The sequence below is a fragment of the Echinicola jeungdonensis genome (assembly GCF_030409905.1).
GTDB lineage: Bacteria > Bacteroidota > Bacteroidia > Cytophagales > Cyclobacteriaceae > Echinicola > Echinicola jeungdonensis.
Genome location: NZ_JAUFQT010000001.1, coordinates 2,252,471 through 2,310,141 on the forward strand (window position 1 = coordinate 2,252,471; position 57,671 = coordinate 2,310,141).

A 57,671-nucleotide genomic window follows, 5' to 3' on the forward strand; every position below is an offset into this window, starting at 1 on the left:
ATTTTGGGGAGATACCTGCTTATGGTTTTTATATCCGGCATGCAAATGGAATCCAGCTGAATGATATTAATCTGCAATTTGAGGATGATGATCAGAGGCCTGCCATTTATGCAGAGGATGTAGAAGGGATGAGGTTGGATAATGTGAAGATGGAGAAAACAGAAGGTGTACCCGGAATGAAATTGAAGATGGTACAAGGTTTCCAATTAATAAATAGTGGAGAAGGGGAAAGTAAAGAAATGCAGGTGATAGATGATATGGAATTGCCATAGGTCAAAATAACCACATGGTTTTTACCTCAAGGGGCGCTAAAAATTTCGCAAGGCATGGGAAGGGATTTGTTCTCCCAAATTCCATCTCCAATATTTTTTTGATTGAAATTAAATTTTCTTGCAGAACCTGTCCCGCTTCTTCAGGAGTCGCAAAGTTCGCAGAGGTTTATGGAAGTAAACCTTTGCGTTTTTTAGCGTTTTGGCGTGCAACTTTTTCCCTCCCTAATTTAATGGCATTGGGGGGAGTTTAGGTGAGCGGAATTGGTTAATAGCGCCCATTGCAAATCCCCAGCTGTCTATGAGGTAATAAACCCACTATCCATAATTGTTCCATTACATTCCAAATGCCTCATTTACCACTTATCAAATTACCCCTTATCACCAGTACAGATCAGAAGAGTTTTTTTGGAAGTTGAAAGTACCTTGGGATTTAGGAAACGATTTGAAAATGGGGTATTCGGCTTTTTAATCAGTTTCATTTTGCAGAAAAGAATTGCTCTTTTAACTTCATTGACAAAAAAATATCTATAATACATGAAAACATCTGTCAATTCTTTCATCTTTTTAGGCATGGCCTGCGGTTTTTTGGCATGTCAAGCTGAAAAACAGCAAGAAAAAGATTATTCCGAAATAGTATTGCGTAATACCTCCAGGGTAAAGCTAAATGAAAAGCCAGTCATTCTTAAAAGAGACCAAATCAAAGGGTTACCTGATGAGGAGCTGTTTCCCTTGGTAACCCAGGCATCAGGGGACACCCTTCCCACGCAGTTGGATGATGTGGATGGAGATGGCCAATGGGATGAACTTTTTATCTTGGCTGATTTTGCTGCCCAAGAAGAAAAAACAGTTCAATTAAAATGGGTGGATCAACCTATTGAATTTGAAAAAAGAACCAGCGTACGGTTTGGCAAAAGAGAAGCTGCTGATCAACCTGTTCAACCTGCCCAAATAGACACCTTGCCTGCTGATGGTTTGCCAAAAAGTGTAGGATACCAGCCCTATCAAACCGATGGTCCCTCATGGGAAAATGACAAAGTAGGTTTCCGTCATTATTTTGATGGAAGAAATGCCAAAGACCTTTTTGGTAAAAAGGTAAGCCATATGAGTCCCGAAACGGTGGGGATCAATAGTGAAGGCGCTGTGGAAGATAATTACCATGTAATGGAAGATTGGGGCCGGGATATTTTGGCCGTTGGAAATTCACTGGGCATTGGTGGATTTGCGCTGATGATAGATGAAGCACCGGCAAGACTTGGAGTTACGGTGGATGATGCAGTCAATAATGTGGAGGAAAGTGTTTTCCAAATTGTAAAAGAAGGCCCCATCAGGTCCATCATTCAGTATAATTACAATAACTGGCAAACCCATAATCGCAACTATGATGTTCAGGAAAGAACTACCATCTGGCCTGGCATGTATGGCTATAAAAATGAAGTGTCTATTTCTGGACTTCAGGGAGACGAAATCTTTTTGGTGGGCTTAGTAAATATCAATAATGACCAGCCATTAGAAGAAATAGAAGTCAATGAAGAATGGGTAGTGTTGTTGACCCATGACAAACAAAGTTATGACAAAGAATGGCATTTGGGCATGGCTTTAATTCTTCCAAAAGCCAAATACCAGGGCTATTCCGAAGCCCCTGAATCCGGAGATTTGTCAAATAGTTTCCTGGCCAAGCTATCCATAGAGGAAAATGAACCTATTTCCTATTATGCAATAGGAGCATGGGGAATGTCCGAGGAACAATTCAGGGATAGGGAATATTTTAAAAATTATGTCACTAATCTCACCAAACAGCTTGATGCAGAAGTTGAGGTGAGCTGGAAATGAGAAATTTAGATTTAGGAATGATGAATTACTTCCAATTCTACCTTTATCATTTCTATTTCTTAATTAATTCTAATTGTAAAAGAAAGGATAAGGCATTGGGCAAAAACAATTGTATGGATTTTAATCGTCACTTTATATACGGCCTTTTTTTAGCTGGTATCTTTTCAGCCTGCTCTCAGGAAGGTACAGAACAAAAGGACAGAAATGAAGGCTCCACTCCCGAAAAAGTGATATTCCAATCTGATTTTTCAGGTGAACTGGACCCTCAAACCTGGAAAACGGAAATAGAGGATCCGGACAGTTCAAAGGTAGTGGTAATAGATGGTAAGTTGGTATTGGATTCCAATGCAGGAGTTACCGTCTGGCTGGACAAAAAACTTAAAGGAGACATTGAAATCACCTATCAACGGGAAGTGATCATGGAAGAAGGTGTCAATGACCGGCTATCTGATCTCAATCAGTTTTGGATGGCTACCGACCCTAGAAATGAAAACTTATTTACCAGGAGCGGTTCTTTCAAAGAATATGATTCGCTAAGCATGTATTACGTTGGATTTGGGGGAAACTATAATTCCACAACCCGCTTTAGGAAATACCATGGTGATGGTGAAAAGCCATTGTTATTTGACCTTAGGGACAAGGCTCACTTACTACAGCCTAATCATGTATATGATATCAAGATTAAAGTGGATGATGGCCTGGTAAGCTATTGGGTAGATGACAATTTGTTTTTTCAATACCAGGATGAAAACCCATTGGAGGAAGGATACTTTGGTTTCCGCTCCACCTGGTCCAGACATGCTATTGATAATTTGAAAATTGTTCAGTTAGAGAAATAGAATAGTCATCGTTTCTTTGGACCTCGTTTCAAACGAGGTCCATCTATTAGGTCTGTTTCAATAGTCCTAGTTTAAAACGAGGGCTATACTTTAACCATTCTCTAAATAAAAATTCGGAAAGAAATTCAAATCAACCGAAATAAACCCATGAGTAACTATAATATAACCCGAAGAAATTTTGTAAAAAGTTCTGCTTTATTAAGTTCTTCACTTTTTTTAGGCCCCACCCTTGCTAATGCAGTTGGGGGTGTTTTTCCCAAATCACCATTGCGACCTGTAGCCTTACATTGGCTGGAGGAAACCGAAAACCGGATTATTGATGGGGCAACTTGGGGTGTGCCCTGGCCAATGGGGCAATTAAAGCAAAATGCCGACTTTTCCCTAAAGAACACCAATGGAGCCAAACATGCTGTCCAGTCCTGGCCATTGGCATATTGGCCGGATGGATCCTTAAAATGGACCGGACATGCTATGCCCTCGGGGGTAACGGGATTTAATGATTTTAGCCTTGTACCAGGGGAAAAAATTCAACCTGATCAATCCCTTAAAGTGGCAGAAACCTCCTTAGAAATTTCAATCGATACAGGGAAAATCCAATGTACGATCAACAAAAAGGGAAAAGATTTAATTGCGGCTGTTCAAAGGAATGGGAGAACCCAATTAAAAAACGGTCGATTGGTGTTGCATCACCAAGACCAAGCCCCTGGTGAAGAAGGAACAGTGAACACTTCTGAATTTGAAGGGAAAATTGAAAAGATAAGTCTCGAGCAAAAGGGCCCATTAAGGACGGTTGTAAAAATTGAGGGGAAACATGATGCGGAGGGGAAAAAAGCTTGGCTGCCCTTTGTGGTACGGCTTTATTTTTATCAGGGAGGTGAATCTATTAGGGTTATGCATACCATCATTTATGATGGGGATGAATATAAAGATTTTATTAAAGGATTGGGTCTACGTTTTTCTGTCCCTATGGAGGACGAACTCTATGACCGGCATATAAGGTTTGCCGGCGAAGAAGAAGGCGTTTTTGGAGAAGCGGTCAAGGGCCTTACTGGATTAAGAAGAAACCCCGGGCAACATATCAAAACAGCCCAGGTAGAAGGCAAAAAAACACCTCCAGTTGATCAATTTGCTGAAAGTGTCTCCAGCCGCTTACATTACATTCCCAACTTTGGGGATTATACACTTTCACAAACCAGTCCGGATGCATTCGAAATCCGCAAAAGGACAAAAAAAGGCCATTCCTGGTTGAAATCGGGTTTTGGACAAAGGTCAAGGGGGACTGGTTATCTGGGTGGCCCAAAAGGAGGGGTTGTTTTTGGCATAAGGAATTTTTGGCAAAGTTACCCTGCCCAAATTGATATTAGAAATGCCCATACCGATGAGGGTGAAGTGACTTTATGGCTGTGGGCCCCTGATGCCCCTGCGATGGACCTGCGATTTTACCATGATGGAATGGGACAGGATACCCATGAAAAGCAATTGGATGCCCTCAATATCACCTATGAGGATTATGAACCAGGTTTTGGAACCCCAATGGGGGTTGCCAGAACCAGTGAAATGAAGCTTTGGATACTTGAGGAAACTCCTCAAAACGAAACTTTCAATGCTTTGGCCAATGGAATCCAGGAACCCGCCGTGGTTTGTTGTGAACCGGCCTATTTGCATCAGGTTGGGGTTTTTGGTAAAATTTGGGATCTCCCGGACCGAAGCTCCTTAATTAAATCCAAAATTGAGGATAATTTGGAAGCCTATTTTGAATTTTACCACCAACAGGTGGATGACCGCCGATGGTATGGCTTTTGGGATTATGGGGATGTTATGCATTCCTATGATTTTGACAGGCATACCTGGCGTTATGATGTAGGAGGCTTTGCCTGGGACAACTCAGAATTGTCCACCGACCTTTGGCTATGGTATTATTTTTTAAGGACCGGTAGAGCGGATGTTTTCCGGATGGCCGAAGCGATGACCCGGCACACTGGGGAAGTGGATGTTCACCATCTGGGGCGTTTTGCCCCATTGGGAAGCCGGCATAATGTCCAGCATTGGGGCTGCAGTGCCAAACAATTAAGGATCAGCACGGCGGCTAACCGAAGGTTTTACTATTACCTGACTGCAGATGAAAGAGTTGGAGACCTAATGAGGGAACAAGTAAATGCAGTTGAAACTTTAAAGGAAATTCCTCCCACCAGAAAGGTGACCGATCAGTCCGTTTGGGATACCGAAAGTGACCCCAATAAAGTTTATGTCAGCTTTGGTACCGATTATGGAGCAGTTTCCGCCGCTTGGTTTACAGAATGGGAACGCACCGGTGACGATAAGGTCAAGGAAAAATTGATGAACAGCATGCGGACCATTGCTGCCCAGCCCAAAGGTTTTTTCTCCGCAGGAGCTAAAATGGACCTGAGAACAGGCGAATTTGATAGGGTGGATCATCAACGGGCCTCAGCTTCTCATTTGAGTGCTGTCTTCGGTTTGATGGAGGTTTGTGCAGAATTGGTACAGAATATAGACATGCCGGAATTCGAAGCTGCTTGGATCCAATATTGTGAACTTTATAATGCCGGAGAAGAGGAGCAGGAGGAAGTATTGGGTAATGCCCTGGGGAAAATGAACCTTGGCCAGGGCCATAGCCGACTAACGGCCTATGCGGCAAAAATAAAAAATGACCCAGAGTTGGCCCAGAGAGCTTGGAGGGAGTTTGTAGGAGGAGGGGCAGGTTATCGCCTCAGGGAACCTTATGTCCGCACTTTGGAAGGGGATGAGGTGCTTAGGCCAATGGAAGAGGCCCATGTCTCCACCAATGCCACAGCCCAATGGGGATTAGCAGCCATCCAATGCCTTGGATTAATAGGTGATGAGTTGAAATGGTAATGGATTAGAATCAAGATTTTTGTATCAAGTAGATAGTGCTAGCCCCTGAGCAGAGTTGATGGGCCGTCAACGACTCCGTTTCCGGACTCATTACTTAAATCTCACTACTCAATACTAAAAAAATATCGGCTTAATATGTTTCTCCAGAAGATTTTCCATCACCTTTTCCTCTATGGCCCTTCGGTGCAGGGTCATTAGGTTATAAAATTCTCCCCTTTCTTCAGCAGCAATTTTATAGGCACAATGCATCAATTGCCTTAAATGGGGGTTCATCCGATTTCCTCTTGGTTCATGCCTTAAAGCTTGGGCCATTTTTTCCTTGCCATCATTTTTAAGATTTTCTAGGCTGGGTAGGGCTTTTTTATCAATGTCTAAAACATCAGGATAAGGGGATGTCAGTTCATCATAACGATCCAGGGCTTTCTCATATACTTTGAGGGCAAAATCAAAACCCTCCTTGCTGCTTTCTGCTAATACCGTGATTTCCTCTAACCAGGTAGTGCCCGCTGTTTTGACGTGTATTCCTGCATTATGTTTTTTGATCAAGCGGTTCATGACAGGATAAATGGAAAATTTATCACTTCCGCTATGGATGCTAAGTTTTAATTGATCAGGAAGCCCAAATTCTTTTTTGGCAAATTTTAAAACCTGAAGATCTTCCTCAAATTCCTTTTCAAACATTCTCAATTCCCCTTCGTAATCTATTCCTTTGTTAAACCTACCAGTAAATTTGGGGGCAAGGGTACTGACGGGAACTTTGTAATAGGCAAGGGCAGCAAGAATAAAGAAAAGTTCAATTGGAGATTGAGGCTTAGCCACCTCATCCATGGAAACCTCTACAACAAAATCATCATCCTTTTTTAAACTGATATGCTCATACACCTCTGAGGCTTTTTTAGCAGCAAATAAAAAAGTATTGATAATTTCATTCAGCTCATTTTCATCAATAGTTATAGAATTCTTTATTCCCGGGATATATAGCGCACCTTGGTAGGGTTGCACAAATTGTAAAAAGGCATCCTTTTCCTTCTGGTATGGAGCTTTTCCGATAAACTGAGCCACATCAATCGTAAAAAAGTCGCAATAAGGAATATAATCGTCCACGATGTCAAAATTGATGTGGTCTGCGTCCACAAAATAGGGGTCTTTAAAATTAAGATTCTTGATAGCAATTTCTGCTTCCTTCCGGACAATTTCAGGTTTGGAATTGACGGTCAAATGTTCCCGGTGGGATTTATTCCAGACTGGAGTAATGTTTATTCTCTTAGCATTGGCATGGAGTATGGCCTTTAACTGGGCATCTCCTTCCAATCCAAATCGATCCCCCATGCCAAATGAATATTTTCCTAATGCTTTCATTGCTGTTTATTTTGGGTTGACTAACCTTTAATGCCTTTTCTTTTAGATTATTGTTGGAAAAATGGCTTTTGATAACAGTACTATAATTTAATAACATTATTGGTTTTGGCCTAAAAAAATAGGGTAATTGGTGCCTTTGGTAAAATGGAAGTTTTAGTATTTAGGGAAGTACACGCCTTTGGCTCATATTTGCCCGATGGACTTTAAATGAGATTTTTAAACAAAAGGGTCAACGCTATTTAGGGAAGTAAACGTTTTTCATATCTAATATCTCACAACTCTCAACTCCTTCCACCATAACGAAACCATACAGTTTCCCAGACTGGGATCGTTAATTTTATTGGTTGAATAAAGTTAATCCCTCTGTTCAAGTGTGGAGCTATGTCTAATAAACTCAATACAAACCAATAATGAAGCGAAACTCATTTATATATTGCCTCGGGATAGGGGCTTTTGCCATTTGCAGCTCATTGATTTCCTGTAAAACCCAACAACAAGAAATTCAATCTTCCACATATAAATTTGATTTTGGCACAGGAAAGATTGCCGAAGGATACCATCAAGTTCGACCTGAGAATATGTACGATTCTGCCAAAGGGTTTGGCTTTTTGGATGCTCCGGAATTGGAAGCTGCTGACCGGGGAGGAAATGTTCTGGAAAATGATTTTTTAAGTTCTAAGAGCCCTTTTTTCTTTACCGTAGATGTTCCTGAAGGAAATTATGATGTCAAAGTAATTTTAGGGGATAAAGAGGGAACTTCTTCCAGCACCATTAGAGTAGAAAACAGAAGATTGATGGTGGGAAAAACTGAAACCAAATCTGGAGAAATAATTGAAAAGAATTTTTCCGTCCATATTCGCTATCCTGAAATTGCCGGCACTAATAAAAAGGTGAAGTTAAAATCCAGAGAACATGACTATTTGCACTGGGACCACCAATTGACTATTGAGTTTAATGGAGATATGCCAAAAGTAGCGGGGATAGAGATTACCCCTAACAATACTGCCCCAACCGTATTTTTGGCTGGTAACAGCACTGTCGTGGATCAGGCCAATGAACCCTGGGCTGCTTGGGGACAAATGTTTCCCGCCTTTTTTGAGCCTGGCAAAGTGGTTATAGGAAACCATGCAGAATCCGGTCTTACCCTTAAAGCATTCAGATGGCATAACAGGTTGGAAAATATATTGAGTATGATGAAGCCCGGTGATTATTTGTTCATTGAATTTACTCATAATGACCAAAAACCAGGAAATGCCCATGTTGAGCCGTTTACTTCCTATCAGGAGGTGATTAGGGAATTTATGGCTGCTGCTAAAGAAAAGGGAGGTATTCCTGTTTTGGTAACCTCCATGCATCGCAGGAGTTTTGATGAAAATGGAAAAATTATCAATACCCTGGAAGAATATCCCGAAGCGATGCGTCAATTGGCCGAGGAAGAGAATGTGGCCCTAATTGATCTCAATGCCATGAGCAAGACTTTATATGAAGCTTGGGGAGAAACGGAATCCAAAAAGGCTTTTGTCCATTTTCCTGCAGGGACCTTTGAAGGGCAGGAAGAAGATTTTGCTGACAATACCCACTTCAGCACTTATGGCGCATATCAATTGGCCAGCTGTGTGGTGGAAGGTCTGAAGAAAACAGATTTGGATTTGGTGAAATGGATAAAACCGGATATTCCAACCTACAATCCAGCAAACCCTCCGGCTTTTGAGGAATTCTATTGGCCACTCAGTCCCCGGGTGTCAATTATCAAACCTGATGGAAATTAATTGTTGATTAGATAATCATTATAAAAGCCCTTTATTTGAAGGGCTTTTTTGTTTAAAGTCAATTGAAAATCTCATTTTTATGGGTAATAGCTTTTTGAGGAAGGTTACAGGACCGCCATTTTTTTTTCCTTTGCGGGAAGGTTAAATTTTCACCCTCCTATTCAATTAATTTGTAAATTATATGCCCCAATCAAAAAACAAAGCTAAACTTGTTCAAACAATAAAGAATTAAAAAGAGTTGGAAGAGTATTTATATAAGTGTATAAAAAACAATTAATTATTTTTTTATATCTTTAAAAGACCAATTTTGCCTTATTGGCAATTAAACCCTAAATCCCAATTAATAAAAAAAACTAAATATGTTTAAGACCAAAACCCTATTGTTGGGAATGGCTGCCTTGATTTCGCCATTGCTGACAAATGCCCAAAATGAGCCAACCGAATTGGAGGTGGATCTCAAAGAAAAAGTAACGGACATTTCCCCAAATATGTGGGGCTTGTTTTTTGAAGATATCAATTTTGCTGCAGATGGAGGTCTTTATGCAGAAATGATCAAAAACTACTCTTTCGAATTCAAAAATCCATTGATGGGATGGGGAAGGGTGGAAGACCATGGTGCCTATGGTTATGTTTTTAACCGCAACCACCCGGAAGGAGCCAATAAAAAATTCCTCCGAATCCAAAGACTCAATAACCAAGGTGACTTTGGAATAAGTAATGGAGGATTTCGTGGTATTGCAGTTAAGGAAGGCCTGGATTATACTGTTACTTTTATCGCCAAAATTGCAAAAGGTGAAGACTTAAAAGTTACCACCAAATTATTGGACAGAAATGAAGTGATTGGGAAGGGATCAGTCAGCGGTTTTACCGATGAGTGGAAGGAATATAAAATTGTGATGAACTCCAGCAAAACCCTGGATGGAGTACAGTTTCAGTTATTGCTGGAAGGAGAAGGGGAATTGGATGTGGATATGATTTCCATGTTTCCTGAGGATACCTGGAAAGGCCATAAAAGAGGCCTGAGAAAGGATTTGGTGCAGTTGCTTGCCGATATGGATCCCGGATTTTTGAGATTCCCCGGTGGATGTATTGTGGAAGGTTTTGATCTGGAAAACCGCTATCAATGGAAAAAAACCATTGGCGAAATGGAAGACCGGGAAGTGATGATGAACCGTTGGAATATTGAATTTTCCCATAGGACGACCCCGGATTATTACCAGTCATTTGGCATTGGCTTTTTTGAATATTTCCAACTGGCTGAGGATATTGGAGCAGAGCCATTGCCTATCGTAAGTTGTGGTTTGGCCTGCCAATTTAATACTGGAGAGCAAGTTCCTATTGGAGCTTTAGATCCATTCGTAAATGATGCTCTTGATTTAATAGAATTTGCCAATGGCCCTGTGGATAGCAAGTGGGGAGCCAAAAGGGCTGAAATGGGGCATCCCGAACCTTTTAACTTGAAATTTATAGGTGTTGGTAATGAAAACTGGGGACCGCAGTATATCGAGAGGGCCAAAGTTTTTCAAAAAGCCATAAGTGCAGCTTATCCCGATGTGACCATTGTCAGTACTTCAGGTCCATTTCCTGATGGAAGGGAATTTGAATATCTATGGGGAGAATTGAAGAAAATGGATGCAAAACTGGTGGATGAACATTACTACCGATCACCTGAGTGGTTCCGCAGCAATGCCCGTCGATATGATGACTATGACCGTAATGGTCCTAAAGTTTTTGCAGGGGAATATGCGGCGCATACAAATATGACAAGGGAAGCATTGAAGCGAAACAACTGGGAAGCAGCCCTATCAGAAGCAGCTTTTATGACCGGGTTGGAGAGAAATGCAGCGGTTGTTAGGTTGGCTTCTTATGCTCCATTATTTGCACATGTTGAAGGTTGGCAATGGAACCCGGATTTGATTTGGTTTGACAACCTTAGGTCCTATGGTACACCAAACTACTATGTCCAAAAATTATTCTCTACCAATCCAGGTACACATGTAGTACCTATTACTGAAGCTGATAAAAGTTTGGCCGGGGAAGATGGCCTTTATGCCTCAGCTACCATTGATGAAAACACTAATGAGTTAATCTTTAAAGTGGTCAATATTTCTAAGGAACCTCAAAAAGTGATTATTGACTTGAATGGCAGGTATCGAGGTAATGGAAAAGGAATCCTTTTGGAAATGGCCAGTGATGACCTCGCTGCGGTAAACTCACTGGAAAACCCAACCAATTTGGAGCCGGTTGAAAAGACATTAGAGGTAAAAAGAAAAACCATTGAAATGGAATTGAAAGGTCAATCTGTCAATGTCGGTAAAGTTAAATTGAGTAAATAAACCATTTCTATGTTTTGGAATATTGAAGAAATAATAAAAAGCAGGCCTTTTCAAAAGTCTGCAATGGTTATAATGGCCAGCTTTATTTGGGTCAACCTTTCCTATGGACAGGAAAAGTTTAATCCAATTTTGCCTGATAACATTGCAGATCCATCAGTCGCTTTTTTTGATGGAACTTATTACCTTTTTGGGACCACGGATATTGATAGGGGACTAGCTCAAATGGGGCCTCCCGTGGTCTGGAAATCCAAGGATTTTGTGAATTGGAGTTTTGATGGGACCATTTTAAATGGGGTAGACTGGAGCAAACCCTATGAATTTGTCGATAAAGAAGGAAACTCAAAAACTGGCTATTTTAGATATTGGGCACCGGGAAGGCCTAGGAAAAAGGAGGGGAAATTTTATTTGTTTCCGACCATTGTAAAGCCCGATGATTCAATGGGCATTTATGTCATGGTAGCTGAACACCCGGAGGGTCCTTATGAATTTGTCAATGGTGATGGCCTTTACTTCAATGAACCTGAAAAGGCAAATAGTGAAGCCAAGCCATTGATTAACGATATTGATGCAGAGGTTTTTATTGATGATGATGGCAGTGCTTATGTCTATTGGAGAAGGCGAAATGCCGCAAAGCTCAATGAGGATTGGACGGGAATTGATGGTGAACTTGTAAAAATCTCCACCAACCATGGAGGGTATTCTGAAGGACCGACTTTATTTAAAAGAGATGGGATTTATTATTATCTCTATACCTTGTCAGGGCATGCCAATTATAAAAATGCCTATATGATCAGTAAGGATGGACCGCTAGGACCTTTTGAAAAACCTGAGGGGCCGGATATTTTCATCCATTCAGATGTTGAAACAGGGGTTTGGGGGCCCGGTCATGGTAATATTTTCAAGGTTCCGGAAGAAGATAAGTACCTGTTTTCCTATTTGGAATATGGAGAAGGCGGCACCACCCGGCAGGTGTTTGCCAATGAGTTGGAGTTTAACCCTGATGGGACCATAAAACCCATGGAAGTTAATTTTGAAGGCGTAGGCTATTTGGGTAAAGATAAAAGTATTTCTTCCAAACAATTGGAGATCGCCAAAATTACAGCTTCCAGTTGGAAAGGGCCCAAAAAGGTGGAAGCCAACATGGATGTCAATCCGAATCGCTTGGATGGATTATCCGGACCCAATGAAAAGTCGTCAACCAAGACTTTTACTTATGGCCCAGAAAATGCCGTGGACAACAGCAATTATACCAGTTGGGTGGCCAGAGAAACTGATCCCAAACCCTCTTTGCAGCTGGATTTAGGCAAAGCCAAGAAAGTAAAGAAAATCTCTTTAGCATTTGTCCATCCAGTTTTTGGGCATGCTTACAAGCTGGAAAAGTCAGAAGACGGAATCCGGTGGAAGGAAGTAATGAAGCAGGAAAACCAGAAGGTCAGAACCCCTCATTGGATAGAAGGAGTAGGGAAGGCCCGATACTTAAAAGTCACGATATTGAATGGCCATCCGGGTATTTGGGAAATGGGAGTTTATTGAATATTTTAAGCCAGCATGACTGGTCCTCGTTTCAAACGAGGACCATTTTCTGGACGCAGCTGTAATAAAAAAGATAGCCCTCGTTTCAAACGAGGGCTATTGCAATGTGGCTTTTGAGTTTCGCATTAGCATTGCTCGTAGCAATAGTATCCTAAATAATTTCAACTGGAACCAACCCTTTCGTGCCTAACATATAATCCCTGGCACTACTATAAACATAATGTTCAGGAGATTCCACAATTCCAGCTTTTATAGGGTTATTATGGATGTAGTTAATTTTTTGGATGACATCAATATTGTTATTGTTAAAATCAATAGTGTGATTTCCATCTTTCCAAAACCTATAATCTTTGTGCCTTTTAGAGTTTTTTGCGTAGATAGTAAACCTTTCCAATAGCCATTTGCTTCTACTTTCATTTACATTGAGTATTTCCTTGATGATATTTTTAGCTGTAAATTTTTTTGAAATCTCTTAAGAAATGCGACATCAAATGAGGGTGTTCACATCGGCCGACTAAATGAAGATGGTTGCTCATTATAACCCAAGCATTTAAGTGAAGTCCCTTTGAGGAACAGCAAAAGTTAAGGGAATCAACAATAATATCCTTGTAATTTACTCTAGTAAAGATATCCACCCAATCAACTACGGTAAGCGTTAAGAAATAGGTGCTATTTTGATCTTGGATAAAGTATTTGTCTCTTGACATGATAAATGAAAAAATTATGATTACTTAAAATAGGAAATTATTATATGCATTGCAAATGCCGAATTCACGAGTTGTCCTCGTTGCAAACGAGGACAAGTTTCTTTAGACATAGACGTATTTAGGAAAAATGGCCATAGTTTTAATCGTAGACAAGCCTTAAAGTTTCTGACATGAAGGTACAGGATAGCCACTGCACTTAAGCTTTTTAAATTGTTTCCTAAATTTCATTTCCTTATTTCTATTTAGGCGAAATGAATTTTTACTGTAAAAAATCCAGAAAATAAGGGGAATAAGTTTTACAACATGAATAAAGAAACTAATAAAGAATTGACCTCAAGCCGAAGAGGGTTTATCAAATCACTTGCTTTAATAGGAACCGGAATTATGTCCGGTCAGGCCTTGGTCAGCTGTTCATCAGCCAGTGGTTTGGGCTTTGGAAGTGAAGAACGTTATAAAGTGGCCGTTTGTGATTGGATGATCCTTAAAAGGCAAAAACTAAGCGCTTTTGAATTTGCCAATGAGATCAACGCAGATGGAATCCAAATGGATATGGGTGGCCTGGGTGACCGGGTAACTTTTGATAGCAAACTGGGAGATCCGGAAATGCAACAAAAGTTCCTGGCAGAAGCCAAAAAGCAGGGTGTTGAAATCAGCTCTATTGCTATGTCGGGTTTTTATGCCCAGTCCTTTGCCGAAAGGCCGACCGTTCCAAAAATGGTGCAGGATACCGTGGATACGATGGATGCCATGGGAATAAAGATTGCCTATTTGCCTTTGGGAGTACCCGGGGATTTGGTCAAAAAGCCAGAATTGAGGCCTGCCATCGTGGAAAGACTTAAAATGGCAGGGGAAAAAGCCCATAAAATTGGTGGGGTGATTGCCGTGGAAACTGCTCTTGATGCTGAGGGAGAATTGGAATTGCTGAAAGATGTGAATTCCCCTGGAGTGAAGATCTCTTACAATTTTGCCAATGCGATTAGGGATGGAAGGGATATTCCAAGTGAACTCAAAAAGTTGGGAGCGGAGAATATTGCCCAAATCCATTGTTCAAATACCGACGGTGAATTGATAGAAAACGATCCGGCATTTGATATGCCAAAGATCAAAAAGACCCTTGACAAAATGGGCTGGTCCGGTTGGCTCATTATTGAGCGGTCCAGAGATGTGGATGATGTTCATAACAGGAAGTACAATTACGGTTCCAACGTGGAATATATGAAAGAAGTATTTCAGGAAAGCTAATTCCCCAGTTTCTCATTGGCCTAATGCTTAGTTCCATAAGCTTTTTAGTTAAAGGAGTTTTTCTTGAAAATGTCCTCTAAGGGATTTTCAGGGAATGACTCCTTTTAAGCCTTTCAAGAATCAGGTAATTTTTGATAGGTAATTGCAAAAAAAAGGAGTAGAATTTCTCCCTGAAATTTGAGAAGATTAGCAATTAAATCTATCAGGCCATAAAAGTTGTGATAACCAAATGTTCAATTTATTAAAAGCCCAAAAGACCATGAAACTTCCCATTATTCAGTTATTGATTTTTGCCCTGATTTTGGGCAGCTGCTCCCAAAAGGAAAGCATTACTCTAATTTCCACTGAAGGAGCCTCGAACCGAGTGGAATTTGGAAAGGAAAAACTTATGGAAGCCTTTACCATGGCAGGGTTTGAGGTTCAAAGCACTTCTCCCCAAAACTGGAACGGTAAAGGAAAGGCCATTGCCTTAGGAACGTGGGACGATGAAATTTATTCGGATTGGTTGACCCAAAATGGCTTTGAACCCGCATCCGGCGAGAAACCAGGGGATGAAGGTTTCCAAATTTCCAGTAAAGATAAGCTAATTGCTGTTCAGGGTGCGGATGGTTCTGGTGCTCTTTATGGTGCCATTGATTTAGCCAACCGTTTGAAAAAAGAAGGTGAACTTGATTTTTCCATCAATCTAACCGATGAACCAGAAATGGTACTTCGCGGGGCTTGTATTGGGATGCAGAAAACCGAATATCTTCCCGGTAGAGGGGTTTATGAATATCCTTACACCCCTGAAAATTTTCCTTGGTTTTACGATAAGGAACTCTGGATTGATTATCTGGACATGCTGGTAGAAAACCGCATGAATTCTTTGTACTTGTGGAATGGGCACCCTTTTGCTTCTCTGGTAAAACTGGAGGATTATCCTTATGCCGTGGAGGTGGATGATGAAACCTTCAAAAAAAATGAGGAGATGTTTAAGTTTATTACTGAGGAAGCCGATAAACGGGGAATTTGGGTTATCCAGATGTTTTATAACATCATCGTTTCAAAACCTTTTGCTGACCACCACGGGATTAAAACCCAGGACCGTAGCCGGCCTATTTTGCCTTTTATTGCTGATTATACTCAAAAATCCATTGCAGCTTTTATCGAAAAATATCCAAATGTGGGTCTTTTGGTGGCTCTCGGGGAGGCCATGTCCGGAGAAGAAACCGATGTGAAATGGTTTACCGAAACCGTCATCCCTGGAGTAAAGGATGGATTAAAGGCTTTAGGGACGAATGAAGAACCACCAATTATCCTTCGGGCCCATGATACCAATGCCCCGTTGGTGATGGAGAAATCATTGCCCATCTATAAGAATTTATACACTACGCATAAATACAATGGTGAATCATTGACGACTTATGAGCCAAGAGGACCTTGGTCCCAAATTCACAGGGACTTGAGCTCCAAAGGCAATATCCATATTTCCAACGTACATATCTTGGCAAACCTGGAGCCATTTCGCTATGGTTCTCCGGATTTTATCCAAAAAAGTGTGAAAGCCATGCATGAAGTTCATGGTGCCAATGCCCTTCACCTTTACCCCCAGGCTTCTTATTGGGACTGGCCTTATACGGCTGATAAGTTAGCTTCAGGGGATCGTCTGCTTCAGATAGAAAGGGATTGGATTTGGTATAAAGCCTGGGGTAGGTATGCCTGGGAAAGTCAAAGAGACCGGGAAGATGAAATTGCCTATTGGACAGAAATGGTGGGAAATAAATATGATGCCGGAGAAGGCGGCAGGTACATTCTGGAAGCCTATGAAGAAACCGGTGAAATTGCTCCTAAACTTTTAAGGAGATTTGGCATTACAGAAGGAAACAGACAGACCTTGCTATTGGGGATGTTTGGAAGCCAATTGGTGAATCCTTACAAATGGAGGGTGTACCCAGGATTTTATGAATCCTGTGGACCAGTAGGGGAGATTTTGGTGGATTATGCAGAAAAAGAATGGAAAGGTCAGCCTCATGAAGGCGAAACTCCTCCTCAAATTATTCAGGAAGTAGAAGCCCATGGAGAAAAAGCTGTTGAAGCCATTGAAAAAGCAGCTCCTATGGTCAATGGGGATAAGGCCGAATTTGAAAGGTTGAAAAATGATGTATATGCCTATAAAGCTTTTGCTGATTTCTTTGCTGCCAAAGTAAGAGCTGCCATGGAGGTTTTGGAGTTTAAATATTCCAATGAAGTTTCAGACCTGGAGGAAGCCGTTCCTTACCTGGAAAAAAGCGTAGAACATTATAAAAAGTTGGTGGACCTTACTAAGGACTCCTATCATTATGCCAACAGCATGCAAACCAATATGAGGAGAATTCCTGTTGGTGGTAATGATGGGAAAAACAAGCATTGGATAGAATTGTTGCCGCATTATGAAGAGGAATTGGCCAGTTTGAAGCGGAATATCGAATTGCTGAAAAACAGCAAGGATGGGCAAATGCCCCAAAAAGAAGTGGACCCCTGGCAAAAAGCTGCAATCAACTGGAAAGGAGTTTATGCTGATTTTACTGCCCAAGCAGGATATAAAGTGTTTACTGATGATCAAGGTTCCATTGTCCGTTTGGCGGATGAAATCAAAGGATTGGAAGGCCTTAAGTTGAACTCGGAGAAACTGGATGATGAAGGAATTACCCTCCAATTCAGCAATGAAAAGCCTATCAAACTGGTTGTTGGCTTTTTCAATACCGGAGATAAGCATTACCTGAATCCACCTACACTGGAAACCAATGCAGCAGGGAATATGAGAGGACAGGCAGAGGTGCAGTTGGCCAATGCTATGGAGATCGCTGGATTGCCACCGGTTAATATCCATACTTATGAATTTGAAGCAGGAGATAATGAGTTGGTTTTGGGAGAGGGGAAAGTGCTGATCCTGGGAGCCATTGATGCAGGTCAGGAAATCCAATCCAGGGAGGTTGGATTGATAGGTGAAGAGCAAAAAGCAGCCGTAGATTGGGTGTTTTATTAAGGAGATGTTAGAGAGAGATGTATGAATTGAGTTTGACACCCAATAGCTGTTTTTTTGTGAATATTAATTCCTTGCGTCCTCTGCATCTCTGCGAGAAAAATATATTCACGCAAAGACGCTAAGTTCGCAAAGGGTAATAAGGGAATTGTTCAAAAGTATTTTACGCTTCACCTTGAGTTCTTTGCTGTATAGAATAATGAAAATCAGAACAATAAAAATACATGTTTATTAATTTTATTAAGAGTTTTTGGTTCGTCATGCTTTTGAGTTGCAGTTTGGTTTTAAGGCTGAATGCACAAGAAGTAAGACAAGAAATTTCCCTCAACCAAAATTGGAAGACTATTGCTTCAGGGCCCAAGCCTTTAATCGAGAAGAATTTCGAACAGCCCAACTTTGATGATGAAAATTGGCTTAAGGTGGATGTGCCTCATAACTGGGATCAGTATGAAGGGTTCCGGAGAATGAAGCATGGTAACCGCCATGGTGCAGCCTGGTACAGAAAGCAAATTCACCTGGACCCGAAAAATCAGGGAAAACAGCATTTTCTGTTTTTTGAAGGGGTTGGTTCCTATGCCACCGTTTATGTCAATGGTGAAAAAGTAGGAGAACATGCAGGTGGTAGGACAACCTTTACCCTGGACATCACCGATGCCGTTTCCTTTGAAGGTGAAAATACCATCGCCGTAAAAGCTGACCATCCCGCAATGATTGCTGACTTGCCCTGGGTTTGCGGGGGCTGTTCCGGTGAATGGGGATTTTCTGAAGGTTCCCAGCCAATGGGGATTTTTAGGCCGGTTTCCCTCGTAGTAACTGCCCCTGTTAGGATAGAACCTTTTGGGGTCCATATCTGGAGTGATGAAGAAATCAGCAAAGAAGCCGCCCAGCTTCATATCAATACCGAACTAAAAAACTATGGAAAAGAAACCCGCAAATTAACCCTTGTCAACAGGCTTTTAGATGCCAAAGGCGAGGAAGTTGACCAACAAAAGCAGGAAATCAGCATAGCCCCGGGTAAGATCGAAAAATTCCAGCAGGCCACGCCTGTATTGGAAAACCCACACCTTTGGTCGCCAAAGGATCCTTACCTGTACACTATGGTCACTGAAGTCCAAGAAAATGGCCAGGTAATAGATGAATTGAAAACTCCTTACGGAATCCGTTGGGTCAGCTGGCCAGCAGGAAGGAATGATGGTGACCATCGTTTCTTTATCAATGGAGAGCCATTATATATCAACGGGATTTGTGAATATGAGCATTTGATGGGCCAAAGCCATGCCTTTACTGATCAGCAAGTTCAATCCAGGGTGGATCAAATGCTGGCAGCAGGGTTTAATGCATTCCGTGATGCGCACCAGCCCCATAATTTCAAATATCATGAGCAGTGGGATAAAAACGGGATTCTTTTCTGGACCCAATTTTCCGCCCATATCTGGTATGACACCCCTGACTTTAGAGAGAATTTCAAGAAACGACTAAGAGATTGGGTCAAGGAAAGAAGAAACAGTCCGTCCGTGGTGCTTTGGGGCTTGCAAAATGAAAGTACCATCCCTAAGGCTTTTGCTAAAGAATGTACCGAAATTATCCGGGAGATGGATCCTTCCACCTCCTCTCAAAGGTTGGTTACTACCTGTAATGGTGGTGAGGGTACTGATTGGAATGTGATTCAAAACTGGTCAGGAACTTATGGTGGAGATCCACATCAATATGGAGAAGAACTGAGTGAACAAATTTTAAATGGAGAATTTGGTGCCTGGAGGACCCTGGGGCTTCATACAGAAGGGCCATTTGACCAGGATGGTATTTACAGTGAAGACCGTTTTTACCAGTTGATGCAGATCAAGGTCAGGGAAGCTGAGGAGCATAAAGACAGCCTTGCAGGACAATTCCATTGGTTGTTTAATTCCCATGAAAACCCTGGTAGAATCCAAAACGGGGAAGCATTTAGGGATATTGACAGGGTAGGCCCCATCAATTATAAAGGATTGGTAACCCCTTGGGAGGAGCCTACAGACACTTATTTCATGTTCCGTTCGGAATATGCTCCAAAAGAAACGGAACCGATGGTCTATATTGTTTCCCACACCTGGCCTAACCGGTGGACCGAACCTGGAGTGAAAGACAGTTTGGTTGTATTCTCTAATTGTGATGAAGTAGAGTTGTTTAATGGCGTAAATGGTCAATCCCTAGGTAAGAAATCCAACCCGGGACTGGGTTATAATTTTCAGTGGGATCAGGTAGATATCCAATACAATGTATTAAAAGCCATTGGCTATGTCGATGGAGAAGCTGTGGCGGAAGATATGATTCTTTTGCACCACCTTCCGAAGGCTCCAGAATTTGATCAACTGTATGAGGATACAGATCTTTTGAAAGGCCGGGAAGGGTATGAATACCTTTACAGGGTAAATGCCGGCGGACCTGATTTCACCGATCAACATGGCCAATTATGGATGGCAGATGTTCCCCGTTCAAATGATAAATTTTGGGGGTCTGTATCCTGGACTGATGATTTTAAAGATTTGCCTGCCTTCTATGCCAGCCAAAGAAGAATTCATGATCCTATCAAGGGCACTAAAGAATGGGAACTTTTCCAGAATTTCAGATTTGGAAAGCATAAACTGAAATTTGAATTTCCGCTGCCTGATGGTGAATATCTTGTTGAGTTGTACTTTAATGAACCTTGGTATGGCACCGGTGGAGGAATGGACGCTGAGGGATGGAGAGATTTTGATGTAGCCGTTTCAGGAGATACGGTATTGCAAAACCTTGATGTCTGGAGTGAGGTAGGTCATGACCATGCTTTGAAAAAGGTGGTAAAAGGAAAATCCAAAGATGGACTGTTGACCATTTCTTTCCCAAAAATCACTTCAGGCCAAGCTCTCATTTCAGGAATTGCCATTGCCAGCCCAATAGAAAATCCAGTTCCTGCTCTAAGTTCGCCAAAAAACATCCTTGCTTTGAAAACAACAGATGAAGACCAGGCGGAGGTGAAAACATGGTTAGACAATGGGCAAAATCAATACCTGAACAGCCCTCTCCAATTTAACCAATTGCCATATAAATTATTTGGGGCAGATTGGATCTGTTTTAATGCAGGTCTCAATGACAAGGATTTTAATGGTTCTTTTGAAGTTCAGGAAGCATCAAATGTTTTTGTCCTTATGGATAATGCGGTAAAAACGCTTCCGGATTGGATGGGAAATTATGGGAAAACCAAAGACCAGGCTGTCAATAGCCGGAGAGATGTTTTTGAAGTTTATCAGAAAAAGGCCAAAGCAGGTCAAACCATCCAGCTTGGTCCAAATGGTCAAAATGCAAAGTCCATGTATAGTGTTGTAGTAGTACCCACATATACTATGGGTGAAGGGGATGAAGCCCGGCCAGTGGTAACGCAGGAAGCTGAATTGGCGGAATTTAGTGGAGAAGGTATTGAAAAAGGAAACTTTAAGGAAAGTGACTATATCTCCTTTTCAGAAAATAACCGACAAGAACTTTCCTGGGAAGTCAATCCAGGTTTGGCGGGGATTTACCTCATCCGGTTTAGGTACATGAACATTTCTGATCACCCTATTAAAGTACGTTTGCAAATAGAAGCAGATAATGGGGTGATGATGCGGGATGAAGAAATTACTTTCCCAGTCAAGGATGAAAAGTGGAAAATACTGAATACTACCACAGGAAGCATGATTAATGCCGGTAAATACACTATCAGGATATTTGCTGATGATATGGGTGGTCTTTGGGTGGACCGCATGGAGTTCCAATAGGGTTTTACCCATAGATAAAATAGGCAATTAATTTACCACGTAGGTACAATAGGACACACAGGGGCGGATTTAAAGATAAAAAAGTACCTATTGTGACCTATATTATCTGTTGTTGTTCAAAATAAGAAAAACTAAAATTTGCGGCCTTGGCGCCACTGCGAGAAATTAAATATTTGAAATGCGAAAATTATTTTCATTAATTGGTGCTTCCATATTGTTCCTGGCCTTTTTTGGTTGTACGAAACCGTCCAAAGAAGCACGTTTGATCCACGATTTTAATAAAGATTGGCAATTTCATTTGGGGGATCATCCTGATGCCATCCAAATGGATTTTGATGCCAGTGATTGGAGAAACCTAAGACTTCCCCATGACTGGAGTATTGAAGGGGAATTTAGCGAGGATCATCCTACAAGGCCGGAAGGCGGAGCTTTACCAGCTGGTATTGGTTGGTACCGAAAAACATTCACCGTGCCACAGGAAGCTGCAAATAAAGAAGCTGCAAATAAAACAACATGGGTGGAGTTTGATGGGGTTTATCGAAATGGAGAAGTCTGGATCAATGGCCAACATTTGGGAAAAAGACCCAATGGTTACAGCTCTTTTCATTATGACCTGACCCCTTATCTGAATTATGGAGATAGCTCCAATATAATTGCAGTGAAGGTGGACAATTCCCAACAGCCTAATTCCCGTTGGTACACTGGATCCGGAATTTACCGAAATGTCCGTTTAGTGACAACAGGAAAGGTGCATGTTGCCCATTGGGGAAGTTTTGTGACAACACCCGAGGTAAGTGAGGATGTCGCCAAAGTTAACTTCCAGTTGAACCTGAAAAATGATGGTAAGGAAGATCAGCCGTTGAAGGTCTTATCCAAAATCATTGACCAGGAAAATAAGGTAATTGCTTCTTTGGAAACAGACAGCCTGATTGCTGCCAATGCGGTGGTATTGGTTGAGCAGGATTTTTCTGTTCAGTCTCCAAAATTATGGTCTCCGGATAATCCTTATATGTATCAGGTACAGACGGAGGTTTATGTCAATGACCAATTGGTGGACAATTATCAAACTCCTTTGGGAATCCGTTATTTCTCTTTCGATCCGGAAGAAGGTTTTTTCCTTAATGGAGAATACATGAAAATCCTAGGTGTATGTAATCACCATGACTTGGGCGCTTTGGGTGCAGCTGTTAATAAAAGAGCCATTGAAAGACGGTTGGAAATATTGAAAGAAATGGGTGCCAATGCCATCCGTACAGCCCATAATCCACCCTCTCCGGAATTGTTGCAGTTATGTGACAGCATGGGATTTATTGTACAAGATGAAGCTTTTGATGTTTGGAAAAAGAAAAAAGTGGATGCAGATGGTCACCTTTTCTGGGATGAATGGCACAAAAGAGACCTGGAGGATCTGATCCTAAGAGATCGAAACCATCCTTCCATCATGATGTGGAGCATTGGAAATGAAATCAGGGAGCAGTTTGACAGCACTGGCCTTACCATCACCAAAGAACTGGTGGATATAGTGAAAAACCTGGACACCACCCGTCCTGTAACCTGTGCTTTGACCGAGAATATCCCCGATAAAAATTATATCTATCAGTCTGGTGCTTTGGATCTTTTGGGCTTTAATTATAAGCACAAGGACCATAAGAATTTTCCGGAATGGTACCCTGGAGAGAAACTGATTGCTACAGAAAATATGTCTGCCTTGGCAACAAGAGGGCAATATGATCTCCCTTCAGATACCACCATGCGATGGCCTCAAGCCCATGATATTCCACTGGAAACAGGCAATGAAGATTTGACCGTATCCGCATATGATCAAGTTTCTGCCTATTGGGGAAGCACCCATGAGGAGACCTGGAAATCCATCAAAGACCAGGATTTCATGTCAGGGCTTTTTGTATGGACAGGCTTTGATTATCTGGGAGAGCCTATTCCTTACCCTTATCCTGCCAGAAGCTCTTATTTTGGGATAATTGATTTGGCTGGTTTCCCAAAAGACAGTTATTACATGTACCAAAGTGAATGGACTGACAAGGCTATGTTGCATGTATTCCCTCACTGGAATTGGCAAGAAGGGCAAGAAGTGGATATTTGGGCTTATTACAACCAAGCTGATGAAGTGGAGCTTTTTCTGAATGGTGAGTCCCAGGGTGTGAAAAAGAAAGAGGGTGATGATCTACATGTTATGTGGAGGATTCCATTTGAGCCAGGCACCCTTAAAGTTATTTCAAGAAAAGATGGAAAAGTTGTTTTGGAAAAAGAAATCCATACTGCTGGGGAAGCTTCCAGAATCGAAATGACTCCGGACAGAATCCAATTAAAAGCCAATGGAAAAGACATGTCCTTTATCACGGTAAATATTTTGGATGAGGAAGGCAACCTTGTGCCAGAAGCTGACAACGTGGTGAATTTTGAAATTGTTGGAGAAGGCCATATTGCCGGTGTGGACAATGGCTACCAGGCCAGTCTGGAACCATTTAAAGCAGATTACAGGAAAGCCTTCCATGGCAAATGCCTGGTGATAGTTGAAACCAATGAAAATGCCGGAAAAATCACCCTGAAAGCCACTGCTGAAGGACTTGAGCCTTCAGAAATTGTGCTGGAGACCAATTGATTAATTGATTGGTTGGGGAGCAACCGAGGTTGTATTTGCCTGAGTTCGAATTTAAGGAACCGAAATAAAGTCGTTAACGTCATTGCGGACCCTGTTAAAAAGGGGAAGTAGGAGGGAGGGTGTGGAAATCTCCTTTTGATGGAATTCCCTTTGTTTCCCTTCCGCAATTTCCCTACATGCCTGGATTATTTTTTTTCGTTAGGAGGTTAATATATGGAAAGGAAGCATAAGGAGAAATTTTCTCCTTATGCTTCCTTTCCTTTTTTCCGTATTTGGGATTGATATTTCCCAGGGGTAATGCCAGTTCGTTGTGAAAAAGTGGAGGTAAAATGCTGCAATGAAGAAAACCCGCAGGTAAAAGCAATATCAGTCAATTCCATTTCATTCTCCCCAAGAATCAATTCCTTTGCCTTATCCACTTTCAAATTGATGATAAAACTATTGGGAGGGTAACCAGTCAGCCTTTTGACTTCATCAGTGAATTTCGTTTTTCCCATGCCAAAGGACACAGCTATATCCTCTACAATCCATTTTTTGGTCAAATCACCCAATATCATTTGGGTAAGGGTATCAATAAAATGGTCTTCTTCTCCGATCTTTTGCTTCCTGTTGGAAAGGTGACGGTACAGGTCAATCAATAGGTTTTCAAGGATGTTGGCAACAATGATTTCGAATCCTTCTTCCTGTTCATCCAGCTCCTTTTTAAGTTCTGTAAAGTACTTTTTAAAGGTCTTCGCTTTTTTGAGTACCAAGCCATCCTCGTCTGCAATTAGTTTGCCCAATTCCTGTTGAAAACCTGGGGATAATTTGGTCCATTTGCCAAGGTTAAGAGGTTTGGAGGGTGAAAAGTCTTCTGGATTGATAATGATCCAATTGATTTGGCCCATGTCCATTTTCCCTGCTGGACTTCCGTTCCAAAGCCATGGAGCAGTGACAGAAAGGTCATCAGGAAGCAGTTCTATTGACCGGTCTTCGATGACCCAATCGTATTTTCCACTTTCTATAAAATGAATTTCAATCCCGTCATTTAAGTGGGGACGCATATTTTCATCCATCCTGACTTTGGAAAACTTCATGCTTCCAAACTGGTTGATGAATGGGATTCTGACCAGTGGTCCTTTATTGCCTTCATGCCACCAGGTTCCTGATTCCCCAGATTTGGTTTTTTCCGCTAATGGGTGGTCTTTTGAATATTCCATTGGTATTTTGGGTGATTATTTCAATTCGCTAAAATACAATATAAAAGGCAAAATATTTTAATAAATGGTAAAAAGGGAAATAAAAGTAAATAAAACCATGTAGTTTATAAAATCGAGCGTTGATTGAATTTTGCATGATTTGATTTTTTATAATTCTAATATTAAGGGTGATTGATGTTTCAATAACCCGAAAACCAAATATTAGATGAATGTAAAATTACTCAGCGCATCGGTGCTGTTGGCTTTTAGTGCTCAGCTTTCAGCAGATGCCATGGGAAAAGGAAATTCCTATTTCCCCTTCCTACCAAAAGAGCACAATTCCAAAAATTCTTCAGAATTAAAAACCCCAGTGGACCGGGTGATCCGGGGAAGGGTCATTGATGGAGCCAATGACCAAAGCATCCCCGGGGTTAATGTCCGGGAAAAAGGTACTTCAAGGGGTACAGTTACTGATATTGATGGAAAATTTGAAATGGAAATCAGCGATAATGCTGAAACCCTCATTTTTTCCTTTATCGGTTATCAAACCTTGGAAGTACCCGTTGGAAACCAATCAGTTTTTGAGGTCACCCTCCAGCCGGATATTAAAAGTCTGGACGAGGTGGTTGTGGTCGGATATGGTACCCAGACCAAAAGAAATGTGACCGGTTCTGTCAGTTCAGTGGACCTGGAGCAATTGGAAAGCCAGCCTAATACCAATATTGCCCAAGCCCTTAGAGGCCGGGTAGCCGGAGTTCAGTTTACTGACAATGGCAGGCCTGGACAAGGCGGAAATATTTTGGTTCGTGGGCAAAGATCAATTACCGCTAGTAATGACCCCCTGATTATTTTGGACGGGGCCTTCTATAATGGAAATCTGGCAGATATCAACCCTAACGATATTGAGTCCATGGAAGTCTTGAAAGATGCTTCTGCAGCAGCTATCTATGGTTCAAGGGCTGCCAATGGTGTGATTTTGATTTCTTCCAAAAGAGGTACCTCTGAAAAGCCCACCATCCGGTTTAACAGTTATTTCGGTGCTTCAGGCTGGAGCCATAAAATGCCTTTATATTCCCCAGAAAGTTACCTGCAAAGAAGGCTGGATTTCCGTTCCCAAAACCAACCTAATGCCACTGAAGTACCAGTTAGGGAGCTGCTCAATGCTCCTGAAAAGGAAATGTATGATGCCGGGAAGACCATTGATCCATGGGAAGAAATTTCTCAAGAGGCTACCCAGCAATCTTATAACTTGAGTGTTTCCGGGCGTACTGATAAGACTAACTATTTTATCTCTGGAAGTTATACGGATGAAGATGGGTTGATTTATGGAGACCGGGCCAGCAGAATATCGGCCAGGTTAAATCTGGAAAATCAAATTACTGACTGGTTAAAAGTTGGAATAAACTCCCAGTTTACCCAAAGAGATCAATCCGGAGTGGAGGCCAGTGTTTTGAATGGCTACTGGTTAAGCCCATATGCCAAAATGTATTTTGATGAAGCGGAGACAGATCCAGTGCCTTACCCAACAGATGATAACCTGGTAAGTAACCCCATGTTCAATGCCTTGACCATGGACAATGAGGAAATTTCCAATAACCTTTTTGCCAATATCTTCGCGGAGATTGATGTTCCTTTTGTAGAGGGGCTTTCTTATAAATTCAGCTACAATCCCAATATCAGATGGGATCATGATTATTCCTTCCAGCCGATTTATCAAAGAAATGATATCAACAATATCGGATTGGGAAGAAAGTTCAACAGAAACCGGATGAACTGGCAGTATGAAAATTTGGTAACCTATACCAAGGAAATCAATGATCATAAGTTTGATTTGACCTTATTATATGGCAGGAACCATAGTTTTTCCGAAGGCACCTTTGTAGAAGGACGCGGCTTTGTCAATGATGCCAATAGCTGGAATAATCTTGACATTGCCCAGACCCAGATCATTGAAACAGAAGCTACCCAGCAAGATGGGGTGTCTTCTATGGCCAGGTTAAATTATCAATTTAAAAACCGTTACCTGGTAACATTGACTGCCAGAAGAGATGGTTCTTCTGTGTTTGGAGCAGATAAAAAGTTTGGAACCTTCCCTTCAATAGCTTTAGGCTGGGTGATGAGTGATGAACCATTTATGATGCAACAAAACACCTTTGATATGCTGAAGTGGAGACTTTCCTATGGGGAAGTGGGTAACCAAGCGGTGACTCCTTACCGTTCATTGGATCGTTCATCCTCTTGGCAGTATGTGTTTGGATCCGAAACCTATACTGCCTTATTCCCGGATCCAGCATATATGCCTAACCCAAGTTTGGGATGGGAAACAACCAAGTCTTTCAATGCCGCAGTTGATTTTGAAATGTGGCAGGGAAGAATTACCGGTACCCTGGAATATTATGATATGACTACCAATGACCTATTGTTGGCCAGAAGCTTACCTGCCATGACAGGATTCTGGACCACTACAGCCAACCTGGGTCAAACCAGTAATAATGGTTTCGAAATTACTTTGAATACGGTCAATGTCCGAAACCAAGATTTCCAATGGAATTCTACCTTTACTTTTTCTACTAATAAAAACCGGATTGACCACTTGTATTATGTGGATTCCGATGGTGATGGTCAGGAGGATGATGACCTGGGTAACCGATGGTTTATTGGACAGCCGATTGGTGTGATCTATGATTATGAGTTTGATGGCATCTACCAAGAAGGAGATGATCTGCCAGAAGGTTATCAGCCTGGATGGGTAAGGGTAAAAGATCAGAATAATGATGGTTCCATTACCACAGATGACCGAAAAGTGTTAGGTCAGACCCAACCTAAATACAGACTGGGCCTTAATAACCAGTTAAGCTACAAGGACTTTACCTTCTCCTTCTTTATCAATGCCATGACAGGCTGGGATGCTCAGCTCAACCTTTTGGATGTAAGCACCAGTACTGGAAACAGTTTCCCTGGTAGATCCGTGAATTTCCTCGATGCAGGTTATTGGACTCCAGAAAATCAGTCCAACACCAGACCAGGGTTAACTTATACCAATCCATTGGGCAGAGGTTATTACCAAAGCAGAGATTTTGTCAGGTTGCAGGATGTGACTTTTGCTTATGACCTGCCAAAACCAATAACAGAAAGATTGAAAATTAACAGCTTGAGGTTTTATGTGAGTGGAAGAAACTTAGCTACCATTACTAATTGGATGGGGCCAGATCCTGAAAGTGGTAATAATACCATCACCAATCTGTACCCTACCTCCAGAACCATTATCGGAGGGATTAACCTAAGTTTCTAAATCTTTTCACGAGCTAATCCAAAATACCTATGAAGTTTATCAAAAATATATATCAAAAATTCGCACCCAGCCATAAGGCCATTGCTATGGGCTTATTGGTTGCCTTAAGCCATAGTGCTTGTGACGATAATTTTCTGGACGAAGAACCCCAGGATTTCCTCAACTCCGATGTGGTTTTGACTAATGAGGAGGGATTTGAAAGTGCTATTGTAGGCCTCCATGAATCAGCAAGGCACCTTTACTTCCGGGAGGATGGGTCTAAAATGCAGTCCATGTACTACGGGACAGACATTGCCATCACAGGAGACCGTACATTAGCTGATTTCCATGACTATCCTACCTGGTTAACCCCAACACTTTATGCAGTGGAGCACTATTGGAACTGGGCCTACAGGAATATGATGCCAAGGGCCAATACGGTTATCCAATATGCAGAAGAAGGTGATTTCTGGGAAAGTGAAGAAGATAGAAATGCAGTCATTGCCGAAGCTCGCTTTTTCAGGGCATATGCCTATAATTTCCTGGCCAATCTTTATGGAGGAGTACCAATTGTAGATCAATTGTACAGGGCCCCCAAAGCAGATTTCACCAGGGCCTCAAGGGAAGAAGTATATGATTTTGCAAGGCAAGATCTGGAATTTGCTTCAGAGTGGTTGCCAGAAACCACAGATATGGAAGGCCGCATTACCAAAGCTGCTGCCGACCATCTTTTATCTGAAGTATACATCAACCTTGGGCGTTATCAGGATGCCGTGGAAAGTGCCTCCAGGGTAATTGATGATGAAAAATACCATTTAATGACCGAAAGGTTTGGTGCCCATACCGATGAACCTGGGGATGTAATTTCCGATTTGCATGGTCAGGACAATATCAACCGTTCTTCTGGCAATATGGAAACCATTTGGGCCCTTCAATTTGAGCCCCGAACAGTTCCTGGCGGAACCGTGGAAAACAGTAAATGGAAAGGTGTAACCTGGCTGAGAGCCTGGGGACCAAAATGGTGGGACATCACCGACCCCAATGGCGAAAAGGGCATGCAGCTTTCCGTGGATAGTCTTGGCCGTGGCGTTGCCTGGGTAAGACCAACTGATTACTTCAATTACGAAGTTTGGGAAGATTATCCTAATGACATCAGAAATTCTGAACATAACATCCGCAGAGAATATTATTACAACAATCCGGAGTCTGAATATTTCGGCCAAAAAGTGGAATTTGATCCAGATCGATTGGATTCCATGGTGCAATATTATCCCATGTTGAGAAAGGTAGAAGGGGATGCCGAAAAAAAAGAAGGTGCCAACTATGGTCGTTCTTTAAAAGATGTGTATTTAATGCGCGTGGCAGAAACCTACCTGCTCAGGGCAGAAGCTTACTTCTTGTTGGGAGATGCGGCCAATGCAGCAGCTGACATCAATGCCGTAAGAGGCCGTGCCAATGCATCATTGGTGACTCCTGGAGAGGTGGATTTGGATTATATCCTGGACGAAAGGGCCCGTGAGTTGATTATTGAAGAAAACAGAAGGTTGACTCTAAACAGAATGGGTAAGCTGGTAGAGAGAACCCGCCTATACAACCCACAAAGTGGACCAAGTATCAAGGATTACCATAACCTGTTCCCCATCCCACAATCGACAATTGATGCCAATATCGATAAAATGATGGAACAGAATCCAGAATATTAGTTGATTTAGTTTTGTTTTTAAAGCTAGGGTAATGAAAAGGCCTGCCATATTGGTGGGTCTTTTTTTATTGATGTGAGTAGGAGATTTTTTTTAAGCTTAAAGGCCTTATGGGACCATATTTTACCCACTTCAGGGTCGAATGGAGTAGAAGGGTAACCCTTTTTTATAGGCATACCATCTCATCGGGATGGTGGAACCCCGGTTGATTTAGGTAATGGGATTAACCTTGATTTTTGGAATAGATTGATTTTCAAATTAAGCTTTGGTTTCCAAGAGCCTGAAGGGTTCATACTCCTTTAGAGGTTTCCAGTTTAAAATTCCCCACCGACCCAGAATGGGCCGCCTATTATTGAGGTTGGAATTGAATTCAAGCAGGTTTAAAGGAATAAATTAACTAGTTTAACAACAAGGTTTTTTAGTTTAATAATTTACCTTTTTTGACTTGTTATTATCATCACACCCTTCCCCATTTGTTTTTTAATCGCAGTTTCTGGATATTTCCATTGACAATGAAATCGTTTTTTATTTCCTCAACCTTATGCGTAGAAAAAAACTTCGTATTTTAGAAAGCTTCAATTTTTTTCTGGAAAGGCAATTTATCAGGGGTGCCCACGTGCAATTGTTTTTTGTGGCCCTGTTGATCGGTTTGTTGTCTGTTATTGGCGGGGCATTGGTTTTACCTTCTGGGGAACCCACCGATTCATTAGGAGAGGCTATTTGGTGGGCATTTTTGAGGCTATCTGACCCAGGATATTTGGGTGATGATGAAGGGACATGGAGACGATTAATTTCTACCTTGATCACCGTAGCTGGTTATGTGGTGTTTTTGGGTTCTTTGGTAGCTATTATTACCACATGGCTAAACCGAAAAATCAGGATACTTGAACAAGGCCTGACCCCCGTTACAGCTACCAATCACATTGTAATCTTAGGCTGGACAAACCGTACCATCCACATTGCCGCCGAATTATTCCAATCCACAGGAAGGCTAAAAAAGTTTTTGCAAAGACATGGGGTAAGAAAATTAAAGTTGATCATCCTATCCGATGATGTGACACCCGACCGCTTGCAGGAATTGAAAGACCATCCCCTAATCGGAGAGAGGGCCAATGAAGTCATCCTACGGTCTGGTGACCCGATTGACAGAGAGCATCTCAGAAGGGTGGACAGCCTTAATGCTTCTGCCATCATTATCCCCAGTCAAACTTATACCCAAAGTGAGTTGATTACCCCAGATGTAGAAACCATTAAAACACTTCTTTCACTCAATGCGGAGGCTAATGGCAATTTTAACCATGACCTTCCTTATGTGGTGGCGGAGATACAGGATGAGAATAAACTTAAAGCAGCCTACCGGGCTTATTCTGGGCCTTTGGAAGTTATTTCCAGTGATAATATAATTAGCCGTTTGATTGCCCAAAATGTCCGGCACTATGGCCTTTCTGAAGTTTATAATGAACTTCTTTCCAATAATTTTAATAATAATCTTTATGCCCGCGATTTCCCTGAAATTATTGGTAAAGAAATGGGCTTTATTAAAAGCCATTATGATGCGGCCATTGTACTTGGGGTGGTCAGAAAAACAAATCAGAAATTTGAGCCTTTTTTAAATCCACCCGATGATTTTGAAGTAAAAGGAGAAGATCGGTTGATATTGCTTGCCAGGAAAATGGAAGACACGGAATTTGAAATAGAAGCCCCGGAAACTTTCCAGGAGTCGGATGTGTCTATTGAATACAAAGGTTCCTTGCCCATAGAAGAAGATTCTGGGATAAAACAATTGCTTATTTTGGGCTGGAACCATCAAATACCTGCCTTGATAAAAGAGTTGGGCTCTTATGAAGATGAAGCTTACCATGTAACCATCGTTTCTCTCAGGCCTCCCGAAGAACGCCAAAAGGAGATTGATCTCCATGGTGTGCAGCGGGGCCGCTTGGCTTGTGAACACCTTCAGGTAGATTATATCCGGGAATCAGAATTGAGGGGTATTCACCCAGAGAAATTTGACAATATCATTTTGGTAAGTAGTGGTCGGTTGACCGATGAGGAAGAAGCAGATGCTCGGACCATTGTAGGCTATACCCTGTTGGAGGAAATTCTAGAGGGGCGGGAGAAAAAGCCACATATTCTTTTGGAGTTATCTGACCCCAGCAATGAAATATTGATCAAGAATTTTAAAAGTGAGGTTCTTATTGGCCCATTGATTTTGAGTAATCTCTTGGCCTCCATTGCCATGCGAAGAGAGTTGCATAGTGTCCATAAAGAATTGTTTACGGTTGGAGGTGCAGAGATTATTTTTAGAACCCCCCAAGAATATGGATTGGAAGCGGCAAACATTCTTTTTTCTGACTTGGAAAAGCGGGCAGCTGAATACCATGAAACAGCCTTAGGTATCTATGAGGGATTCCATTATGAAAAAAATAAAGTCCACCTAAAGCTAAATCCAGATCGTGAGGAAAAACTTGCAATTCATTCGGAAGTGAGATTGGTTGTGTTGACTACTGTTTATTGATGAATGATAGTAGAGATTTGAGATGTGAGATCGGTTCCCGTGTTTTCTCATCGTGGTTTGTGTCCTCACAAACCACCCAGGCATATTGTCCCCCTGTCTCTAACGCGGGACAGATCTCCTCCAAACATGGTTTGATCACAAACTACCCATGCCTGAAGGCTTCACTGTATTAAAAGAATCAATTGGTAAGAGAGACTTGTATCGAACGGTCATGGCTTTGAAAAAGCCCGGTCTGTGTCCTCACAGACCGGGGGAGAATAGTCAGCCAAGGTTGTATTCAGCAATTAATTTGGTGGATAAGTTGCAATTAAGGTTCAACTCCTACCGAGTTGGGTGGATCTATATATTCCGATTATACCCCGGGATGCTCCCGGGGTTATTTTTTTCAAGCCTAACAGGCTTGGGGTTCCTTGTGGTTTCCTTGCTAATCAATATAATCTTTCAAGCTAGGTAGAATTTTAAATTTGAGATGTGGCTGATTAATCAATCACCTCAACTGAGGTCTGTGTTTACAAACCAACCTCTATGCAGAATACATCAACTCCCGTTTTTGAGAAAAATCTTGTCAAATTTTTGATTGACGAATTGGGTGTTTCCTGAAATGGACAGGTATGTGACACAGATCTGAAGTGATAAAAGTAGCCTGTTAAGGCTTCAACTATAATAACTCTTGGTGAAGCCCGGGGAGGCAATATATTTGTAACTTTCCCAACCCCTTTAGGGGTTGGACAAAACTACAAGCACAGAAGAACCCTAAATTTCAATTGATTTACTTTTTAGAAAATGGTAGTTCATATTTTCCCCAGGGGCTAAAATGAAAAAATGGTTCTTGTCAAAATAAAACATATTACATACTATATACGGCCCCTTGTATTGACTTGCCCTGCTATCTCAGAACCAAAACAGGTCTGAACAATAAAAAATGTCGATATCTAAATAAAAATTCCACGTAATCTTCCCTAATATATTCCAGTCGGCTCCAACTATTTTTTTGTTGAAAAGGGGCAATGCCCGAACAGAACACCGTTTTTGGGGATGTTGAAGGTGGATAGTCTTGTTTGATGCTGTTTTTACAAAATCGACCATAGTTTTTATTTTACATCTTTAATTTTTTTGAATAGGGAAATTGGACCCAATGAATGACATAAGTCAGGAAAATCAATTTGGGATTTCCCGGCTTGTTATTGTTCGATTTTATAACCCAAAATTTCCAATAACATGAATCCAAAATTACTTCTGCTGCTGACCGGGATGGCGATGGCCACCTACCCCTCAGCACAAGCAGCTGCAGTGCCTTCCTCGGGCAATAAGGCAGCGTTAGAAATTAACAAACTTCAACAAGAAAAGACCATTCGGGGAACTGTCCGGGATGCTTCGGATAGCCAAACCATTCCCGGAGTTAATATCATGGTCAAGGGGAGTCAAATTGGGACAGTAACAGACCTGGACGGTAACTTTGAGCTGAGTGTCGGGGATGAAGCTTCCACCTTGGTGGTATCTTTTGTAGGGTATATTTCCCAGGAAGTAAGCATCGGAAATCAAACCAACCTTGACATTTATTTGGAGCAGGATGTTAAAAGCCTGGATGAAGTGGTGGTGGTTGGTTACGGAACTGCCAAAAAACGTGACCTTACCGGTGCGGTAAACCGCGTTGGAGAGGAATCCTTTAACAAAGGAGTCAACGTTTCCCCCGATCAATTGATCCAGGGTAAAGTTTCCGGAGTGGACATCATCAATAATAGTGGTGCCCCAGGTGGAGAGGTGACTTTTAGAATCCGGGGTAATTCCTCTGTTAGGTCTGGAAACCAGCCATTGTTTGTGGTGGATGGGGTGCCTTTGGATGGTAGAAATACCAAGCCCAGCGCTTCCGCAGGTGAGTTAGGTAGTACTGAAGGATCCAATCCTCTTAACTTTATCAACCCCAATGACATTGCCAGCATTGACATCCTTAAGGATGCTTCTGCTACGGCCATTTATGGTTCCAGAGGGGCCAATGGGGTAGTGATCATCACTACCAAAAAAGGAAAATCGGGAGCTCCTGCAGTAATGCTTGACATGAGTACAGGCATTAGTAATATGGTCCGCAAGCCGGATATTATGGATGGAGATACCTTCCGAAGGGCTTTGGATCATAGGGAACTTACCGGATTCGATGGTGGTACTTCCGTAGATGCCTTTGATGCCATCACTCAGACTGCAGTGACCAAACAAGTCAATCTTTCTGTTAGTGGTGGAAATGATAAAAGCAATTATCGTCTTTCTGCCGGTTACCATGATCAGGAAGGGGCCATCAAGGAAAGTGGCATCAAAAAATACACTGCCAATTACACTTCTTCATACAAGTTTTTACCGGAAGACCGATTAAAATTGGATGTCAGCGTAATTGCTGCTAACACCGTTGAAAATGGAGCTCCAATTGCCGAAAACTCTAATGTAAATGGTAGTTTGATAGGGAATGCCATCGAATGGAATCCCACAGTTCCTTTTAGAAATGCCCAGGGCGAATACGTGCAAAGGGTTTACCAGGAGGGAGGAAACGATGTGTCCGGCTTGCCTACCAACCCTGTTGCATTAATTGATTATTATAATGACCGAAGTAATACCACCCAGATATTAGGTAGCCTTGGTGCTACATTTAATATTGTAGAAGGGTTAGATTATAAATTCAGCCTTGGTGTAAGCCATGCCAAAGGAAACCGGACTGTTGATACCTCAGGTGAGCTTTTCCTCAGTACCATTACAGATTTAGGATTAGCCGTAGTCAATACCTCCGTATTGAACAGCCAAACTATCACCCATACTCTAAATTATAAAAAGGAATGGGAGGGAATAAAACTGAATGCCCTTGCAGGTTATGAATTTCAAGAATACAAAAGCTATACTAATAACATATCTGCAAGAGGTTTTACCATGTTTGATTTGTTGGGATCTAATATCCTTCAAAACCCATCACGTGATAATGTAAGTGTAAATTCATACCGAGACCCAACCAATCAGATCCAATCTTATTTTGGCAGGGTAAACTTGAATTTTGCTGACAAATTCCTGGTGACTGGTACCATGAGGGCGGATGGTTCCACCAAGTTTGGTGAAAACAACAAATACGGTTATTTCCCTTCTTTTGCCGGAGCTTGGATATTAAGCGAAGAGGGATTTTTGAAAGGCTCTTCCAAAATAGATAACCTAAAATTAAGATTGGGCTGGGGTAGAACTGGTAACCAGGAATTCCCTGCAGGTGCTTCCCAAGAGCGGTATGCATTTGGTAACCAGCAGATCTCCTTGCTCAATGTAGCCAACCCTGATTTGAAATGGGAAACTACCGAAACCGTAAACATTGGTGTGGACTTTTCTCTTTTCCGTTCCAGGTTAATGGGTTCATTGGAATACTTTGACAAGTCTACAACAGACCTGTTGTTTCAACTGCCTACCATCCAACCTGCTCCTGCAGCTCAATATTGGACCAATTTGCCAGCTACCATTCGAAATAATGGTGTAGAATTAATGCTGAATGGAATAGTAAAAGAAACCCAAAAAATGAGTTGGGAAGTTGGGGTAAATGCTACTTATCTGAAAAACGAATTGACAGATTATAATGGTGCTCCTGTATTGACCGGACAAATCAATGGAAACGGTCTGGGCGGAGGATCCAATTCCCAGCAACTGGTCAACAACCAGCCATTGTATGTCTTTAAGATGCTAGATTTTATGGGCTTTGATGAGGATGGTGTAGCCCAATATTCCGACGATGAGCAGTTTGTTGGTGACCCTAATCCAGATGTTCTTTTAGGCTTTAACACCAAGTTGGATTATGGGAAATTCAGCTTCAGCATGAATATGAATGGAGCCTTTGGTCAACAGGTTTACAATAATACCGCCAATGCCGTGATCACGGCAGCAAACTTCGGGCTGGGAAGAAATGCTTCTCCTGAAATTGGTTTGGGGAATGAATCCTTGGGTAATGCCAATGTGGTTTCCACCCGTTTCTTGGAGGATGCTGATTATATGAGGTTACAAAATGCTTCCGCGTCCTATAACCTGGGCCCTGTGAGCAATTACCTTCGCAATGTAAGGGTCTCACTTACCGGTCAAAACCTGTTTTTACTCACTGATTACAGTGGGTTTGATCCGGAAGTCAATACCAATCGTGGTGTAGGTGGCGTGCCTTCCTTCGGCATTGAATACATTCCTTACCCACCAGCTAGAACCTTTATGCTAGGCTTAAGTGCATCATTTTAACCCAAAATTTCCATTACCATGAAAAGATCAAAAATAATATATGCTTTATCACTGGCCGCTCTTTTTTCCTGTACCGATTTGGATGAGGAGCTAAAATCCGATTTGCCAGCGGCCAAAGCCAAGGAATTCCTGAATGCCAATGTGGACTTTAGTTCCCTGATGGAAACTGTTTACCGTGACTTTGACAGCCGCTTTATCCAACACGCTGGTTGTGTATGGCTGTTTCAGGAAATCAGCGCAGATGGAGCCATCGTACCCTCCAGGCCTTCAGGCTGGGACAATGGCGGGGTTTACCGTCAATTACATACCCATACTTGGGTGCCTCAAAACCCTTACATACAGTCTCTTTGGAATGGTTTAAACAAAGGGATTTTCGATGCAACCAATGTGCTGAACTTTGATCCGACCCAGGAATTGGCAGCAGAAGCCCGCTTCCTGAGAGCTTTCTTTATGTACAATGTGCTTGATTTATTTAATCAGGTACCTTTCCGCGAGCCAGGTGATAATTTGCTGGAACCTTCCACTGTATTGAAGGGGGCAGAGGCAACAGACTTTATCATCAGCGAGGTGGAGGAAGTATTGCCTCTACTTACTCAGGGTGGCCCAGCTTACAGGGCTTCCCAAAATGCAGCCCATGGTTTATTAGCCAAGCTTTACCTGAACAGGGCAGTGTATGAAAACCGGGAAAACCCACAATTTGACCAGGCAGATTTGGACAAAGTGATTGAACATGTGGATGCCATTGAAGGTAAATCTTTGGATTTCTATTGGGACAGCTTTAGCCCAAATAATAATGAAGCTTCCACAGAATTGGTGTTTACCATTGAAGGAAAAGGTGGAGTTCGTTCCCACTCTTTATGGGTATGGTGGCATGCCATCTTCCCTGGAGAAATGACCCTGCCAAATGGTGGGGGTTGGAATGGGTTTGCTTCCACCCCGGAAGTGTATGAACTGTTTGAAGAAGATGATATCCGTCGTTATTACGACCATCCGGTTACTACTCCGAGGGGTTACAATGCCGGATTCCTGACCGGACAGCAATATGATGCTGACGGGGATCCAATTCCTAATGTGGTATTTACCAAGGAGATCCCGACTATAGTAGGGGCATCCTTGTATAATGGTTACCGGCCAGTGAAGTACATTCCGGATTATGAAAATCCGGGAGCTGCGGACAATGATATTGTCTTGTTGAGATACGCCGACTTATTATTGATGAAAGCAGAAGCATTGCTGAGAAAAGGAATGGATACCGAGGCCTTGGCCATTGTCAATGATATCCGTGAAATGCGTGGTGTGGATGCATTGGGAAGCTTGGATTTGGATGTCTTGTTGGACGAGAGAGGTAGAGAATTGTTCTGGGAAGGACACCGTCGCCAGGATATGGTGAGGTATGGAAAATTCCTTGGTTCTTGGACTTTGAAGGAACCTTCAGATCCAAAATACCTGATTTTCCCTATTCCACCTGCTGATGTTTTGGCTAATCCTAATCTGGATCAAAATCCTGATTTCTAAATTATTGGAGCGGGAAAGAAAACTTTCCTTTTTCCCGCTCCTTCACTTTCCTTCCTGAAAGTGCAGGACAGTATAGAAACTGGTAATTCCTAATATTAAAAGCCTTCTCAATTTCATTTAGATCATTGGTCTAAAATTGCTGGAGGGACAAATCAAAATCAGGGTTTTACCTGAATGTTAGAATAAACATAAATAAGAGGATAAGGTATCCTTTGCAATGCGGGAAACCTTATCAGATAATTGTCTTTTAACCCCCATGAAGCAAACCAACTACCAACTTTTTGATTTTCTGGATTTTAATCCGGAATTAGATAGCGAAACAAACAAAGCCCGGCTTTGGAGGGCTTGTAAACCCACATCTATTGCTCAAAGGGGTAAGGAAGTTGTGGTTACCATTCCATTTCAATTATTTAAATATGAATCCGCAGACCTTAGTGCTGATACTTCAGCGGAACAAAAGGTATTTGAATTAAACCTGAGGGCCTATGGAAATAAAATATTAAGAGTTGGTGCTGCATTTAGTGGGGAAATCAAGGAAAAATCCCCTATGCTTGAAATGAATCAGGCTTTAAAGCAGACAGGCTTGAGCATTGAAAAGCAAAGCAAAAAATGGTTGGTCAAAGACGAGGGGGGAAGGCTAAAGGCAGAATTTGACCTTTCTGATCCTGAAACTGACCATTGGAGTGATCTTTTGCCTGCTCCTGAAGAAACATTTAAGGCGATCTTTTTTCCTGATGGAGAAAAAGCAATAAAGCTAAGTGCTTATGACCAATTCTTCCCCGCAAGAGCTGATGCCATGGGCTTGGCTTTTGTGGAAGAAAAAAGTGAAATAGACCGGGTATCTTTTTCCTTCCATGCCAAACCTGATGAAAAGTTTGTTGGCACCGGCGAAAGATTTGCCAAGATGGACCTGTCAGGCCATACTTTCCAGTTGAAAAACCAGGATGGGCAAGGTGTCAATAACCGCCGAACCTATAAAAATATTCCTTTTTACCTGTCCAGTGAAATGTACGGGTTGTTCCTTCATACTTCCGCATACAGCAAATTTTCATTGGCAGACCATAGCAACCGTTCGGTGCAGATGCTGGTAGAAGAGCCTCTGATGGATGTATTCCTGATAGGTGGAGACCAGCCAGAAGAAATTTTATTCCAATACCGCCAGTTGACCGGATTTCCAAGCTTGCCACCTTTGTGGAGTTTTGGAGTTTGGATGAGCAGGATGACTTATTTTTCTGCGGAGGAAGTGGAAGAAATCTGCGATCGCCTTCGCGCTGAGGATTACCCCTGTGATGTTATCCATTTGGATACGGGGTGGTTCCGAACAGATTGGTTGTGCGAATGGAAATTTAACCCTGAAAGATTTCCGGATCCAAAAGGTTTTATCCAAAAGCTTAAAAAACAAGGTTACCGGGTAAGCCTTTGGCAAATGCCCTATATCGCAGCTGAGGCCGAACAGCATGATGAAGCCAAGGCCAACAAATACATGGGCCCTTTGAATGAAAAGAAAATGCAGAGTGGTTCCAATTTTAGCGCATTGGATTACGCAGGAACAATTGATTTCACTTATCCAGCCGCTGTAGAATGGTACAAGAATCTATTGCGGGAATTGCTGGAAATGGGCATCACCTGCATCAAAACTGACTTTGGAGAAGAAATCCACCTGGATGCCCAGTACCATGATATGGCTCCGGAGTTATTGAATAATCTATATGGCTTGCTTTACCAAAAAGCAGCTTATGAAGTCACCAAGGAAGTTACTGGTGACGGTATCGTTTGGGCGAGGGCAGGCTGGGCAGGCTGTCAACGTTATCCGCTCCATTGGGGTGGTGATGCGGCAGCTTCCTGGGATGGTATGGCCGGCTCTTTAAAGGGTGGCCTTCACCTGGGCTTGTCAGGCTTTGGCTTTTGGAGCCACGATGTGCCTGGATTCCATGGAGTGCCCAACTTTATGAATTCCGTGATACCTGATGATTTGTATATAAGATGGACCCAGTTTGGGGTATTTACCTCTCATATCCGCTACCATGGTACCTCAAAAAGAGAACCTTATCACTTCCCCAATATTTCTGGGATGGTAAGAAAATGGTGGAAGCTGCGCTATGCTTTGCTCCCCTATATTCTGGAGCAAAGCGAAAAAGCTACCCAATCCGGTTTTCCTGTTTTGCGCGCTTTATTGCTTCATCATCCCAAAGATAAAATGTGCTGGCACATTGATGACCAATATTATTTCGGGGAGGATATCCTGGTTGCTCCGGTGATGAATTCCGAAAACCGAAGAGACATCTATTTGCCCGAAGGAAACTGGGTCAGCCTTTTTTCCGGTGAAAAAATCAAGGGTGGCAGATGGCTCAACCAAGTGGAGGTGCCACTGGAAGAGATGCCGGTATGGGTCAAAGAAAGTGCGGTAATCCCTCTTTATCCAGAGGCGGTGTCCTGTACAGATGAGATGGACCTTGCTAAAACAGTAAAGGTTAGCGTTGATGAAAATTTCAAAGGCATTTGGCCTTTTGTGGAGAAGCTGGAAAGGCAGAAAGTGAATTGAATGAAATAAAAATTGCTGATAAAACCGTAAAAAGATGACAAAGGAAGGAAAGCTAAGACTGGGGATATTAGGACTAGGCGAAGGAAGAAGTACTATTTCTGCAGCCCTCCACAGTAAGAAAATTACTTTGCAAAAAATGTGTGATGTCAATCAGGCGCTTTGTGAGCAAAGAGCCAAAGAGTTTGACTTTCACCAATATACTACCCGGTATGAGGACATGTTGGAGGATCCGGAAATTGATGCCATAGGCATTTATACACCAGACAAACTCCATGCCACTCATATCAAAATGGCCATGGAAAATGGCAAGCACGTGGTCTGTACCAAGCCTTTATTGGATGACCTGAAAGATGCCAAGGAGCTGATTGACATTCAGAGAAAGACCGGTAAAAGGCTTTTTGTGGGACAAAGCAGTCGATTTTTTGAACCCTTGAAGCGCCAAAGAGCAGATTTCAAAAAAGGATTGATTGGAGATTTAATCACCTTGGAAGCTTACTATAATGCCGATCACCGTTGGTTTTTGTCCAAACCCTGGGCTTTGGAACCTTCCTTCAAATGGTTGTATGGTGGATTGAGCCACCCTGTGGATTTTATCAGGTGGTATTTGCCTGAAATAGATGAAGTAATGGGCTATGGCATGCTCAGCGCCAATGGTAAAAAAGGTGGCTTGAAAAACCCTGATACCATGCAGTTTATCTATAAAGCGAAAGACGGTCGCATTGCCCGGGTATCAGGAGCTTATTCCGGTCCAGTACAGCCCGCCTTGAGGGACAGTGAGATGAGTTGTATCCTCAGAGGCACTGAAGGTAGCAGCCAGGGAGATTACATGGAGCTTAGATATGCGATCACCGATAGCACAGGTGAAGAGCAGGTGGTGACCTGGGAACACAAATCCAAGCACTATTTCCGCTTTGAAGGAAAAAGCCACCATGCAGGGGAATACAACAACTACCTGGAGCACTTCGCGGACAGTATCAACTATGATTTTGTCGCCTATCCTGATTTGAAAGAAGGTATTGGCACCATTGCCCTGCTGAAAACCATGGAAAAAACTTTACAAACTGGCAAACCTGAAAAGGTAGATGACATCATAGCCGAATATGACCTTCATGAATACCTGAAAAGGGAACCTGTAGAAAAATAACCCAAAAGCAATTAATAATTAACCAAAAATAACCAATTTAAAAATGAGTACAATTCTGTCAAATGAGCAGTTGAAGCAATTCCAGGAGGATGGCTTCTGCATTGTTAAAAATGTAATTCCACAGGAACTTTTGAACCGTTTGCGTGACGAGTGTCAGCGGTTTATGAAGGAAAAGGATGAGGAAATGGACCGCAAAGGGGTAGAAGTGGATGAAATCAACCACAAGGGAAAACGCTATTTTATTGCCCTTAGATATAAGGACAGTGAAACCATGCAGGACCTGATCTTCAGCAAACAGCTTGAAGAGATTACCCGGAAAATCCTTGGCGAAGATGTCTTCCTCTTTCTGGAGCAATTTGTGGTAAAAGCTGCAGACAAAGGCATGACCTTCAGTTGGCACCAAGATTCAGGTTATCTGGATTTTGATCACAAACCTTATTTATCGGTTTGGTGTCCATTAGATGATGTCAATGAAGATAATGGTACGGTTTACCTGTTGCCCTACAAGGACGCAGGAACAAGGGATAGGATTGAACATGAACTCCAGGAAGGTACCAATGATAAGGTGGGCTATTTTGGGGACAATCCTGGGGTACCTGCCATTTTGAATGCCGGGGATGTGGCCTTGTTTTCCAGCACCTGTTTTCATAGAAGTGGATCCAATTTTACCAACAAATCCAGAAGGGTGCTTTTGCTGCAATATTCGGCAGAACCAATACTCAAAGAAGGAAGTCAGGAGCCGCTTTACTGGGCTGATCCCTTCGTAGTAAAAGGGGAAAGGGTCAAAGCAGTGCCTGCCTCACAGGAATAATGTATTTCACGAATTATTTGTAGCTGTAAGCCCTACTGGAGATGGTTATAACTTCCAGTAGGGCTTCTCAGCAAATAGCAATTCATCAATTTTAAATAACCAGAAACCCATTTATTGTGGAAATTCATGAGATTTTAAGGCCGCTGGACTTTGCAGTCGTTGGCTTGTATTTAGTGACTTTAATTGGTATCGGGTACTATGTCAGCTTCAAAAAAAAGCGGGCCAGTGATGAAAACCTCTTTTTGGCCGGTAACTCCCTGGGATGGCCAAGTATCGGTTTCACCATGTGGGGTACCAATGTAGGCCCTTCTATGTTGATAGCCTCTGCCAGTATCGGTTATACCACCGGGGTAGTTGCCGGTAATTTTGCCTGGTATGCCTTTATTTTCATATTCCTCTTGGCAGTGGTTTTTGCACCAAGGTATTTGGGGGCCAGAGTTCAGACTTTACCAGAATTTATGGGAGAAAGATTCGGAAATTCAACCCGAAACATCCTGGCCTGGTACACCATTGTGACCATTTTGGTCAGTTGGCTGTCCCTGACCCTGTTTGCTGGTGGAATATTGATCCGGCAAATCCTGAATTTCCCCATGTGGCTCTCAGTGGTAGTACTGATTTTGATAGCCGCATTTTTTACCATTGCAGGTGGTTTGAAAGCCATTGCCTATACCAATGTATTCCAAATGGTGCTGTTGATTTTGGTGTCTTTGGTGTTGACTTTGACGGGACTGTACAAAGTTGGCGGGGTTGGAGAATTGATTGACCAGACGCCATCAGAATATTGGAATTTGCTTTTGCCCAATGATGATCCTAACTATCCATGGATAGCTATTGCCCTGGGATATCCCGTGATGGGGGTTTGGTTTTGGTGTACGGACCAGTCCATGGTGCAATCCATCCTCGGTGCCAAAAACCTAAAACAAGGTCAAATGGGGGCCAACTTTACCGGATGGTTGAAAATTTTGGATGTAGCCTTATTTATCATTCCTGGGATAATTTGTTATGTATTATTCCCTGATTTGGATAATCCGGATGAGGCTTATATGACCATGGTGACCAAGTTATTTCCAGTAGGTATGACCGGATTGATTATGGCCGTTTTGATTGCTGCTTTGGTAAGTACTATTGATTCAGCCCTGAATGCTTTGAGTACCGTATTTACCATGGACATTTATGTGAAAAAATACCGTCCAGAAGCCAGTCAAAAGCAAATTGTCACCATAGGAAGGATAGTGACCGTTTTGGGTGCCATCATTGCCATTTTTATGACCTTGGCCATTGACAGCATCAAAGGTTTGAACCTGTTCGATGTTTTCCAGTCCATATTGGGCTTTATAGCACCACCCATGTCTGTGGTATTCTTATTTGGGGTGCTTTGGAAGAAAACTACCACCCGGGCAGCCAATACCATTTTGATCCTTGGGACCATCCTCAGCTTGGGAATTGGAGTCCTGTACCTTTGGGTTTTCCCTAAAGAGGTTTACGAATTTTGGCCTCACTTTCTTCTGCTTTCCTTCTTCATTTTCGTGTTTTTGGCCGCATTGATTGTGGTGATTTCCCATATCGAAAGAAACAAAAAAGATTTACATGTAAGTACTTTGGATTTTGGGGAAATACCCAAACTCCCCCCCCAAGTGAAATGGCTTTGGATCGCTTTGATCATCGTGATGGTGGGGATGTACATTTTATTTAATGGCCATTAAAGGTGTAGCTAGTTTCTGGTATCAAGTATCAAGACTAAAGACCTGGATTTATTTAAACAGAAAAGGAAGTTAGAAATGAGGTCATTTAATTGAGCTCAATACTCAAGAATAGAGATTAAATACTATATAAAAGCAGGAATGTACAGGATAAAAATACGATGTAATCCATGCAGTTTTAAAATGAATAAAAACCCTTTAAGATGAAACATATACTCAAAATTTCCATCTGTAAATTTTTACCCGTCTTATTGATGGGGCTATTATTTTTCAGTAGCTATAATGCTAATGCCCAGGAAAAAGACCCCAAAGCCACATGGATCTGGTATCCGGGGGATTATGAAATTTGGTTGAGCAATAAGATGCAGGCCAGAAGAACAGAAAGAGGTGCTTTTTTGCCTCCACTTTGGAGATATTACAGCCCCTATGCTTTGGTGACATTTAGGAAAGATTTTGAACTTCCGGAAGAAGATAAAGTTGCTATCCACACAGAGGGAGATTTTAAATTGCAAATAGATGGAAAACTGGTGCATGGAAGGCCAGAATCTATAACCATTCCTGCCGGAAAGCATAGCATGGTGATTAAAATTTATAACCAGGAACGTGTGCCTGCTGTATTTATCAAGGGTAAACATCTCCAGACTGATGAAAGCTGGAAGGTGACTTTTGAGGATAAAGAATGGATTGATGAAACCGGCAAGGCTTCTGACCAGTCTGGTACTAATTGGGAAGCCGTGGGGACCTGGAATTTTAATACCCCTGAGGATTTGCCTTCTGAGTTCCAATTGGCCACCAAACCACAATACGTGGTGGAGTCCAAGCCAATGGGAGAAGGTGAACTGGTAGATTTTGGAAGAGAGACTTTTGGCTATGTGAAATTCCACGGCCTGGAAGGGGAAGGAAAAGTTTCCCTCTACTATGGTGAATCTGAAGAGGAAGCCATGGACAGCGCTTATTGCGAGACTTTGGATCACTTGGAATTTGATGGCAGCCAAGCCGAAGATTATACATTAAAAAATTCCAAAGCTTACCGTTATGTGCAAATTCAAACTGATCCAGGAGTAAGTTATGATTCAGTTTCCATGCTTTATGAGTACTTACCGGTGGAATACCGGGGAAAATGGAATAGTTCTGATGAGCTGTTGAATGAAATTTGGGATGTTTCTGCCTATACCATGCATTTGAATACCAGGGAATTTTTTCTGGATGGTATTAAACGTGACCGGTGGATCTGGTCCGGGGATGCCTACCAAAGTTATCTCATGAATTATTACCTGTTCTTCGACAATGCATCGGTTAGAAGAACACTTTTGGCATTAAGAGGGAAAGAGCCGGTAGCCAGCCACTTGAATACCATCATGGATTATTCTTTTTACTGGTTTGTAGGAATTTATGATTATTACCTGTATTCCGGGGATGAGGAATTTATCAAGAATTTTTACCCGCGTATGGTCAGCCTGATGGATTTCTGCCTGGAAAGAAGAAATGAAAATGGTATGATGGAAGGTTTGCCCGGGGATTGGATTTTTATCGACTGGGCTGATGGATTGAGTAAGCAGGGAGAGGTGAGTTTTGAGCAAATGCTGTTGGCCAGAAGTTTGGAAGCCATGGCAGTAAGTGCAGAAATTGCCGGAGATGAAAAAGGCCAGGCCAAATACCAAACACTGGCTGATGAAATGAAAGAAAAGTTGTTTGATGTTTTTTGGTCCGAGGACCGGAAAGCCATCATGCACCAGAGAGTGGATGGTGAGGTGTTGGACAATGTAACCCGCTATTCCAATATGTTCGGAATTTTCTTCGATTACTTTAAGGAAGAGCAAAAGCAAGCCGTTAAGCATTCCGTGCTTCTCAATGATGATGTGCAGAAAATTACTACCCCATACATGAGATTTTATGAACTGGAAGCTCTTTGTGCCATGGGTGAGCAAGAATTTGTCTTGGATGAAATCCGTGATTATTGGGGAGGAATGTTGGACTTGGGAGCGACCTCTTTCTGGGAAAAATATGATCCCAGTGAATCCGGTAGGGAACACCTTTCCATGTATGGAAGGCCCTATGGAAAAAGCCTTTGTCATGCCTGGGGAGCAAGCCCAATTTACCTTTTTGGTAAATATTATTTAGGTGTGAAACCACTTTCCCCAGGATATGAAACCTATGAAATTTCCCCTGAGTTGGGAGGATTGGAATGGATGGAAGGTAAGGTGCCTACTGACAATGGTGATATTTCTGTGTATGCCAATTCCAGGGAAATCAAAGTATCTGCAGATCATGGTATAGGAACCCTGAAATTTGAAAGCAGGTCCAAGCCAAGAAGTAAGGATGGAGAAATAAAAAGCTTGGGCAATGATGCCTATGAAATGGAAGTTCAGCCAGGTAAAGAATATGTAGTGAGCTACAAAGCCCTGAAATAATGAAGGAGCGGATAAAATCTTTTCAGGTATTTAAGGCCAAAGCCCCTTTGGATAAGCCTATTGCTGATAGTACCCATACTTTGACAGAAATATCCTTTCATGTGGTGAGGATCAATCTGGAAAATGGTATGGTGGGAGAGGCTTATTTACTATCCTTTCAATATAGCCCTTGGGCCATTGCCGGAGCATTGAAAGATATGGGTGAAATTCTGGTTGGAGCGTCTGTTTTTGCCACTGAACAGGTGTATGAAAAGATGGAACAGGCCAATGAATATTTTGGCCAGGATGGCATCAACCGTTGGGCTCAAGCAGCCTATAATATTGCCATGTGGGATGCCCAGGGAAAAGTCCTTGGGCAGCCTGTTTGGAAAATTTTGGGAAAGGCCAGAGAAAAGGTGCCTATTTATGGCAGTGGAGGCTGGATTTCCTACTCATTGGAAGAATTGATCGATGAGGTCAGCAATTACAAGTCCAGGGGATTCCAAGCTGTAAAAATCAAAGTTGGAAAACCTGATTGGAAAGAAGACTTGGAAAGGTTGCGATTGGTTCGGGATGCCGTAGGAAAGGACATCCAAATCATGATGGATGCCAATCAAGGTATGACCGTTTCAGATGCCTTGCAGTTGGCCAGGGCGGCAAGGACATTGGATATACAATGGTTTGAAGAACCGATCAATCACCGTGATTTTGAAGGGTACCGATTGCTGAGAGAACAAACGGGAATTTCTATTGCCATGGGGGAAAGGGAATTTTCTACCTTGCCTTTAAGGGAATTGCTTAGCCGAAATGCCATTGATATTTGGCAACCCGACATTCTTCGGATAGGTGGAGTAGAAAGGTGGCGGGATAGTGCGGCATTGGCCAAGGCCTATCATGTGCCTGTTTTGCCTCATTATTATAAAGATTATGATGTGCCCTTACTTTGCACCATTTCCAATGGTGTGGGGGCAGAATCCTTTGATTGGATTGATCCCTTGATTGATTACCCATTGACCATCAAAGATGGTTGGGCCATGCCTCATGACCGTCCGGGCTGGGGTTTTGGCTTTAAGGATGAAAAGTTGGAAGAAGTTTAATTTTCTGGGGTAGAAGCAGAGATCGCTAAGGTTAATAAATAAGGAATCTTTGCGCTCTTTTGCGTCTTGGCGAGCAACCTTTGGCTTCACTAACTCATGGCACTGAGGGGGTAGGGGTATTCGTCCCGCTGCAAAGGTGATAGGACAACAATGAGAAACTAAAAAAAGAAAAATCGAAAACTAACCTATATAATGAAAAACAGTTTCACCAATTGTAATTTTAAAAACTTATGTTGGATGCTGGTGGCATTGCTTCATCTTCCTTTTGTTGGAAGTTATGCTCAGGAAGCCAGCACGGAAATAAAATACCTTTCTGGAAAAGGCTATCAAGATACCAAAGAATGGGAGTTTATGGTGACCGGTGGCCGCAAAAGCGGGGAATGGTCCACCATCAGCGTGCCTTCTGTTTGGGAGCAGGAAGGATTTGGCCAATACCAATATGGTATCAAATTTTATGGTAAGCCTTTCCCGGATGGAATTGCCGATGAGGTGGGCCATTACAAATATACTTTTGAAGTACCACAAGAATGGGAAAACCGGATTGTCCGGATCATTTTTGACGGTTCCATGACCGATACCGAAGTTAAGATCAATGGTAGGTCAGCCGGTGACAAACACCAAGGCGCTTTTTACCGCTTCAAATATGACATTACTGACTTATTAAAATATGGCAAGGAAAACTTATTGGAGGTAACCGTTAGCAAGGAATCCTCCAATGCCAGTGTCAATCTTGCTGAGAGAAGGGCAGATTACTGGAATTTTGGAGGAATATTCAGGCCTGTTTTCCTTGAAGCCTTACCTCCTAAGTTTATTGAAAGGACAGCCATCGATGCCCAGGCCAATGGGAAATTCTTAGCGGAAGTTTATTTGGGTAATGGCTATAATTCCAACCTTTCAGTTAAGGCTCAAGTGACTGATGAAGATGGTAAAAAAGTGGGGGATGAGATCAAAGCCCAAATTGAAGAAGGAGGAGATAAGGCAGTTTTGGAAGCGGATTTTGATGATGTCCAACTTTGGACTGCAGAAACCCCCAACCTGTATAATATCGAATTTTCCCTTTATGATGGGGGTGAATTGGTTCATAAGATCAAGGACCGTTTTGGATTTAGAACTATTGAAATCAAAGCCAGTGATGGTATTTACGTTAATGGACAAAGGGTTTTGATGAAAGGCGTAAACAAACACAGTTTCTGGCCGGAATCAGGCAGAACCCTGAACAAAGAATTGAATTATGCAGACGCCAAACTGATCAAGGAGATGAACATGAATGCGGTAAGATTGTCGCATTATCCCTCTGATCCTGAGTTTTTGGATGCCTGTGATGAGTTGGGACTTTATGTCTTGCATGAATTGGGTGGCTGGCATGGCCATTATGATGAAAACATCGGAATGGAATTGATAGAGTCCCTGGTGACCAGGGATGTGAACCACCCCAGTGTGATTTTCTGGGACAATGGTAATGAAGGTGGTTGGAATACCGAATTGGATGATGAATTTGCCAAGTGGGATCCCCAAAACCGTCCCGTATTGCACCCTCAGCAATTGTTGAACGGTGTGGAAACCATGCACTATCGTTCTTATGGGGAAACCCAGGAATATTTCCGAGGGGATTACATATTTATGCCTACTGAATTTTTGCACGGGCTTTATGATGGGGGCCATGGTGCCGGTTTGCATGATTATTGGGAAATGATGCGAAAGCATCCCCGAAGCGGAGGAGGATTCCTTTGGGTATTTGCTGATGAAGGAATTGTTCGAACCGATCAGGATGGTAGAATTGATAACCAGGGAAATTTTGGAGCAGATGGTATCGTAGGGCCACACCACGAAAAAGAAGGCAGTTTCTTTACGATTAAGGAAGTTTGGTCTCCAGTGATGGTGATGCATAATGATCATTTGTCTTCAGATTTTGACGGGACCTTTACCGTTGAAAACCGGTATGATTTTACCAACCTGAATGAATGTACTTTTGAATGGGAGTTGGCGGAATTTTATAGTCCTGAAGAAGGAAAATCCGGTCATAAGACCATTGAAAAAGAAGATTTCAATGGCCCTGATGTAGCCCCACATGAAGAAGGAGAAATTGATTTGGAATTGCCTTCCAATTGGAAAGAAGCGGATGCCCTTTATCTGACAGTTAAAAATCCAGAAGGAAGAGAACTCTGGACCTGGTCATACACCTGGGAAAAAGAAAAACAATATCTTACTTCCGGAAATGGCAAAGTTTTTTTGGAAACTACGGCTAATGGCTATAAAGTGACTTCAGGAGATTTGGAAATCGTATTTGATAGAGAAGATGGGAAAATCCAGTCCATACAGGAAAATGGAAAAGCTATTTCTTTTAAAGGAGGACCAAGGTTTGTTGCTGCCAGAAGAGGTGACAGAACTTTGGATGGCACGGTGAATCCTGACTTTGAAAAGGGAATGGACCGGATATATAAAGAAATTGAATTGGAGCGTGAGCTTCAGGAAATTGAAGCCCAGCAAGAAGGAGAAAATGTTGTAGTTAAAGCTGTATATTTTGGTCCCATGGAGGAAGTGATTTGGACCATTCAGCCCGGTGGCTTGGTTCAATTGGACTACACTTACCAATACAATGGAGTGGTAGAATTGATGGGGGTTTCTTTTGATTATCCTGAGCATGAAGTTGAGTCCATCCGTTGGCTGGGTGAAGGACCATATAGGGTTTGGCAGAACAGGATACATGGTACCACCCTGGACATTTATGGAAATGATTACAACGATCCAATTCCAGGAGAGTCATTCATCTATCCAGAATTCAAAGGCTATTTCAATGACTGGCATTGGGCAGCACTTCAAACCACTGAAGGGAAAATCTATATGGCCAGCGAAAACCAGGACAATTATTTGGGCATTTTCACCCCAAGGGATGGCAGAGATGCCCTATTATATACTTTGCCAAAAACAGGAATTGCAGTATTCGACGTGATTCCAGCTGTAAGAAATAAAGTCAATGCTACCGATTTGGTAGGACCTAGCTCCCAACCACAAAAGGTGAGTGGTTCCAAATCCGGTAGGGTTTATTTTAAATTTAAATCCAAATAGCCATGATAAAAAACACTAACGACGGAAGCCAACAACAACCGTATTTGAGAGTGGATATGAATTATGGGGGCTGTAATGAGCTTCCCCCATTTTCCCAGGGACCTAAAGGGGATGATAGGGAAAAGCATGAAATGATCCAAAAAGCGGGATTCAAAGGTATCCAGGATGGCGATCCTGAACTCTGTAAAGAATTAGGTCTGGAGCTGACTGCCCATGCCAGAATGAATGCAGTGGGTGATCTGGATGAACTGCTTCCTCAATGGAAAGATGGAGGTTATAACTGTGCCACCCTGCATGTGGGTTGGGGCATGGAGTCTGATGCGGAAGTTGACAGATTGGTAGGCTATGTACTGGATAATTCAGTAAAATTTGACCTGCCTATCTATATTGAAACCCATCGGGCCACCATAACCCAGGACATGCAAAGGACTGTGGAACTGACTAAAAGATTTCCAGAGGTAAGGTTCAATGGTGATTTCTCCCATTGGTACACCGGCCAGGAAATGGTTTATGGAGGCATTGAAAACAAATGGGAATTTATTCAGCCCGTTTTTGACCGGGTCCGTTTTATGCACGGGAGAATCGGGAATCCAGGTTGCATCCAGGTTGATGTGGGGAATGGTGAAAATCAAAGCTATGTCGATCATTTCAAAGAAATGTGGACCAGGGCTTTTCAAGGTTTTTTGAGGTCGGCCGGTGAAGGGGATTATATCTGCTTTACCGTAGAATTGCTCCAGGCAGACATCTTTTATGCAAGAACTTTCAAAAATGCCCAAGGGCAGGAACAGGAAGAAGGGGACCGTTGGCAGCAGGCATTACTGTACAAGGAATTCGCCCAATCCGCCTGGCAAGAAGCATTAAAAAGAGAACAAAAAGTTAAAGCTTGATAGTGGTTTAGAATAATAAGAGCAAGAAAATGCTTCCCACGAATAGCCCTCGCTGCAAACGAGGGCTATTTTTTTGCCATTTATCCAATCTAATATTCTTTAATTGTTCCAATTTAGTAATCCTCCCAATTCCTAAAACCGTTCCCCCAACTTTTCAACCTTTCAACCTTTATAACCTTTCAACTCTCAAAACACCATGATACCACAGGAAGGTATTTCTATGGAGGAAAGTAACTTTATCATTGGAAAAAAGGGCGTTTAGTTGCCAATTCAAAATAAGAAGTTGGCACGCAAAGGCACGGAGAACGCAAAGGTTGTAAAGGGATACAGATAGCCAGGGAATATAATTGAAAAAGGGGGCGAAAATCATAGCGCTCTTAACGCCTCTGCGAGACGTTTTAATTCCTTAAATAAAAAGAGCCGAATGAGGAGGGTTTCGGAGCCTTATCATCCCTATAAAGGAGGGATCTTTAGTGTAAATATTATTGGGTGAGATCCCTCGTTACCTCGGATTGACAAATACGATTCACGTCAAGGGTAGAAAAACAACCTGAGTATATAAGCTTGAAAATAATCAACATATGTTTATAAAGAAGTACTACGAAGAGTTTGAACTTGAAGAAAGCCGGACCACCTTGGGCCGGACCATTACGGAAACAGATATTGTAATGCATGCCGGTCAAACCGGTGATTATTTTCCGCACCATATGGATGAAGAATGGTGCAAAACACAACCTTTTAAAGAGCGCATTGCCCATGGAACCCTGATTTTTTCGGTAGCCGTAGGGATGACAGCCCAGGTCATTAATGAGGTGGCCATGACCTATGGATACGAGCGTTTGCGATTTACCAAACCTGTGTTCATTGGGGACACCATCCGGGTGAAAGTTTCCATAAAAGACAAAAAAGACCATAAAAGGCCTCAGTATGGGCTGGTTACGGAGCTGGTAGAAGTCTTTAACCAGAAAGATGAACTGGTGATGCTTTGTGAACATATTTTATTGACCGAAAAAAAGGATGTTTAAAGCCAAAAGCCGAAAGCCTAAGGTCTAATGCGAACCAAAGTGTTGATCAGGAAAAAAATCTATGGATGAGAGGTATTCGGATTTTGGCCTTTAGCTACCACTGGTTGGTCGGTAAGAAGAAATTTGAAAGTAAAAAGAAGAAATTAATACGTAGAAATAATGGCGAAAAAGATATTAAAAGGAATGACCTGGGGGCATAGTCGAGGGATCGCCCCTTTGCAGGCTTTTGCCCAAAGATTTCAACAACTTTATCCGGATATTGAGGTGCAATGGAGACAAAGGACTTTACAGGAGTTTGCCGATTATCCGATTGAAAAACTGACGGAAAGCTATGATCTCCTGATCATCGACCACCCTTGGGTGGGATGTGCTGCTGCCACCAATTGTGTATTGCCATTGGATGAACATTTGCCTAAGGCTTATCTGGAAAACCAGGCAGACAATAATGTAGGGAGATCCCATCAAAGTTACCATTATGGTGGTCACCAGTGGGCTTTGGCCATTGATGCAGCTGCTCCTGTTCCCAGTTACAGGAAAGATTTGCTCAAGGAAAATGGGGCAAAAGTTCCTGAAACATGGGCAGAGGTGATGGAACTGGCCAAAAAAGGTAAAGTGGCTGCTCCAGCCATTCCGATCGATTTGCTGATGAACTTTTATATGTTCTGTCAGGCGCATGGACAAGAGCCTTTTGTAAGTACTGAGGAGGTGATTGATAAGTCAACTGGCCTCAAAGCATTGGCCACCATGAAGGACTTTTACAGCCAATTGGATGAAAGGATGTTTGCTGCCAATCCTATTAGAGTGGCAGAAATGATGTCCATGAGCAATGATTTCTGGTATTGTCCTTTTGCCTATGGCTATTCCAATTATTGCAGGGAAGGATACAGTGACTATCTGTTGACCTATGGAAACTTGGTCAATTTTGACGACAAAAATAAATTGAGAAGTACCATTGGAGGTACTGGTTTGGCGGTTTCCGCTTTTAGCAAACATAAGGAGGAAGCATTACTTTTTGCGGAAATGGTAGTGAGCGAAAGGCATCAGTCTACCGAATATGTACTCAATGGCGGCCAGCCAGGGCACCGCACTGCCTGGTTGGATGAAAGAACCAATTACATCACTAATGATTATTTCAAAGACACCCTTGCTTCATTGGATGCTTCTTATATGAGACCCAGGTACAATGGTTACCTGCATTTTCAGGACCATGCGGGAAATTCCATCCAAAATTATATGAAGGGGGAAGGAAGTCCTGAAGAAGTGCTGGATGCTATTAACCAAATTTATCAGGAAAGCCTGAGAACGGTAGTAAATGAAGAGTAATACGGAAAAAAATATGGGAAAAAGGCCATTGGACGGGGTGTTGGTATTGGAGTTTTGCCAATACCTTTCCGGCCCATCTGCTGGTTTAAGGTTGGCAGATTTGGGGGCAAGGGTGATCAAAATCGAAAACCCAGGCAAGGGGGATTTGTGCCGTATTTTGCCCATCAAAAACCAATGGGTAGGAGATGATTCCCTGCTTTTCCATACCATCAATAGAAACAAGGAAAGCTTTACAGCTAACCTGAAATCTCCAGAGGAACTGGCAGAAATCAAAAACCTGGTAGGCAAAGCAGATGTGTTGATCCATAATTTCAGGCCCGGAGTCATGGACAAATTAGGCTTGGGATATGAAACTGTGAAAGAAATTAACCCCAAGCTGATTTTTGCGGAAATCAGCGGTTATGGCAGCAAAGGACCTTGGGCCAAAAAGCCCGGTCAGGACCTCTTGCTCCAAGCTATGAGCGGATTGATGTATTCCAGCGGTAACCAGAAAGATGCCCCAACTCCATTTGGATTGGCTATTGGGGATATGCTCTGTGGTGCCCAGATGGTGCAGGGGATTTTGGCGGCATTGGTCAGTAGAAACAAGACCGGCAAAGGGGCCAAGTTGGAATTGAGCCTTTTGGAATCCCTATTGGATTTCCAGTTTGAGTTGTTGACCACCTACTTTGCCAGCGGCAAAAGGCCTTTGCGATCCGCTGTCAATAATGCCCATCCTTTGCTGGGAGCACCTTACGGGATTTATGCCACCTCTGATAGTCATTTGGCCATTGCCATGATTCCACTTGCCGATTTAAATGCAGCTATTGGCGGTGAAAAGTTAGAAGACTTCGATCAGTCACAGGTCTTTAGCCATCGGGATGAAATCAAATCCATCCTGGCAGAACACTTCAAGCAAAAAAGTACCGATCACTGGTTGGGAAAACTGCGGGAAAATGGCCTTTGGGCCATGGATGTCAAAAATTGGAAGGAACTGAAGCAGGAACGGGGGTATCAGGAAATGCAACTGGAACAGGAAGTGAGGCTTCCTGATGGTAAGTCGATCTTGACCAATCGATGTCCTATTAGAATTGATGGAAAGCGGATGCTCAGTGAAAAGCCTGCTCCAGAGTTGGGGGCGGATACTGAAAAGATCAAAGCCGCATTTAACCTATTTGAAATACAGTCATGAGTTTACTGGAAGGAATATTAGTCGTAGACTTTTCCCAGTTTTTGTCCGGGCCATCAGGGAGCTTGCGCTTAGCTGATATGGGTGCCCGGGTGATCAAAGTGGAAAAGCCCGAAACCGGGGACATCTGCCGCCAGCTATATGTGTCAGAAGTGGAGGTGGCTGGGGAATCCACCATTTTTCATACTATCAACCGGAACAAGGAAAGTATCACGGCTGATCTCAAAAATGAGAAAGATAAAGTAAGGATCCTCGATTTGTTGAAAAAAGCGGATGTGGTGATGCACAATTTCCGTCCTGGAGTAATGGATCGCCTTGGTTTGGCATTTGAAGATGTCAAGGCCATCAAACCTGATGTCATTTATGCAGAAATTAGTGGCTATGGATCGGAGGGGCCCTGGAAGGATTTGCCCGGGCAGGATTTGCTATTACAGTCCTTGACAGGATTGCCCTTTTTGAATGGTGAAGAGGATAAATTACCGACCCCTATGGGGATCTCGGTGGTGGATATATTAGCAGGTACCCAATTGGCTCAGGGAATATTGGCCGCTCTATATCAAAAGGATCAAACAGGACAAGGCGCTTTGGTGCAAGTAAGCATGTTGGAATCAGCCATGGATTTTCAATTTGAAGTGTTTACCACTTTCCTCAATGATGGGAATGAACTTCCCCAAAGAAGCAAAGCCAATCATGCCCATTCTTATGTGGCCGCCCCTTATGGCGTTTATGAAACTACTGACGGCCATTTGGCTTTGGCCATGGGGAATATCCAGATATTAAAGGACCTTTTGGGTTGTCCCGAACTGGCGCCATTTGAAGATCCAAAAACCTGGTTTGACCAAAGGGATGAAATAAAAGCCATTTTGGCCAGCCACCTTCAAAGCCAAAGTACCCGGCACTGGCTGGATATTTTAGAGCCTGCGGACATTTGGTGTGCCCGGGTCTTGGATATTGAGGCCCTGATGGAAGAAGAAGGCTATCAGGTGTTGGAGATGGAAATGAAAGTAAGAACCATCCAGGGTCATGAGGTGAAAACCACCCGATGCCCAATTAGGGTCAATGGAGAAATTTTGAAATCGGAAAAGGGAGCTCCCTTTTTAGGAGAACATAATGACGCAATTGCCAGGGAGTTTGGACTCAATGACCACTGAAATGAATATCGTAGATTCACATATCCATATTTGGGATTTTGAAAAGGCCAGGTACAGCTGGCTGAAAAATGACACTTCCATTTTGAGCAGGACTTATTCCCTGGAGGAATTGGAAGAGGAACGCAAAGAAGCAGGCATCAATGCTGGGGTCTTGGTGCAGGCGGCCAACAACTTTGACGATACCGACTGGATGCTGGAAGTGGCCAAAAAAAATGATTGGATCAAGGGAGTAGTAGGTTGGGTGCCGCTTCAAGATCCAGAATATACGGCCAAAGTTTTGGAGGGCAAGTATTTGTCCAATCCTTATTTTAAAGGGGTCCGCCATTTGATCCACGATGAACCAGATTCCCAGTGGTTATTGCAGGAAGAAGTTTTGGAAAGCCTCCAGATACTGGCGGACAAAAACATTCCCTATGATGTGGTGGGCATTTTGCCCGAACATATTGAAACGGCTTTGACCGTGGCTGAAAAAGTGCCCGATCTGAAAATGGTTTTTGACCATCTCAATCAGCCCCCCATCCAGGAAGCCGCTCATTTTGGCAGATGGGGGGAGTTGATGGAACAAGCTGCCCAACACCCCAATTTTTATATGAAAATTTCCGGCATGGGTACCACCTCCGGAAAACCGGATAACTGGGGTCGTTATGACATTTTTCCCTATGTGGAGTTTGCCTTGGATACCTATGGTGTTGGTCGATGCTTTTGTGGTGGTGATTGGCCAGTGTCCTTATTGGCCGGGAGCTACACCTATTCCTGGAAAAATTATAAAGATGTTTTGCAATTATTGTTGCACCCCAAAG

32 protein-coding genes (2 of these 32 running past the window's edge) are annotated in these 57,671 nt (G+C 42.5%); 29 read left to right on the forward strand and 3 right to left on the reverse strand.

Annotation, left to right across the window (positions count from 1 at the left end; all coding sequences use genetic code 11):
• From QWY93_RS09300 to QWY93_RS09315, 4 genes are all read left to right on the forward strand, one after another.
• Positions 1 to 272 carry the 3' end of a rhamnogalacturonidase gene (locus QWY93_RS09300; RefSeq protein ID WP_290247943.1) on the forward strand. The gene continues 1,294 nt to the left of window position 1, outside the view, so 272 of the gene's 1,566 nt are visible here — the last part of the coding sequence; its start codon lies off the left edge, out of view; its stop codon occupies positions 270 to 272.
• Positions 273 to 806: 534 nt separating this feature from the next.
• A complete protein-coding gene (locus QWY93_RS09305) occupies positions 807 to 2,102 on the forward strand; it encodes a DUF4861 domain-containing protein (RefSeq protein ID WP_290247944.1) in 1,296 nt (431 codons plus the stop codon).
• Positions 2,103 to 2,215: 113 nt separating this feature from the next.
• The gene (locus QWY93_RS09310) at positions 2,216 to 2,941 is read left to right on the forward strand and encodes a DUF6250 domain-containing protein (protein ID WP_290247945.1); all 726 of its coding nucleotides are present in this window, start codon (positions 2,216 to 2,218) and stop codon (positions 2,939 to 2,941) included.
• Between the two features lie 147 nt (positions 2,942 to 3,088).
• Positions 3,089 to 5,815, forward strand: a complete 2,727-nt coding sequence (locus QWY93_RS09315) for an exo-rhamnogalacturonan lyase family protein (RefSeq protein WP_290247946.1) — start codon at positions 3,089 to 3,091, stop codon at positions 5,813 to 5,815.
• A 114-nt stretch (positions 5,816 to 5,929) separates the two neighbouring features.
• On the opposite strand, the gene QWY93_RS09320 is transcribed toward QWY93_RS09315, so the two are convergent.
• Entirely contained in the window at positions 5,930 to 7,174 is a 1,245-nt protein-coding gene (locus QWY93_RS09320; protein ID WP_290247947.1) for a tagaturonate epimerase family protein, read from the reverse strand.
• Between the two features lie 410 nt (positions 7,175 to 7,584).
• Here QWY93_RS09320 and QWY93_RS09325 point away from each other — a divergent pair, with 410 nt between their 5' ends.
• The 3 genes from QWY93_RS09325 to QWY93_RS09335 all read left to right on the forward strand — a co-directional run bounded on the left by QWY93_RS09325 (position 7,585) and on the right by QWY93_RS09335 (position 12,812).
• Positions 7,585 to 8,943: a rhamnogalacturonan acetylesterase gene (locus QWY93_RS09325; protein WP_290247948.1), complete on the forward strand. Its 1,359-nt coding sequence runs from the start codon at positions 7,585 to 7,587 to the stop codon at positions 8,941 to 8,943.
• Between the two features lie 359 nt (positions 8,944 to 9,302).
• Positions 9,303 to 11,279, forward strand: coding sequence for an alpha-L-arabinofuranosidase family protein (locus QWY93_RS09330; RefSeq protein ID WP_290247949.1), 1,977 nt, complete (start codon positions 9,303 to 9,305; stop codon positions 11,277 to 11,279).
• Between the two features lie 9 nt (positions 11,280 to 11,288).
• Positions 11,289 to 12,812 (forward strand): family 43 glycosylhydrolase, encoded by a 1,524-nt coding sequence (locus QWY93_RS09335; protein WP_290247950.1) that lies wholly within the window; start codon positions 11,289 to 11,291, stop codon positions 12,810 to 12,812.
• A gap of 151 nt (positions 12,813 to 12,963) precedes the next feature.
• On the opposite strand, the gene QWY93_RS09340 is transcribed toward QWY93_RS09335, so the two are convergent.
• Positions 12,964 to 13,206 carry a hypothetical protein gene (locus QWY93_RS09340; RefSeq protein WP_290247951.1) on the reverse strand — a complete coding sequence of 81 codons (243 nt, stop codon included), beginning with the start codon at positions 13,204 to 13,206 and terminating at the stop codon, positions 12,964 to 12,966.
• Positions 13,207 to 13,822: 616 nt separating this feature from the next.
• Here QWY93_RS09340 and QWY93_RS09345 point away from each other — a divergent pair.
• The 4 genes from QWY93_RS09345 to galB all read left to right on the forward strand — a co-directional run bounded on the left by QWY93_RS09345 (position 13,823) and on the right by galB (position 24,152).
• Positions 13,823 to 14,761, forward strand: a complete 939-nt coding sequence (locus QWY93_RS09345; RefSeq protein ID WP_290247952.1) for a sugar phosphate isomerase/epimerase family protein — start codon at positions 13,823 to 13,825, stop codon at positions 14,759 to 14,761.
• 259 nt (positions 14,762 to 15,020) lie between these two features.
• Positions 15,021 to 17,765: an alpha-d-galacturonidase gene (locus QWY93_RS09350; RefSeq protein ID WP_290247953.1), complete on the forward strand. Its 2,745-nt coding sequence runs from the start codon at positions 15,021 to 15,023 to the stop codon at positions 17,763 to 17,765.
• 257 nt (positions 17,766 to 18,022) lie between these two features.
• On the forward strand, positions 18,023 to 21,532 hold the full coding sequence (locus QWY93_RS09355) for a malectin domain-containing carbohydrate-binding protein (protein ID WP_290247954.1): 3,510 nt from the start codon (positions 18,023 to 18,025) through the stop codon (positions 21,530 to 21,532).
• 178 nt (positions 21,533 to 21,710) lie between these two features.
• Positions 21,711 to 24,152: a beta-galactosidase GalB gene (galB, locus tag QWY93_RS09360; protein WP_290247955.1), complete on the forward strand. Its 2,442-nt coding sequence runs from the start codon at positions 21,711 to 21,713 to the stop codon at positions 24,150 to 24,152.
• 245 nt (positions 24,153 to 24,397) lie between these two features.
• Here galB and QWY93_RS09365 read toward each other — a convergent pair whose 3' ends face one another.
• Positions 24,398 to 25,351 (reverse strand): AraC family transcriptional regulator, encoded by a 954-nt coding sequence (locus QWY93_RS09365; RefSeq protein WP_290247957.1) that lies wholly within the window; start codon positions 25,349 to 25,351, stop codon positions 24,398 to 24,400.
• Between the two features lie 205 nt (positions 25,352 to 25,556).
• Between QWY93_RS09365 and QWY93_RS09370 the strand changes: the two genes are divergently transcribed.
• The 18 genes from QWY93_RS09370 to QWY93_RS09455 form a co-directional block, all read left to right on the forward strand.
• A complete protein-coding gene (locus QWY93_RS09370; RefSeq protein WP_290247958.1) occupies positions 25,557 to 28,622 on the forward strand; it encodes a SusC/RagA family TonB-linked outer membrane protein in 3,066 nt (1,021 codons plus the stop codon).
• 29 nt (positions 28,623 to 28,651) lie between these two features.
• Positions 28,652 to 30,304, forward strand: a complete 1,653-nt coding sequence (locus QWY93_RS09375; RefSeq protein ID WP_290247961.1) for a RagB/SusD family nutrient uptake outer membrane protein — start codon at positions 28,652 to 28,654, stop codon at positions 30,302 to 30,304.
• A 538-nt stretch (positions 30,305 to 30,842) separates the two neighbouring features.
• Positions 30,843 to 32,816, forward strand: a complete 1,974-nt coding sequence (locus tag QWY93_RS09380) for a CASTOR/POLLUX-related putative ion channel (RefSeq protein WP_290247962.1) — start codon at positions 30,843 to 30,845, stop codon at positions 32,814 to 32,816.
• A gap of 1,218 nt (positions 32,817 to 34,034) precedes the next feature.
• A complete protein-coding gene (locus QWY93_RS09385; RefSeq protein WP_290247963.1) occupies positions 34,035 to 37,052 on the forward strand; it encodes a SusC/RagA family TonB-linked outer membrane protein in 3,018 nt (1,005 codons plus the stop codon).
• Between the two features lie 18 nt (positions 37,053 to 37,070).
• The gene (locus QWY93_RS09390; RefSeq protein WP_290247964.1) at positions 37,071 to 38,567 is read left to right on the forward strand and encodes a RagB/SusD family nutrient uptake outer membrane protein; all 1,497 of its coding nucleotides are present in this window, start codon (positions 37,071 to 37,073) and stop codon (positions 38,565 to 38,567) included.
• Between the two features lie 256 nt (positions 38,568 to 38,823).
• A complete protein-coding gene (locus tag QWY93_RS09395; protein ID WP_290247966.1) occupies positions 38,824 to 41,109 on the forward strand; it encodes a glycoside hydrolase family 31 protein in 2,286 nt (761 codons plus the stop codon).
• A 34-nt stretch (positions 41,110 to 41,143) separates the two neighbouring features.
• Entirely contained in the window at positions 41,144 to 42,253 is a 1,110-nt protein-coding gene (locus QWY93_RS09400; protein WP_290247967.1) for a Gfo/Idh/MocA family protein, read from the forward strand.
• A 43-nt stretch (positions 42,254 to 42,296) separates the two neighbouring features.
• The gene (locus QWY93_RS09405; protein ID WP_290247968.1) at positions 42,297 to 43,064 is read left to right on the forward strand and encodes a phytanoyl-CoA dioxygenase family protein; all 768 of its coding nucleotides are present in this window, start codon (positions 42,297 to 42,299) and stop codon (positions 43,062 to 43,064) included.
• Between the two features lie 116 nt (positions 43,065 to 43,180).
• Positions 43,181 to 44,767, forward strand: a complete 1,587-nt coding sequence (locus QWY93_RS09410; protein ID WP_290247969.1) for a sodium:solute symporter — start codon at positions 43,181 to 43,183, stop codon at positions 44,765 to 44,767.
• 200 nt (positions 44,768 to 44,967) lie between these two features.
• On the forward strand, positions 44,968 to 47,175 hold the full coding sequence (locus QWY93_RS09415) for an alpha-L-rhamnosidase-related protein (RefSeq protein ID WP_290247970.1): 2,208 nt from the start codon (positions 44,968 to 44,970) through the stop codon (positions 47,173 to 47,175).
• Complete coding sequence (locus QWY93_RS09420; protein WP_290247971.1) at positions 47,175 to 48,251, forward strand: mandelate racemase/muconate lactonizing enzyme family protein; 1,077 nt, start codon at positions 47,175 to 47,177, stop codon at positions 48,249 to 48,251. The genes QWY93_RS09415 and QWY93_RS09420 overlap by 1 nt, the downstream gene beginning before the upstream one ends.
• Positions 48,252 to 48,443: 192 nt before the next feature.
• Positions 48,444 to 51,317: a glycoside hydrolase family 2 TIM barrel-domain containing protein gene (locus QWY93_RS09425; RefSeq protein WP_290247972.1), complete on the forward strand. Its 2,874-nt coding sequence runs from the start codon at positions 48,444 to 48,446 to the stop codon at positions 51,315 to 51,317.
• Between the two features lie 2 nt (positions 51,318 to 51,319).
• The gene (locus QWY93_RS09430) at positions 51,320 to 52,204 is read left to right on the forward strand and encodes a hypothetical protein (RefSeq protein WP_290247974.1); all 885 of its coding nucleotides are present in this window, start codon (positions 51,320 to 51,322) and stop codon (positions 52,202 to 52,204) included.
• Between the two features lie 581 nt (positions 52,205 to 52,785).
• Positions 52,786 to 53,229 carry a MaoC family dehydratase gene (locus QWY93_RS09435; protein WP_290247975.1) on the forward strand — a complete coding sequence of 148 codons (444 nt, stop codon included), beginning with the start codon at positions 52,786 to 52,788 and terminating at the stop codon, positions 53,227 to 53,229.
• A 159-nt stretch (positions 53,230 to 53,388) separates the two neighbouring features.
• Positions 53,389 to 54,552, forward strand: coding sequence for an extracellular solute-binding protein (locus QWY93_RS09440; protein ID WP_290247976.1), 1,164 nt, complete (start codon positions 53,389 to 53,391; stop codon positions 54,550 to 54,552).
• Positions 54,542 to 55,723, forward strand: coding sequence for a CaiB/BaiF CoA transferase family protein (locus tag QWY93_RS09445; protein ID WP_290247977.1), 1,182 nt, complete (start codon positions 54,542 to 54,544; stop codon positions 55,721 to 55,723). Before QWY93_RS09440 ends, QWY93_RS09445 begins: the two co-directional genes overlap by 11 nt.
• On the forward strand, positions 55,720 to 56,871 hold the full coding sequence (locus QWY93_RS09450) for a CaiB/BaiF CoA transferase family protein (RefSeq protein WP_290247978.1): 1,152 nt from the start codon (positions 55,720 to 55,722) through the stop codon (positions 56,869 to 56,871). The genes QWY93_RS09445 and QWY93_RS09450 overlap by 4 nt, the downstream gene beginning before the upstream one ends.
• Position 56,872: 1 nt before the next feature.
• A protein-coding gene (locus QWY93_RS09455) for an amidohydrolase family protein (protein WP_290247979.1) crosses the window boundary here: on the forward strand, positions 56,873 to 57,671 show its 5' portion. Its footprint extends 59 nt past the window's final position; 799 of the gene's 858 nt are visible here — the first part of the coding sequence; it begins with the start codon at positions 56,873 to 56,875; its stop codon lies beyond the right edge, outside the window.

Excerpts from the sequence above, each read along its gene's own strand:
- QWY93_RS09325 (WP_290247948.1), top strand. The coding sequence starts at position 7,585 with ATGAAGCGAAACTCATTTATATATTGCCTCGGGATAGGGGCTTTTGCC.
- QWY93_RS09315 (WP_290247946.1), top strand. The coding sequence starts at position 3,089 with ATGAGTAACTATAATATAACCCGAAGAAATTTTGTAAAAAGTTCTGCT.
- galB (WP_290247955.1), top strand. The coding sequence starts at position 21,711 with ATGCGAAAATTATTTTCATTAATTGGTGCTTCCATATTGTTCCTGGCC.
- QWY93_RS09375 (WP_290247961.1), top strand. The coding sequence starts at position 28,652 with ATGAAGTTTATCAAAAATATATATCAAAAATTCGCACCCAGCCATAAG.
- QWY93_RS09370 (WP_290247958.1), top strand. The coding sequence starts at position 25,557 with ATGAATGTAAAATTACTCAGCGCATCGGTGCTGTTGGCTTTTAGTGCT.
- QWY93_RS09335 (WP_290247950.1), top strand. The coding sequence starts at position 11,289 with ATGTTTTGGAATATTGAAGAAATAATAAAAAGCAGGCCTTTTCAAAAG.
- QWY93_RS09330 (WP_290247949.1), top strand. The coding sequence starts at position 9,303 with ATGTTTAAGACCAAAACCCTATTGTTGGGAATGGCTGCCTTGATTTCG.
- QWY93_RS09320 (WP_290247947.1), bottom strand. The coding sequence starts at position 7,174 with ATGAAAGCATTAGGAAAATATTCATTTGGCATGGGGGATCGATTTGGA.
- QWY93_RS09420 (WP_290247971.1), top strand. The coding sequence starts at position 47,175 with ATGAAGGAGCGGATAAAATCTTTTCAGGTATTTAAGGCCAAAGCCCCT.
- QWY93_RS09390 (WP_290247964.1), top strand. The coding sequence starts at position 37,071 with ATGAAAAGATCAAAAATAATATATGCTTTATCACTGGCCGCTCTTTTT.
- QWY93_RS09395 (WP_290247966.1), top strand. The coding sequence starts at position 38,824 with ATGAAGCAAACCAACTACCAACTTTTTGATTTTCTGGATTTTAATCCG.
- QWY93_RS09365 (WP_290247957.1), bottom strand. The coding sequence starts at position 25,351 with ATGGAATATTCAAAAGACCACCCATTAGCGGAAAAAACCAAATCTGGG.
- QWY93_RS09305 (WP_290247944.1), top strand. The coding sequence starts at position 807 with ATGAAAACATCTGTCAATTCTTTCATCTTTTTAGGCATGGCCTGCGGT.
- QWY93_RS09385 (WP_290247963.1), top strand. The coding sequence starts at position 34,035 with ATGAATCCAAAATTACTTCTGCTGCTGACCGGGATGGCGATGGCCACC.
- QWY93_RS09345 (WP_290247952.1), top strand. The coding sequence starts at position 13,823 with ATGAATAAAGAAACTAATAAAGAATTGACCTCAAGCCGAAGAGGGTTT.
- QWY93_RS09450 (WP_290247978.1), top strand. The coding sequence starts at position 55,720 with ATGAGTTTACTGGAAGGAATATTAGTCGTAGACTTTTCCCAGTTTTTG.
- QWY93_RS09350 (WP_290247953.1), top strand. The coding sequence starts at position 15,021 with ATGAAACTTCCCATTATTCAGTTATTGATTTTTGCCCTGATTTTGGGC.
- QWY93_RS09405 (WP_290247968.1), top strand. The coding sequence starts at position 42,297 with ATGAGTACAATTCTGTCAAATGAGCAGTTGAAGCAATTCCAGGAGGAT.
- QWY93_RS09355 (WP_290247954.1), top strand. The coding sequence starts at position 18,023 with ATGCTTTTGAGTTGCAGTTTGGTTTTAAGGCTGAATGCACAAGAAGTA.
- QWY93_RS09430 (WP_290247974.1), top strand. The coding sequence starts at position 51,320 with ATGATAAAAAACACTAACGACGGAAGCCAACAACAACCGTATTTGAGA.
- QWY93_RS09415 (WP_290247970.1), top strand. The coding sequence starts at position 44,968 with ATGAAACATATACTCAAAATTTCCATCTGTAAATTTTTACCCGTCTTA.
- QWY93_RS09435 (WP_290247975.1), top strand. The coding sequence starts at position 52,786 with ATGTTTATAAAGAAGTACTACGAAGAGTTTGAACTTGAAGAAAGCCGG.
- QWY93_RS09380 (WP_290247962.1), top strand. The coding sequence starts at position 30,843 with ATGCGTAGAAAAAAACTTCGTATTTTAGAAAGCTTCAATTTTTTTCTG.
- QWY93_RS09445 (WP_290247977.1), top strand. The coding sequence starts at position 54,542 with ATGAAGAGTAATACGGAAAAAAATATGGGAAAAAGGCCATTGGACGGG.
- QWY93_RS09440 (WP_290247976.1), top strand. The coding sequence starts at position 53,389 with ATGGCGAAAAAGATATTAAAAGGAATGACCTGGGGGCATAGTCGAGGG.
- QWY93_RS09400 (WP_290247967.1), top strand. The coding sequence starts at position 41,144 with ATGACAAAGGAAGGAAAGCTAAGACTGGGGATATTAGGACTAGGCGAA.
- QWY93_RS09310 (WP_290247945.1), top strand. The coding sequence starts at position 2,216 with ATGGATTTTAATCGTCACTTTATATACGGCCTTTTTTTAGCTGGTATC.
- QWY93_RS09425 (WP_290247972.1), top strand. The coding sequence starts at position 48,444 with ATGAAAAACAGTTTCACCAATTGTAATTTTAAAAACTTATGTTGGATG.